Below are 57,671 nucleotides of genomic sequence, written 5' to 3' on the forward strand. Positions count from 1 at the left end.
TGCCGGTTTCTTCGCCTTTCCATCCGCCGAAATTATTCTGCGAAAAGGAGGCTCCAAAGTCCCAGCCTTTTACCCGATAGCCGCCGGTGACACTTCTGAGGTGGTTTCCCTCACCGTCAAACGGGCTGTATTCGCTGCCCACGGTTTCCTCCTGTACTCTGGCTTTGAGTGAAAGCTTCTGCGCGTCGTCTGCTTTGGTGATGATATTGATTACGCCAGCCAATGCGTCTGCTCCGTAGACGACTGACATCGGGCCTTCGACAATCTCAACCCGCTCGATGCGGTTGATGTCGATCTGATTGATGTTGATCTCGTTGGATGTCCCCTGACGGCCTACCATCGGAATGCCGTCAATCAGGATTTTCACATTTTGTCCGGACATGCCGAGCAATTCCATATTGCTGGAGCCAAGCGCGTTGTCCTGCGAAAAGCGGATGCCAAGTTCGGTGCTCAAGATCTCCTGAACGGTGCTCGGAGCACGGTTTTGGATGACCTCCGAACCAATCGTCCTCACCTGATAGACAGACTGACGGGCGGATTGCGGTTCGAAACTTCCGGTGACCACGACTGTCTCCAGATCTGCGGTGGACTGCTTCAGGACGAAGGTTTCCTGTGTTTTTCCGGCTGGCCAACTGGCCGATACCGTCTCAAATCCAACGGCTGAGATCTTGAACTTGCCTTCTTTTGGAAGTTCACTGAGACTGAAGTTGCCCTGCTCATCCGCCACTTCGCCTTTGGCATCTCCCAGCCAAACTGTCGCATGCGGAATAGCCTCTCCCTTTTCAGTGACTACTCGGCCTTTGAGGACCGTCTGCGCCACTACCTCTGAAAAAAGTCCAAAGGAAGCCAGGCAAAAGAGTAAAGTGAACTTATTAAGACTAAATCTACGCTGAAGCATAAAATTTTTTGAAATTGGCGGAAGCCCGAAGACTTCCGCCGGAGTTTTTTTAAAGGCTATCGACCAAATCTTTCCACTCGGATTTTTGCGGAAGCCCCGGCTTTCTCAGGCCGAAAAACTGAGCGACCATCTCGCCTTCTTTGTCGAAAAGCTCCAAAGCGGACACCAAACCGTCGTCGGTGTTCTTGTGAACCACAAAGGCTTTGTCTACTACATTTTCGTTCAAGTGCATGTTGAAGTCAGGATCCAGCACATTCAGCCAATCGCCCATCTGACGGACAGTCTGGACCTTACCTTGGTGGATCTGGATGTTTCCTTTGTTTCCCGCGAAAACCATGATTGGAAGCTTTGTCTCCGCGGCAGTTTCCACCACTTTTCTCGCGGAAAGTCTATCCACTTCGTGCGCCCATTTGCCACCGATCCACTTCACCGCATCCAATCTGTTCAGCTTGTATTTGCGGAGCATGCCGAAGAAGTCGTGCGTGTCCTTCATGCCTTCCCAGTCTTTGCTGAATGCTTCGAAGTCCAGCTCTTCTCTGGAAGCATACTCAGGAGTTGGAAAAGCTTCCAATTCCAGTTGAGCGCTCTGCACCGCTGCAGTGAATTTCTCTACCAGTTCGTCATAAGCTTCAGGATTGGATTTTTCCTGCAAGTAGACCTTCATGATCGCGTCACCTGCCTTGTCAAAGTACTGGAGGTTTCTCATCGCGCCTCGTGGAGTTTCGGTCGTGACCGCAAATCCAAATTTCCAACCTGCAAAAAACACGCGCTGCTCGATTGGGCCAATCACGGTGGCGATCTTGTGCGGCCCCGCTTGGATCATCTCTATCTTTTGAAAAGGGCCCTTGTGTTCCAACACACAGCCTTCGCTTCTCGTCAATGACATCACACGTCCCAGTTTCGGAAATTCCTCCACTTGCTCCGTGAAGTTTTCAGTCAGTCGGATGACGTTTTCGCCGATCCCGGTCGCCAAAAGTTCCGCTTCAGTCACTCCCAGTTTGGCAGCAGCGTCACGGATGCGAAGGGTTGGCTCGGATGTTTTTAGGTTTTCCCAAGCTTGCTTGAGTGACTGTACGGATTCTTGGATAGTTTCCATGTTACGCTTGTTTAAATGTTTGGATATTTGGATGTGAACTGGCTGCTGAGGAGACGAATACTCCGCCAGTCGCTGGGTTAGGAATCAGATGGATCGGATGATCAAAGACATGGGCCAAGATTTCCTCTTCGAGGACATCTTCAACGGTACCTGTTTTGGCGATCATGCCATTTTTGAGCAGGGCGATCTTGTCGGCATATTGCGCGGCGAGATTCAGCTCATGCAGGATCACGAGGATCCCGATATTTCTGGATTTGAGTGTTTCGAGGATTTTCAGGACGGCGTGCTGCTGCGCAATGTCCAGACTCGAGGTCGGCTCGTCGAGCAGTAAGTAACGTGGAAAAGGCTTCGCCTCCCATATTTGCACCAAGACCCTGGCGAGCTGCACGCGCTGCTTTTCTCCTCCGGAAAGGGTATTGAAAACCTGGTCTTTCAAATGTGTCGTATTAGTCGCTTCCAGCACCTCGCGGATCAGCTTCGACGGATCTTTGGCTTTGGTACTGATCAATCCGAGCTCAACTACCTCCTGCACGGTAAAGGGAAAATTAACCTGCGTATGCTGCGGCATCACCGCTCTTACTTCCGCCAGTTCGCGGCTTTTGAGGGTATAAATGTCGTGTCCGTTATAGCCGATCGCGCCATGCTTGCACTTGATTTCACCAGAAAGAATCTTGAAGAAAGTCGATTTCCCGGCGCCGTTTGGTCCCAAGACGGCGAGGATCTCACCCGGATTCAACTCCAAGCTGACCTCATCGACGATGGGTCTTTGTCTGATGCAAAAATGAACTTTCGAAGCCTTTAGCATTACTTTTTGGATTTATTCAGGTTGAAAATCAGCCAGATGAAAAACGGCGCGCCGATCAAAGCGGTGATGACCCCGATGGGCATTTCGGCGGGAATGACAATTATTCTTGCGATGAGATCTGCAAAATTGAGCAAGATCGCGCCCAGTAGAAACGCTCCCGGAAGAACCAAGCGATGGTCTGCACCGAAGAGAATCCGGATCAAATGCGGGACAACCAGACCGACAAAGCCGATCATACCCACCATAGAAACGCCCGCTCCGACGATCAGGGCACTAAAGACCAGGAGCTGCAATTTCACGCCCTGTACATTCACTCCCATGTGGAAAGCTTCCTGCTCTCCCAAAGCAAGCGCGTTGAGCTGACGGGAATTGAAAAGCAGCAAGGCAGAAGGAATGGCAATGAGAACCAAGCTGACCGGAATCTTGCTCCAAGTCGCTCCACCCAAATCCCCCAAACTCCAGAAAGTGAAGCTTCTCAGGGCTGAGTCATCTGCGAAAAATAAAACCAGGCCAATCAGTGCACCGGCCAGCGCATTGATGGCGACACCGGCCAGGATCAGTGTGGCGGCATCGGTTCTGCCTTGGGATTTTGAAAGTTTATAGACTGCCAGCACATTGATCAGTCCTCCGACAAAAGCAAAGAGCGGCAGGCCAATCGGTTTGATCCAAGCCAAGCTGGCCGTCACGGGGACTAGCACCATAAATATCACGGCAAAAAGCGCACTTCCGCTGCTGACACCGATCAGTCCCGGCTCCACCAAGGGATTTCTGAACATTCCCTGAAGCGCCGCACCTGCGATCCCGAGTCCTCCGCCCACCAAGATTGCCATCAGCACGCGCGGCATCCGGATTTGGAGCAGGACATTCTCCTGTTGCACCTCAAAGGTGCCCAAGCTCATACCAACCTGGTCAAACAAGATCGCAAGCGTCTGCGGGAATGGAATGCTGAACGCTCCCATCGACAGGGACATCAGCAATACCAGACCGAGCACAAACCCAAATCCCAGCAGGATCAGGTTTTGGCTTTGCGTCTTGGTATATGACAAGGTGGAGATCATTTATTTATTGACGGGTAGCTTTTGCCAGATCTAAAGCGGCTTTTCCTACTCTTGGGCCAAAGCCAGACAGATACTGTCCATCCAAAGCAACGATGTGGCCTTCCTTATAAGCAATGGTTTGGTCGATTCCCTGGATCTTCACCAAGTCTTCTTTTCCTCCGAGGCTCTGGATTCCTGACTCGAAAAACACCAAATACTCAGGATTCATCTGCACGAGCGACTCGGGAGTCAAGGGAGCAAACTCGTCAAATCCTGTGGCGGTACCTTCCAGGTTTGCCATCTTGAATATCTCGGTGGCGAAGGTTTTGTCACCTGCGACGAATACTGTCTCAGGACCTCTTGCCATAACAAAGATCGCTTTGGGGCGAGAATCCTGTGTCTTCAAATAGGTATCGAGCTCTGCCAAGTCAGCATCGAGTGCCGCGTTGATTTCTTTTGCCTTTTCCGGCACTTCAAAAAATGTCGCGATTTCCTTCACCAAGGTTTTGGTTCCTTCGACCGTGGTTGGCTTTTTGAAAACCTGAATGTTGACCTTCGCAGCCTTCAGCTGATCCACCACGTCTGGAGTCAGGTAATTTTCCTCGATCAAAACCAAATCCGGGCCCAAGGCCAAGATCCCCTCAGCCTTGATCTGGTTTCTATACCCTATAGAAGGAAGGGTCTGCATGGTAGCAGGGTAGGTCGATGTGATATCTGTGGCGATAATCTGATCACTGAATCCCAGCGCATCCACCACCTCGGTGATCGTGCCACCTGCGGTGATGATTTTCCGGGCAGGCGCCGCGGTTTCAGTAGATTCCGGAGCTTTGCAAGCCCAGCTGATCAGCAACAAGAAGAGAAATAGATTTCTTACCATTATTAAGATCGAATATAAATTAAGTCACAAAAGTACTTTTATTTAGATTCGATCCAAATTAATTGAGTTGATTTTAGACCGACGGAAGTTTGGAGTTATGAAGTGCGGTTTGGCCTCTTTTTCTTAAAAAGCGGCCGATAAGCGACCTGAATGCCCGTCAATTCAAAAGTGGACAGTGATTGGGATTAAATTTCCAAATATCCTTTGGGATTAGGCTTTTCTGCTTAATTTTGCGCTCGAATTAAAAAAGCGTAATCCTTTTTACATTTCACTCTACAAATGGCAAATATTGGAAAGATAACACAGGTAATCGGCCCCGTAGTGGACGTTTCCTTTGAAGGCGGAAAACTGCCGAACATCCTTGACGCGTTGGAAGTAACCAAAGAAGACGGCCAAGTAGTCGTAATGGAAGTTCAGCAGCACCTAGGCGAAGACAGAGTACGGACTATTGCAATGGACGCTTCCGAAGGGATGGTTCGTGGCATGGAAGTGCGTGATTTGGGTCAGCCTATCTCCGTACCTACCGGTGAAGCGATCAAAGGTCGTCTTTTCAATGTCGTAGGTCAGGCGATCGATGGTCTTCCGCAGGTTCCTGCTGGCAAGAGACTCCCGATCCACAGATCTGCTCCTAAGTTTGAAGATCTTTCTACTGCTACCGAAGTTCTGTTCACAGGTATCAAAGTAATCGACTTGATCGAGCCTTATGCAAAAGGTGGTAAGATCGGTCTTTTCGGTGGTGCCGGTGTAGGCAAGACGGTATTGATCCAGGAATTGATCAACAACATCGCCAAGGCTTACTCAGGTTTGTCTGTATTTGCCGGTGTGGGTGAAAGAACCCGTGAGGGAAATGACCTTTTGAGAGAAATGATCGAGTCAGGCATCGTGACCTACGGTGATGACTTTATCCATAGCTTAGAGACTGAAGGCGGATGGGATCTTTCCAAAGTAGATCTTAAGAAGCTGGAAGAGTCCAAAGCAACCTTCGTGTTTGGTCAGATGAACGAGCCTCCAGGGGCGCGTGCACGAGTGGCCTTGACTGGTTTGACTTTGGCAGAATACTATAGAGACGGTGACGGGACAGGTCAGGGAAAAGACATTCTTTTCTTTATTGACAACATCTTCCGATTCACCCAGGCAGGTTCCGAAGTGTCCGCACTTTTGGGACGTATGCCATCTGCAGTAGGTTACCAGCCAACCTTGGCAACAGAGATGGGTACCATGCAGGAAAGAATTACTTCAACGAAAAACGGTTCAATTACTTCCGTTCAGGCCGTTTACGTACCTGCGGATGACTTGACTGACCCGGCTCCTGCGACGACTTTCGCTCACTTGGATGCTACCACGGTATTGTCACGTAAGATTGCCGAATTGGGTATCTACCCTGCGGTGGATCCTTTGGATTCTACTTCCCGTATCCTTTCTCCGGACATCCTGGGCGAAGAGCACTACGGATGCGCGCAGCGTGTGAAAGAGATCCTTCAGCGATACAAAGAACTTCAGGATATCATCGCCATCCTCGGTATGGAAGAACTTTCCGAAGAGGATAAGCAAGTCGTACACAGAGCAAGACGAGTACAGCGTTTCCTTTCCCAGCCGTTCCACGTAGCAGAGCAGTTCACAGGCTTGAAAGGTGTATTGGTTGACATCAAAGACACCATCAAAGGCTTCAACATGATCATGGACGGTGCGTTGGATCACCTGCCTGAAGGAGCTTTCAACTTGGTGGGTAGCATCGAAGATGCGATTGCCAAGGGTGAGAAGATGCTTGCTGAAGTGAGGTAAAATTGGTTAAGGGTTAAAAGTTAATGGTTAAGGAAAGACTCCAACAACTGATAATTTCCCACCCAATAACTCAATAACTAATCAAAATATGCATTTAGAAATCGTCACACCGGACAAAAAAATATTCCAGGGAGAAGTATCCGAAGCCAGTTTTCCAGGCGCGGACGGCTCTTTTCAGGTATTGAACAATCACGCTCCGATCGTTTCGGCTTTGGCAAAGGGAACTGTTTCCTTTACCACCAATGAAGGCGCAAAGCAGTCTATGATCGTAGACGGCGGAGTAGTGGAAGTGAAAGACAATGTGATTGTGGTCTTGGCTGAGAAAGTAGTAGCCTAAGCAATCCCAACACAAAATCAAAAAAGGTCTCCTGTGAAAGCGGGAGACCTTTTTTCGTGTTATCCCAAGTCTGATCCTCGTAAAAACAAAAAATCCAACTCTTGCGAGTTGGATTTTTTGATTAGAACTCCAGACAGAGATTATTTCAAACTTCCAATCATATCTTCCGGCTTCACCCACTCGTCGAACTGCTCTGAGGTCAACAGGCCCAAAGCGATCGCCGCTTCTCTGAGGCTGGTTCCTTCTTTATGCGCTTTCTTGGCGATAGCTGCGGCATTCTCATAGCCGATGTAAGGATTCAGCGCGGTCACCAGCATCAGCGAATTTTCCAAATGACGCTGGATCATTGCGGTATTTGGCTCGATGCCGATCGCACAGTTATCATTAAATGACACGCAGGCATCCCCGATCAGTCGGGCAGACTGCAGGAAGTTTGCAGCGATCAATGGCTTAAACACGTTCAATTCAAAGTGACCGTTAGATCCACCGATGGAAATCGCCACGTCATTGCCCATCACCTGTGCGGCCACCATGGTGATGGCCTCCACTTGGGTTGGATTGACTTTACCTGGCATGATGGAAGATCCGGGTTCATTTTCAGGAATCAGGATTTCGCCGATACCCGATCTAGGACCGGAAGAAAGCATTCGAACATCGTTTGCGATCTTCATCAAAGACACTGCAAGCTGCTTCAATGCTCCATGTGTCTCGACCATTCCGTCATGGGCAGCCAATGCCTCAAATTTATTTGGCGCAGTCACGAATGGGTGACCGGAAAGTTCGGCAATCTTCTTGGCTACCAGTTCAGAATATCCCTGTGGTGTGTTTAGACCAGTGCCTACGGCTGTGCCCCCGAGCGCCAGTTCCGAAAGGTGGGAAAGTGTATTTTTCAAAGCTCTCAAGCCATGGTCCAACTGGGCCACATAGCCGCTAAACTCCTGACCCAAGGTGAGCGGAGTCGCATCCATGAAGTGGGTACGGCCGATCTTCACGACATTCTTGAAAGCCTCAGCTTTCGCAGCCAGCGTATCTCTCAGCTTCTGTACGCCAGGAATCGTAGTCTCCACCACCATCTGATAAGCTGCCACGTGCATTGCAGTCGGGTAGGTATCGTTGGAGGACTGGGACTTATTGACGTCGTCGTTTGGATGGATCTTCTTCTTGGCATCTTCCAAAGATCCTCCCAAGATCACGTGGGCGCGGTAAGCGATCACCTCGTTGGAGTTCATGTTGGACTGGGTGCCTGAGCCAGTTTGCCAGATCACGAGCGGAAACTGATCGTCATGCTTTCCGGCAAGTATTTCGTCGCAGACGGTCGCTATGATGTCTGCCTTGTCCTGATCCAAGACACCGAGTTCGGCATTGGTCAAGGCTGCCGCTTTCTTCAGGATGGCAAACGCGCGGATGATCTCAATCGGCATGCGGTTTTTCTCGCCGCCGATCTTAAAGTTATTGATAGAGCGTTGGGTCTGTGCGCCCCAGTATTTGTCGGCAGGAACCTCCACAGGCCCCATGGTATCTTTTTCGATGCGGATGGACATGATATCTATTTGGTATATGGGTTTGATTTCGGTCGCAAAGTTAAGACCTAACGGCCTTTTAGCCTAAGAAGCGGGGTGATAGTTACGGTCTGGATTCGTCAACGGACGACTGTTCACTCCCGCTTTAAAGGACCTCACGGGGTGATCCATGAAAGTTGTTTTTGGTGTGGCGGTCAACTCAAGTAATACGCGGCTGTGGTCGGTCGACTATGGACCGTTGACTGACTTACTCTTTGTCTTTCATTTCGAAGTTGATCAGCTCGTGGAAAAGCTCCCGGGATGCTTTCACCTGCCGCTGAAAAAAGAAAATCCCCAGGACGTAGTTCAGCACCGCCAGTCCGATGCAGATGCTTCCATAGTTTATATTTTGCAAGCCCACAAAGTAGTATGCCGCAAATGCCAGCAGCACGACACTCCAAAAAGACAGGAACAAGACGGTCGTCGGGAAGAGGCTGTATCTGACAAAAATGATGCAGCCTCTCGGTGTAGACTCCACCTCTCCCCTCATCAGGGGAAGAAAGGAATCTCCCCGCTTGATAGCTCTGGAAATCCGGAAGCCTTCCCGGCCAATCATCCCATTAAACCGGATCTTGGAGTCTTGTTGTGTGCGGGCGTCCAAAAAATTAACCTCCCGGGTCACACGGATCAGATGCCCCAACACCTCCTCTTTGGTGAGGGCACTGACGAGCGTTTCGCTATGGAAGGGAAGGAGGTTCAATGTTTATTGTTTCACGGCGATACAGGAGATTTCCACATTCACATTCTTGGGAAGCTTACTTACTTCTACGGTTTCGCGCGCTGGGGGATTCGATTTGAAATACTGGCTATATGCCTCATTGATAGTCGCAAACTCTCCCATATCCCGGATGAAGATGGTGCATTTCACCACGTCGGAAAAGCTAAATCCAGCTCCACGCAACACAGCCTCGAGATTCTTCATGACGGCGTGGGTTTCCTCGGTGATATTCTCATTGATCAGATCACCGGTATCCGGATCTAAAGCGATCTGTCCAGACGTATAAAGTGTATTTCCTGCCAGCACGGCCTGTGAATACGGGCCAATCGCCGCCGGAGCCTCGGGAGTGAAGATGATTTGGTTTGACATTTGGAAAGGGTTATTCGTTTACTGGTTATTTGTTATTAGTCTATGGACCATAGTTTCGGAGTTCCGCATACTGCGACTGTAGTACTGAAGACTGCCTACTGATACCGGCTTCGACTCTGCTCAGCCTGACACCGTTATTGCCATACTGCCTACTGCTTTTTCGCCTCGTTCCAATAGACATCCATCTCCGCCAGGGTCATTTCGCTGAGATTTTTACCGGAATTCTTTGCTGCATTTTCCAAGTATTGAAAGCGCTTAATGAACTTCAGATTGGTACGCTCCAAGGCTTCCTCGGGATCGATGTCGATAAATCTGGCGTAGTTGATCAAAGAAAACAACAGATCACCAAACTCGCCAGTCGCCTTCTCCCGGTCGACCTCTTTGTTGTCAGCTACATTAAATTCGGCTTTGAATTCCTGCATTTCCTCCTCCACCTTCTCCCAAACCTGACTTTTCTCTTCCCAGTCAAAGCCAACACCCCTCGCTTTCTCCTGAATCCGCATCGCCTTGATCACTGCTGGCAAAGACCTTGGCACTCCTCCTAGAACGGACACATTGCCTTTTTCTTTCAGTTTGATCTTTTCCCAGTTTTGGCTGACAGTTTCTGCGTCATTGGCCTCCGTGTCGCCATAGATATGGGGATGGCGTCGGATCAGTTTCTCGCAGAGGGAATCGATCAGGGTCGTGACATCGAAGTTGCCTTCTTCTGAACCTATCTTGGCATAGAACACAATGTGAAGTAAAATATCGCCGAGTTCTTTTTTTATTTCCTCGGGATTTCCTTCCAAGATCGCATCCGACAGCTCAAAGGTCTCCTCTATGGTTAAGTGCCTGAGGCTCTCTGTGGTCTGTTTTTTGTCCCACGGACACTGCGCGCGAAGCTCGTCCATGATAGTCAACAAGCGATCAAAAGCTGCGAGTTGTTCGGGCCGGGTACTCAATTTTGACATGGTCGGGGAAACTAACCTGAAAGTATGGACGTTTTCGAAGTAAAGCTTTAAATTTGCGCAAATTTATCCGTTATGACAACTGTATTCATTACCGTAGGATTCGTGGCATTATTCTTCATACTAATGTCCGTACGCCTGATATTCCTCAAAAACGGCGAATTCAAAGGCACTTGTGCCTCTCAAAGTCCATATCTCAATCAGGAAGGAATCACCTGCAGCCTGTGCGGAAAAACAGTAGACTCCACCAGCAACTGCGCCAACCCTGACAATGAGGTTGACAAAGTGATGGCCAAATTCAAGTAACGCTTCCCCTGTTTTATCCGGTTTTTTCAAATCTCAATCCTATTAAATTAATATTTCGTGTCGCTTATAAAGTCTATCTCCGGGATAAGAGGAACCATCGGTGGCAAAGCCGGTGAAGGTTTAACCCCTATCGATATCGTAAAATTTGCCTCAGCCTACGGGGCTTGGGTTATCGAGAAAACCAACAACCCAAAGGTCGTCATTGGCCGGGATGCGAGACTTTCCGGTGAAATGGTGTCCAAACTGGTCTCCGCTACACTTCAGGGCTTGGGGATTCACGTGATTGATCTTGGACTAAGTACGACTCCAACTGTGGAGCTGGCAGTACCTTTGGAAAATGCCGGTGGAGGAATCATCCTCACAGCAAGCCACAATCCTATCCAATGGAATGCGCTAAAGCTCCTCAACTCGGTCGGAGAATTTATATCAGATGCCGAAGGAAAAGCGATCTTGGACAAAGCCGAAAAAGAAGCTTTTACTTTTGCAGAAGTAAAAAAACTCGGAAAATATACCCAGATCAACGACTACATCGAGCGGCACATCCAGCATGTCTTGGCTCTGGAACTCGTGGATGTCGAGGCAATCAAAGCCAGGAACTTCAAGGTCGTGGTCGATGCCGTCAACTCTACAGGAGGAATTGCCATCCCGGCTTTGCTTCGCGCGCTTGGAGTGACTGAGATCGAAGAGATGTATTGTACTCCGGACGGCATTTTCCCACACAATCCTGAGCCACTGCCCGAAAACCTCCGGGACATCTCCAAAAAACTGGAAAAAGGAAGCTACGATCTTGGGATCGTGGTAGATCCGGATGTCGACAGACTGGCATTTGTCAATGAAGACGGGTCCATGTTTGGAGAAGAATATACACTGGTCGCAGTGGCCGATTATGTGCTGTCCAAGACACCGGGCAACACTGTCTCCAACCTCTCCTCCACTCGCGCCCTACGGGACGTGACCGAGAAAAGAGGCGGACAGTACACCGCTGCAGCAGTCGGCGAAGTAAACGTAGTCAATCAGATGAAGGCAGTAAATGCCGTCATCGGTGGCGAAGGAAACGGTGGCATCATCTACCCAACCTCTCACAACGGCCGCGATGCCTTGGTGGGAATCGGGTTGTTTCTGACTCATCTGGCAAAATTCGGCAAGTCGATCTCCAAGCTTCGGGCCAGCTATCCCAACTATCATATCTCAAAAAATAAGATCGAACTGACCCCACAAATCGATGTGGACAAGATCCTGCTGGAGATCAAAACCAAATACCAGAAGCACCCGATAAACGACATCGACGGTGTGAAGATCGAGTTTGAAAAGGAGTGGGTGCACTTGAGAAAATCCAACACGGAGCCCATTATCCGGATCTATTCTGAGTCAGATTCCGAAGCGACTGCCGAGCATTTGGCCAAAAAGCTCATCCAAGACATCAAGGAAGTGGTCAGCGCCTCCCTGATTTGATACCATAGACTACAGTACCGAGTACCCTACACCCAAATATGATGAACGTTTACTTTGACAATGCCGCCACTACAGCCATGGACGATCGGGTGATCGAAGCCATGCTGCCGTTTATGAAGTCGCATTTCGGCAACCCTTCCTCCGTGCACAGTCATGGCAGAGAGGTCCGGACTGCTATTGAGAAAGCGAGAAAAAAAGTCGCGGAATTGCTCAATGCGAGCCCATCGGAGATTTTTTTCACCTCGGGCGGCACAGAAGCTGACAATACCGCTTTGGTCTGCGGGATCGAAAGCCACGGGATTACCCATGCGATCACTTCTCCACTCGAGCACCATGCAGTCCTCCATACCCTAGAGGTTTTGGAGAAAAAAGGCAAGATCAAGCTCAGCATCCTGGATGTCAACGAACGGGGAGAAATCAGTCTGAGTCAAGTTGAAGAGCTTCTCAAGGCCAATACAAAAAGCCTGCTCTCCCTGATGCATGCCAACAATGAAATCGGCAACCTGAACGATCTTGATCAACTCGGCAGATTGGCGAAGGCGTATGATGCCTTTTTCCATTCCGATACGGTGCAGACGATGGGACACTACGTTCATGACGTGAAAGCGCTGCCGGTCGACTCGATCGTAGCGGGCGGACATAAATTCCACGGGCCAAAGGGATCGGGATTTCTCTATGTGAGAAAAGACAAAAAGATCCTTCCTTTCATCCACGGCGGAGCGCAGGAGCGCAACATGCGTGGAGGAACCGAAAATGTGATCGGGATCATCGGAATCGCGAAAGCGCTGGAGCTGGCCTACGAGGATATGGCCGGACATCAAGCCCATATCGAAAAAATCAAACGACATTTTATCGACAGACTCGTTCAGGATATTCCGGGAGTGGAATTCAATGGCCTCTCAGGCGATCTTGAAAAAAGCCTGTACACCGTCCTAAACGTCAGCCTGCCTCCGTCTCCCACCAATCGCGGCATGCTGTTGTTTAATCTGGATATCGAAGGGATCTCAGCCTCGGGCGGCTCAGCCTGCAGTTCGGGAGCAACCGTCGGTTCTCATGTGCTCAGAGCTCTGAATCACAATCCTGAGCGGGACTCGGTGAGATTCTCCTTCAGTAGATTTAACACACTCAAAGACGTAGACTTTGCCGTCGGCAAACTGAAAGACCTCTACTTGGTAGAAGCATAAAAAGAAAAAGGAGCTCCGAGGGCTCCTTTTTCTTTTTACACATCTCCGCGCTATTTCCCCGGCTTGTAGCCAATCGCATACGGTGTCCAAATCTCGTAAATCGGCGCACCCGTGGAGCTCAATCCGCTATGGTGCCATTCGCCATCGATGACCTCAAAGTCAAATCCCAGGCTTGCTCCCACACGGCTATTATCCCGCGAGAAGAAGGTAATGTTTTCGGTATATTTTCCATCGACCGCGGTGTATGTGCCTCCCCCGGTACCGGAAAATTCTTTGGTTTCAGAGTTGAAAGCAATCCATTGGAATCGGCCCCCACTCAGTATCTTGACGGTTCTACGGGCTCCAGGCGTGGACCGGGAGATCTCGCCATCCCGCTTTCTACCTGTGATCACCCAGTTTCCTGTCAAATCGTCGGTCGCGTCGGAGATTTTCTCCCAAGTTTCGACCAGCATGCCGTCATTGGTGTTGGCAGAAAGCGTCAGTTTGCTCCCATTTAGTTCGATCTTGAAAGGGGTCGTCGTTCCCACCTGAAGTGGGTTTAGCGTGAAAAAATCCAAGGTCTCTGAGTATTTGCCATCGGCAAATTTAAACGGGCCGCCACCTGCACCGATAAAGGCATTGTCGGCTACATTTTTCACTCCAAACGCAAAGTAATCGTCCTGGTAGATTTTGACGTACTCCTGAGCCGTGACGGGGTTTCCATTTTGGCTAACCAATTTCCAGGCACCATTCAGACTTTGGCCGCTGGCCCAGCCAGCCAAAAAGAGAAGAGGCAATAGCAGATATTTTTTCATGGTGTGATCAGGTTTATTGTCTGTTTAGGGAATTTGGGCAGTAATCCCGAAAAAACCAAAGTTCTCAGACTTAGATGGTTATTTTGCATTTCAAATTTGGCCGGAGATGAAATCGAGCAGGAAGAAGAACGTCCGATAAGGAATCATTGTTGATCATGCGAAGATTCTCCCGATCCGCCGCGGCGGACGGGACAGGCCATGTGGCCATTGAAAAACAAATTATAAGCGCATGAAAGAATACAGTCTTGGCACCAGCAGGGAACAAGTCTTCGGGATGTTTCCCGAAAGGTCAATCAAAAAACTCCAGCTGGGTGAGTCACAGCTCGCCGGTGTAAGAATCGGCGAACAGATCTTCGTTTTCCAGGCTTTTTGCCCCCATCGCGGCGCTCCCCTGGTTCAGGGCAATATCAATGGGCTGGGAGAGATTATCTGTGCGCTTCACGAATACCGCTTCGATTTGGCTACCGGTGAAGTCCGAGCTGGATCTTGCGGAGATCTCAAAGTTTATCAGACCCGAATCGAATCAGACGGACTGAAAATCGTCATTTCTTAGTGGAGTCTTTGTCCATTGGGCACCTGTCTTTCCACGGTCGCCAATACGATCCCGCCTGATTCGGCAGTAAATCCGGTCAGCAAAACCTCAGACATAAAATCTGCAATCTGACGGGGTTTGAGATTGCAAACGCACAGCACCTGCATTCCCTTCAATTCTTCCGGCGTATAATAATCGGTCACTTGAGCCGAAGATTTTTTTATTCCCAACTCCGCCCCAAGGTCTATCCAAATTTTGTATGCCGGTTTACGGGCGTTTTCAAAAACTTCTGCCTGAATAATCGTCCCAATCCTCACGTCTATTTTGTTGAATTCTTCGAAATCGATTGTTTGCATGTGGATTTTTTTTCTAATTTTAGGAACATTACTTGTAAGCGAGTCGAAGATCAACCTATTCTAAACTAAGCCATGTTGAAATTCTCAGGATTTCATTTCACAAAACCCACCTTGCTCTGCGTAGCTATTTTGGGATTGGCGCTGATTGCCGTAGATGCTTCTGCGCAATCTGAGACAGAAAAGATGGAAGAGCACAATGTAAAGGTCAACGATCGGGTATTATTGGAGGACAATTCCTCACTTCAGGACAATCACTCTTCTACAGTTATTGCCGCCAAGCCGGGCACAAGTGTCAAAACCACTCAGGCAGCTGTCAAACGAGACCTGCCGGCAGGAGGTATTTCTGAGAAAGATGTAAAAAAGAACGAATCCCCGTCTACGCTGTCTTTCAACATCTTCCTGTATATCGTAGACAAATTCAAAGCAGATTAAATCCAACCGACAATACACGAAAAAGAGGCCAAAAGCCTCTTTTTTTATGCCTCTGCTACAAACTTCTCAAGCTCGTTCAGACTGATTTTCCCTTCGTAGTAGGCTCGGCCAAATACCGCTCCCTTGAGCCCAAGATCCCGTAGCTTCCTGAAATCATCCACGCCTCTTACTCCCCCTGACGCTGCAACATGGATTGATGGGAATTTTTCCAAAATACCTGCGTAAAGATCAAAGTTAGGTCCTTCCATCACGCCGTCACGGGTTACATCCGAACATTTGAGATACTTCAATCCTCGCTCGTAGAAGAACTCAATATGATCGAAAAGATCGATCTCGGTTTTCTTCAACCAACCGCGGGTCTTGATTTTATTGTCTTCCGGGTTTGTATCCGCGGCAAGATTAATTTTCTCCCTTCCATAAGAGAGGATAAACTGAGCAAAGCGTTCTGGAAAATTAGCTGCCGCCGAGCCGATGGTCACCGTCTTCGCACCGAATTCAAAACACTTGATCACGTCCCCGTCCGTAGAAATCCCTCCCGTAAAATCAACCTTGAGCTCGGTATAGCCAGCGATGGCCTCCAAGATATGGTAGTTTTTGGGCTCACCGCGACGTGCGCCATCCAAGTCAACTAAGTGAAGTCTTCTGATTCCTATCCCTTCGAAAGCCTGCGCGATCTCCAGAGGGTTGTTTGAGATCACCTCCTGCGTGGCAAAATCGCCCCTCTTGAGGCGAACACATTTACCTTCGATAATCCAAATGGAGGGGATAATTTCAAACATGGGTCTATAATTCGTGACGGGTAAAACTACTATTTCGGGGATTCTTTGCTTAAATATACTACGGTCGGGGAGGATAAAAAGGACAGAACTGCCAAAAACTTGACATTTTCAAAAAATCAAATGGGCAGTCTTCTCAAATTCCCGGCCTAAATCACGGAACCAAAAGCCCTATTCGTCCACCGCTTCCGCTCGCCCAGATCGCGTCTCGCTCTCCCGAAAACTTCACGGCATGGTATCCTGTGGTTGAAAAATTCTGCCAGTTTCTCCCACCATCGGTTGAGAAATCTGAGCCAGAAGGGCCAACGGCCACGGTCAGGTTCTTCTCTTTCCAATACGCTATTCCCGAACGATACCCCAGAGGCATTGCAGCCGGAGATTCAAAAGAACCGGAACTATAAATAACCGCGTGCTTGTCGCGATCATCAAGCTTAGTGTAGTCTCCGCCGACTAAGACCAACCCAGCATCGGTCTTAGCTATAGCAAAAATCCCTTGAGAAGGCGCTCCTTGCAGCATCGGGGTTTTCGCTTTAGTCCAAGTTTGGCTACCAAACTGATAAAAATGAAGGTTAGAAACAGATCCTCCTGTACCGAAAATCAACCCTTTTTTCGTGGCAATCAAGGAAGAGGCACTCGCTGCAAAAGCCGCTTCGCCCACTTCTGCGTCTGGTAAAGTTGCGAGAGAATTCCATGTAAATCCGCCGTCCTTGGTCTCCAAGATCATCCATTTTCCACCAACAGGATCTCCGATGACGTAGCCGTTCCTTTTATCGAAAAAACTAACCCCGTCAAAGAATGCCTCAATAGCGTGTTCCTCATGCACTTTCTGCCAAGATTTGCCGCCGTCCGAAGTTCTAAAAATCACCGCCGGCTGGCCAGCAGAAGCGACAATGGCAACATTTTCATCAAATGCCTGAATGGAGCGAAAATCAACGGTGTCCAAACCTGCGACGACACCATGCTCCCAAGTCAATCCACCATCCGTAGTCTTGAGCCACGTCCCGGCACTACCGCTGGCCCAACAGACCTTGGCCGAAACGGGTGAAAGCCCCCTGAGGGAGGCTTTCACGGGTGTTGTAATCTCTTTCCATTGCGGGTTTTGGGCTTGGGATATAAACGCCCAAGTCATCCCTAAGACCAACAGTGCTATCCGTTTCATGCAAGATCTACTTTTCTGTAGGCCTCGATCAGCGCTTTCTCGCCGTCTGCTCCCGGCAAAGCATTGCCGTGCTCCATCCCCATGACCCCTTTGAAACCCTTGGAATCAATGTATTTGAAAACATTCTTGTAATTGATCTCGCCCGTGCCTGGCTCTTTACGGCCCGGGTTGTCACCGATTTGGATGTAGGCGATCTCACTCCAAGTCTTCTCCATCATCGCAATCAGGTTGCCCTCGTTGCGCTGCATGTGGTAGATGTCGTAGAGGATCTTGCAGCTTGGACTTCCCACCGCTTTGCAGATCATGTAGGTCTGATCGGCATGGCGAAGAAACAAATCCGGGTTGTCGCTTAAGGGCTCCAATACCATCGTCAAGCCGGCAGGCTCGAGGATCTCTGACCCACGCTTCAAGGCTTCGATGACATTGCCCGTCTGCACTCCCATTGGGAGATTTCTTTCAAAATAACCAGGCACCACGGTCGCCCATTTGGCTCCGACGCGCTTGGCCACTTCGACCGATTCCTTACAGGTTTTGAGAAACAAATCCAGAAATTCCTGCTTGCCGGTGGTGAGAGAAACTTTCCAATTGTCTCCGCCGTCGATCACGAAAACTCCCATCCGCATCCCGAGATCGCTCAGTGTCTTTCCGATCAATTCCTGATCAGCCACGGATCTTTTGAGCATCCCGTTGTCTTCCAAGGAACGGAAGCCCTGGTCTGCCATGAATTTCAATTCGTCTACAATGCCTCCGGGAGCTGAATTTTTGAACATCCCAAAGTGGGGAGCAAAGTCCATCTTGAAAGTCGGCGCCGCTGCATTTTCCCCTGCAAAAGCAGGAATACTCATCGCTCCGGCGGTACCCAAAACAGCACTTCCTAAGCCCATTCGCTTGATAAATCCTCTTCTTTCCATGATTATACGACTTTGGATTTGCCAGGAACTGCATGTGGATAGAAGCCGTCAGCTCCGGGAAGAAGCTTCGGCGTAGCATCCCACGCAAGGGTGTCCGGGAACAGATCCACGGTACCGTTCAATGCCTCATCCCAAGTCAGGACTTTTCCGGAATAGGTCGCATATCGACCCATGATGGCTGTCATGGTAGATTTCGCGGCGCGTTCAGCATCAGCGAATTTGTATTCGCCTTTGACTATCGCGCCCCAAAGCTCGTCGTGCTCGGTTTGATAGGGGTTGGCTTGATTTTCCCGGTTGTGGGAATAGATAGAATTGCCCTTCCAATCGGTCATATCGCCATGGTTGCCTGCACTCAGGTACACCTTCCCTTTGGTTCCCTGGAAGGTCTCATCCACACGGTTGGCAGCTCCCGGGAAGTGACGGCATTCGGAGTGGATCACCGAACCATCCGCATATGTGAAGGTCAAGACGTGGTGATCGAAGATCTCCCCCGTGTTCTTGCCGGTACGAACTTGACGTCCTCCGGTTCCTTCTGCTTTTACTGGATACCCATTTTTTGCCCAGTTGGCAATATCGATGTTGTGCACATGCTGCTCGGTGATGTGATCGCCACACAGCCAGTTGAAGTAGTACCAGTTTCTCATCTGATATTCCATCTCTGTCATCTCAGGTTTACGCTCTCTGATCCACACTCCGCCGTCATTCCAGTACACCTGACCGCCGACGATTTCACCCAGCTGACCGTCTTGGATTCGCTTCATGACTTCGATGTAGTTGCTTTGATAGCGTCGTTGAAGCCCTACTACTACGTTTAGCTTTTTGGCTTTGGCTACCTCTGCAGCAGCCAATACTTTTCGGATTCCGGCAGCGTCCGTCGCCACAGGTTTTTCCATGAAGATCTGCTTGCCCTGATTGACGGCTTCCTCGAAATGGGATGGTCTAAAGCCTGGAGGTGAAGCCAAAATCACTACGTCTGCCGCCGCGATGGCTTTCTTGTACCCCTCAAATCCTACCAGTTTCATCTCCTCCGGTACATCGACTTTGTCTTTGCCGTATTTGTCAAAGATCGCCTTGTAGCTGTTGTCCAAGCGATCTTGGAACGCATCGGCCATCGCTACCAACTTGATGGGATGGCCAGTCTCGAAAGCTTGAAAGACTGCACCGGTACCACGACCGCCACAGCCGATTACGGCTAGTTTCAGTTCATTTGCTGGAGCTGCATAAGCTCCTGGCACCAAAAAAGAAGGCGCCATCATCCCGCCTGTCACCAGCGCGGAGGTTTTGAGAAAGTCTCTTCTCGAATTCAGGTTTTTCATATAGATGGTTATTTAGGTTCAATAATCAGCAATCGGCTCCTGTTCGTAATAGGCCTTGATTTGCTCGGGAGACGGTGGGTTGAGCGGCCGCACAATTCTCAACCCGATAAACGGCGCTTCTGGAAACCACCACTGGCTCTTTGGAATCTGCGGATCGATCCGCTTCCACGTCGGATCGGAAACGCCGCGGACAGCAGATCCGATTTCACTCTCAGGAGTCTTGAAGCTCCCTCCACGAACGACGTGAGGATAGAGCTTCTCCGCCGGATTGAGTGGATTTTCCTTAGCGGATCTGCTGTAAAAATCCTCCTCGTAGAGATCAATTGTCCACTCCTGCACATTGCCGTAGATGTCAAACAATCCCCAGGGATTGGCCTTTTTTTGCCCTACCGGATGGGTCCCATCTTGGCTATTGGCTTTTGTCCAAGAATATTCGCTCAGATTTGCAGGATCATCACCAAAGAAAAAACGTCCTTTAGAGCCTGCGCGCGCGGCATATTCCCACTCTGCTTCGGTCGGTATCCGGTAAAAAATCCCGGTTTTCAGGTACAGCCAGCGGCAATATTGAAGTGCTCCGTATTGGGTCATCCCGACGGCAGGCTTACCTTCTTTTCCCATCCCAAAGGTCATGTCCAAATAAGGCAAACTTGGTCTGGTCAAGCCATCTACGATCTCCGGCACTCCGCCTTCGGTCATGGATTCCTCGTACTGTTTGTCAAGGAACAGCTCAAAAGCGTCCCAAGTCACTTCGTGGGTGCCCATCCAAAATGCGTCAAGTTTAACCTCGTGGATCGGATTTTGGTCTGGAAAATTGGAATCGTTTGAACCCATCTGAAAGGAGCCAGCCGGGATCGGCGCCAAGTCAAAGGTCACTTCTGTGCCGGGGATCTTTTGGGTATAAGCTTCAAAGACTCCGCTTTCGTTGAGTTGGAAACTCATTAGAATCAGGCCTGAAGCTGCAAGGTACTTTTTCATCTGCTGATAAATCGTTTTTAAAGGCCAGATGGAATCTTCGCATGGGTGATCATTAATGATCTGTTTGCACCATGCTCGATTTCATCTTTTACTGGGGCAATTGCAATTTTAAATTAATACTTCCGATTCTGATCGGAATCACTCTTTTGATAAATGGTAGGTATACTGTTGGATTCCATGGTCCTTGGTGTAGAAAAGAATCCGGTCGCCAAGGACGTCGATCTTTCTGAGCTCACCCTTGATGGACAATCCCGACTGAAGTGGCGAAAGCGCCTCGAACCCGCCTGCTCCGTTACCCAAGAACACCGCGCCATGATTGGCGTCATAGCGCCCAAACTTCAGCTTGGTGTCAAAAAGATTTCCGCCAAAAAGCAGATCAAGATTCCCGTCGCCGTTCAAATCAGCTGAAGTCGCAGCGAAGACCGGCGAGAATTGCGCCTGAAGCGGCAATTTCTTAGACTGGAATTTTCCGTTGGAGCCCAAAACAAAATAGGTCGTCGACAAACTATTCACTTCAATGGATTTGGAATCTTTTCGCTCTTCCGGGGTAAAAAGATCATCCATCTTCACACCGGAAAAACTTTTGAAGTCCAGGTATCTTTTCTTCAGAAAAAGCACTTGGCCAAGGATCTCATCGCGGCTTGGAGAGGGGTATTTTTCCCCCTGAATGTAATAGCTCAAAATTGCATCCGTCGATCCGTTGGAGTCAAAATCCTTATAGAGCAATTCCAGCGGTTGTGTCTCGCTGGCGAAAAGCTGGGAATTTGAACCGTGATTTCCGACGAAAAGCTCAGCCTTGCCGTCCTTGTCCCAGTCGGCAATCAGCAAGTCAGACCAGAATCCCACCTGCGGAGTTTCAAAATATTCGGACGTCACATCTTGCCAAGAGTCGGCTGATTTGGAGAAAATGGTCACGGGCATTGCGTCGCCCACCACGATCAATTCATCCTGACCATCACCATTTAGGTCTGCAAGTCCAGAATCCTTAATCATCCCGAGACCTTTGAAATCAGGAGCTATAGTTGCAGTCTGATCAGAGAAATTCCCCTTTCCGTCCCCCACCCAAACACGCGCTCCAGGTGAGGTCGGGTACTGGCCGGGAATGACACGTCCTCCGGCGAAAATATCCAAATTGCCATCGCCGTTAAAGTCAACAGTCAGCAATGAGCCAATCGGGAAGGCATCTTTGGGAAGTGAGTCCGGGGAAAGTGTAAACTTTCCTTTGCCGTCATTCAGGTACAATCGCGTTTGCAATCCCGCATCTCCCATATTGAACTGGTGCATCCCACCGCTCGCAACCAATAGATCCACGAAACCGTCGCCGTTGGCATCAAAACTCAACGCATCCGAGTCCTCGCTCTGGGCGGAGGCTACAAATGCGGTAGAATCAGCGCTTCCAAACTGGCCGTTGGCTCTTCCAAAAAGCACCCTCCCACTCACACCAACACCACCTCCGAGGAAGATATCTGAATTGCCATCGCCGTTGAAGTCGTCCACGACCATGGCTTTGCCATTTCCTGAGATCTCAAAACTCAAGAGCGGCTGACGCTTGAAGTCATTTACCGCATTGGCCTTAGGGATTAAGATTTTGCCCGCAGCGGTCAATAGAGGTTCGACTCTTTCGAGCTTTGAAGGACGTCCTTTTCCAGCCTCTGCCTGCGAAATAGTCTGGGTTTGGTTCGCCGGTGAATCGATCAATCGTGAAACTTTCCCCCCCGGCCAATTGACACGAACTGAATCGGCTTTTGGACTGGCTCCCAAGCCAAAAATCATAACCGGTGAAACTGATGACTGAAAGCCCCTGTAAATATTTTGCTCCTGAACCTGAATTTTCCCACCGGAAAAGACGCTAACCAGAGCGCCCTGCCCTATGGTATTCTGTCCCTCTCCCTTGAGTTCAATCCTGAGAAAATTGCCTTTGGATTTTTGCACGGCAAGATTTTCATAGACAAACGCGGAAGCATTGATGTTGTTGATGACCAGATCGAGGTCGCCGTCATTGTCAAGATCGGCATAGGCAGCGCCGTTGCTGTTTCCGTTTTCGGCAATGCCCCAACTCGTGCTCACATTTTCGAAGGTCAGGTCGCCGCGATTGCGGAAGCTGTAATTTTTCAGATTGGAAGAACTCATGGATTTGACTAGGGTGAGCAAATCCTCACGCTTCAATTGACCACCGGCAGTACGGACGTAGTTGTCCATATACTTCAAAAAGTCCTGGTTGTTGTAATCCCGCAGGTAGCCATTGGTGACGAAAAGGTCTTTCCAACCATCCAGATCGAGATCGGTGAACAGTGCAGACCAACTCCAGTCGGTATTCGATATTCCAGAGAGTTGACCTATTTCCTGAAAGGTGCCATCCCCGGAATTCACATGCAACATGTTGCGCATGTATTGGTAGTAGAATCCCCGGTCAACATTCAGTTGGTACAGCTCGAAATTGTCGGGAGCAAGCAGAAGCTTCTGACGGGCATTGTCCTCTGGCAACATATCCAGCGTAAAGATGTCCAGCAAGCCGTCGTTGTTGATATCAGCGATATCATTGCCCATGGAGAAGTGTGACACGTGATCCAGCATGGACTGGATTTCGTCTCTGAATGTTCCGTTTTTCTGATTGATGTAGAGGTAGTCGGGCATCGAGTAGTCGTTGCCGATGTAGATGTCAGACCAGCCGTCACCGTTGATATCTGCTACAGAGACGCCGAGTCCGTAAGAGAGGCTGGAGCTTGAAATGCCCGCTTTTTCGGTGATCTCAGTGAACTTCCCGTTTCGGTTTTCCAAAAGTTGGGATCCCGCTTCGTGCTTTTCCTTTAGCAGGCTTTTGGTCCGGGTGACGTCGTGATTTTCAATGGACTTGGTATTGTGATTCAGGATAAACAGATCCAAATCGCCGTCCAGGTCAAAATCAAAAAATGCTGCAGAAGTGCTGGTTGCTTCCGAGGCAATCCCATATTCCTCGGCCATTTCCTTGAACTGCGGAATTCCGTCAGTGTTGTTTCCCTGATTTACAAAAAGCTCATTCTTCCTTTTCTCGGGCATGAGCGCACCCGAGTGGCAGAGATAAATGTCAAGTTTATTATCGCCGTTGATATCGACCAAGACGACGCCTGTTTTCCAGGGACCGGGACGACCTGTAGCACCGGAAGCCTGGGTAATGTCTTTGAATCTTAGCTTTCCTTCATTAAGGTAAAGCTGATTTTGGCCCACATTGGCCGAAAAATAGATATCGTCAAGTCCATCTTGATTAAGATCCCCAACCGCTACCCCTCCACCATTGTAGAGGTATTCGTACATCAGTACGTTGAGATTGAGGTCTTCTTCGATGGGGTTGGAAAAAGTAATTCCAGTAGAATCTGACGAAAGCGATCGGAAGATTGGGTCTGAGGGAGCGGATGCTTCTGGGGGACTTGCCTGTTCGGCCTTGTCACAGGAAAAAAAAAGCCAGCAAACGCTAAGCAGGCAAATGGGCAATCGAAATAGCTTCATATAAATAAAATCTGAGCTACCCCAATCGGGATAGCTCAGAAAGTTAATCAGGATTATTGATCGTATCCCGGATTTTGAACCAAATCAGAATTTCGGTTCATCTCATCCCGCTCGATCGCGACATAGTACATCTTGTCCAACCACTTACGGTTTTCCTTACCCGGATCCATGTCGATCACTTTGTATACGTAATTGTAGATCGTCGGATCGTACTTGTAGGTGCTGAGCGATTGACCCGGCTTAAATGTCGCGGTGATATTGATCCCATTTGCCTGTCTGGCAAATGCCTGCGGAGCAATCATCCAACGACGCGCGTCATGGTAACGCTGCTCTTCGTAAGCCATCTCGATTCTTCGCTCGTTTCTGTAGCGATCTCTCAAAGCCTCGCCGGTTTCGGTCACAGCTGGCTGGCCTACACGGAATCTGATCTGGTTAAGCCAAGCTTTAGCCTCAGCTTCCTGACCCAATTCGATGGATGCTTCCACGTAGTTCAACACTGCCTCAGTGTATCTCAATACCGGCCAAGGAACTTGCTGGTAAGTATTCTGATCCACAATTGCAGGATTTGCATCGATAAACTTACGGAAATAGTAACCTGTATACGAACCGTTCCAATCTTCGATTGGGCTGTTTCGGGTATCCAATCCGAAGTGGGTACCGGTACCTCCGGTGATCTCATAAGTACCAGTCTGGATCTGACCCAGTGGATCTCTTGGCTGGTTAGCAGAGGATCTTGGCTTCCACTGAGCTCCGTCATAGAGCACGGAAGCGTAGAATCTTGCGTCTCTGTTTACATACGGCGCAGCTGCATGGGCAGGATTGCTCCAAGAAAACTTGGTACCGTCCATCATCTCGTAGTCATCAATCAGGGTCTGGACAGGTGTATTCCCAGCCCAGTTGTTGTAGCCGTTTGGACCGTTAAATAGGCCCTGACGACCACCTGCTTCCTGCTTTAGGTTAATGAAATATCTACCCAAAAGGATTTCGGCTTGACCGCCATTTCTGGCCATGGAGTTGTTGATGTAGTTTTGGATACCGGTCGCATGATCTACGGGAGCAGAAAGCCCCATTTGGTTACCGGTTGTTGCATCCAATACCGCTTTGGCAGCAGCCTGGGCTTTCTGCCATCTTTCCATTCTGTTGCCAGACGGGTAGGCTAATATCTCCAGATTGGGATAGGCAGCCAACTCCGGAGATTTTGAAGCTGCGGTCGGACCGTCGTGCAGATCACTTGCTGCATACAGGAGAACGCGTGACTTCAGAGCCAGAGCGGATACTTTGGTAGCTCTTCCTGGAATGACTGATTGGCCGGTAAGTAAGGCTTCCGCTTCATCCAAATCCTTCACGATGAAGTTTACACATTCCTCGAAGGTATTTCGGGGAGCCAGAAACGTCTCAGCATCCAGGGTATATGCATAGTCCACGATCGGGAAACCTCCATAGTATCTCAAGAGCTGATGATAATAGTAAGCTCTCATAAACTTGGCTTCTCCGATCAATCGATCAGTGCTGGCTCCAGTATGTGGAAACTTCTCGTCTGTCAATTTCTCAATTGCAAGATTGGTAGCCCGGATTCTGAGGTACATGTTATTCCAGGAGTAGGTACCACTGACCCAGCCCCTATCAGCCGAATTGGAACGAGCTTCCGTAACGGTCGTGATTCCCCGACCCGGGTGGGTAAACATGGCTTCATCCGAAAGAGAGGCAAGCATTTGTTCGTCAAATCCTCCCTGGCCGAGTCCCGAGTAGATGCCTACTACGAATGCTTCTGCCAAGTTGATGTCAGTCCATACGCTGGTCTCATCTACTTCGCCAAGTGGCCGGGTATTGAGAAAGTCATCGTTACATGCTGTAAGCGTGAAGCATGTAGCGAGCAGAATTGCAAGATAATTATTGATTCTTTTCATGATTCACAAATGTTAGAAAGTGACATTAAGACCGGTGCTGATCACTCTAGCCTGAGGATAGTATTGTCCTGTGCTGTTGTTTGTTTCCGGATCATATACCTTCAACTTATCCCAAGTGAACAAGTTGATACCGTTTACATAAAGTCGCAGGTTTCTTACACCAACTTTTTCAGTAATATGGGCAGGGAAATTATAGCCCAGCTCAAAGTTCTTCAATCGGATGTAGTCTGAACTTCTGAACCAGTAGGTGTTTCCTCCAGAGTAATACTGATCACTTCTGTTGGCAATTCTAGGATCCACACTGCTTGGGTTGTCGATCGTCCATCTGTTTTCATAGATATCTAACAGATAGTTGCCGATGTTTCCAGACTCGCCTGCGCTAACATACTGTCTCGCGCCTGCGGCACCCTGGAACAGAACAGACAAGTCAAAATTCTTCCACGCCGCGTTTAGGTTAATCCCGCCTTGGAAGGTTGGAATGTCGTTGTTGTCCATTCGAACACGATCCTGTGGTGTGATCTTACCATCTCCGTCGTAATCCTGGTATCTCATATCACCGGGACGAAGGTTGTTGCTGATCGCCGTATAGTCAAGCGATTCGGAATCAATGTCTTCCTGGGTAGCAAATACGCCATCATATTGGTACACCAAGTTGGTATTCATCGGCTTTCCGGTAGACATCTGCCACTCCGGTGCTCCCGGAGCCTCATCCCAGTAGAGGATCTTGTTTTTGGCATAACCACCATTCACTGATGCAGAGAACGTGACAGGACCGAGGTTACCGCGGTAGCCAAGGTTCAAATCGAAGCCTTTGTTTTCAACCTCGCCGATGTTTTCAGCAGGAAGGATCAAACCGGTACTTTGAGGAACCGATGCGTTCTTTCTCCAAAGGATGTTGGTTCTCTTGTTATAAAACACATCAAACTCGAAGAAGATCTTACCCTGAAGGAATTGTCCTTCAAAACCCAAGTTGGTGTTGTTGGCAATCTCCCAAGTCACCCGGGTATTAGGAATGCGGTTTTCAACCAGGGTCTTAACTTCTGTCCCATTTACAATGTAAGAACCGAATCCATACGTAGACAGGAACTGATACTCCTGCAATGACGCTCCGTTTTGCCCATCATGATCAAAGAAGATCTGGTCGTTACCCAACTGACCCCAAGATCCTCTGATCTTGAAGAAGTCAAAGGTCTTGCCCAGGGTGTTCTGCCAGAAGCTCTCGTCAGAAACCACCCAGCCCAACATCACTCCCGGGAAGAAGCCATAGCGGGTATCTTCAGGGAAGAGATAGGAACCGTCATATCTCCAAAGGAACTCTGCAAGATATTTCTCCTTATAGTTGTAAGACACCCGGCCGAAGTAGTTCAAACGAGCTCTCTCGTAAGCCCCACCGCCGTTGTTTTTTTCCAAGTCACCACCGGCAAACATCTGGTCGATAGCTGTAGACAAGAAGTATCTTCTAAAGGCATTGAAGTTATTGCTTTGGACAGTTTCTTTATTGAAACCTGCGAGCACATTTATGGTATGGTTATCTGCAATTACTTTGTCATAGGAAGCCACTGTACCCAAGAGAATGTTAAGGGTATTTTCGTTTTCCTCGAAAAGATTGGGATCTGCCGGTCCTCTTTTGGAAGGAACCAAGACTGGAGTGACGCCATCTTCCTCAAAGCCTGAACCTAACTGGTACAAGGTCCAAGGGGTTTGCCATAGTTTTCGGAAGCGCATGGTCTTATCCACAGCCGCAGTTCCAGTGACCTTTAAGCCTTCCACCCCTGGGATCTTGATCTCCAAGGTACCATTGGTCTGGAAGTAATCGCGGGTGTCACGATCGTAACCCGTCTGGTTGGTGGTGATCACGACCGGGTTTTCACCGTTTTCGATATCCGGTCCTGGACGGCCATCTGGCCAGAAAGCTGGCTGGTTGGGCTTACCACGCATCTGCATACGGAAGATCGATCCTGCACTACGCGTAGGGTAGAAGCGTCGCTCCTCACGTCCCATCAATCCAATACCCACTTTGATGTATTTGTTGATGTTAGCATCCAGGTTCATCCGAATGTCATACTGTTTGAAGCCTGTAGCAGATTGTTTGTAGTAGCCATCCTGATCCTGGAAACCGATAGAGGTCATGTACTTGACATTGTCAGTACCGCCGACCAACTGTGCATTTATTCTCGTCTGTGGAGACCATTCCTTCAGCGTGGCATCATACCAGTCGGTGTTGGGATAGAACCAAGGATCGGAGCCATTTCTATATAGTTCCAGTTCGTCAGGACTATAGGGAGCATTTCTAAGCTGGCCATTGGGACGAAGGTATTCGCCGTTGTTTTTGTAGGCCGCGTTAGCTGCATCCCATTCGTTGACTGGCAAGGCATATATATCCAGATCATTAAGCATTTCTGCATACTGAGATGCATTGGCAAGATCCGGAACTACAGTAGGCTGAGCCCAGCCCTGATTGACTTGGAAAGTCAGCTCAGGCACGCCGCTTTTACCTCTCTTGGTAGTCACCAAGATGACACCGTTGGCAGCACGCGAACCGTAGATTGCAGCCGATGCATCTTTCAATACAGAGATGCTCTCGATGTCGTTTGGATTCAATCGGTCGATCCCGCCAGCACGTGCCGGAATTCCATCGATTACTATCAATGCATCGTTGTTACCCAGTGTATTGGAACCTCGGATACGGATCGATGATCCATCAGCCCCAGGCTCACCGCTTCTGTTGACCGCTACCACACCAGGCATACGGCCGGCGATGGAGTTGGAAAGGTTGACAGAAGGGGACTTGGCCAGTTCACCACCTTTTACAGTAGCTACGGAACCTGTGATGGTTTCCTTCTTTTGCTCACCGTATCCGACCACGATCACTTCTTCGAGTGATTTCGTATCAGGACCAAGTCTGATGTCAAGTTGGTTTTGAGAACCAACCACGACCTCTTGGGTAAGGAAGCCCACAAAGGAAAAGACCAGAACGGACTCATTAGATGGGACCGACATTTTAAATGCACCATCCACATCGGTGACGGTACCTGTAGTGGTACCCTTGAGGATGATCGATACTCCGGGAAGCGGTAGATTATCCTCGCCGGATATAACAACTCCAGACACCTCCCGGGTCTGAGCCTGTGCAGTACCTAGATAGAGTAGGCACATCAAGAATGTCAGGCTGAATAGCCTCACATGAGTAGAGATTTTCATAGGCAGTTTTGGGTTAATGAAAATTAAACCACAATGTCAGCCATTTTTGGGCTAAATGCCTAACTGTTTACTGCCAAAAACCAACTGTATTCTGCTGCTTTAGTAAACGGAAAAGCAAATAGCCGCCTTTTATAAAGAAAAACAGGGAAACCGCATCCTGTAAATCCTAAAAAATGTTAACTTTTTTTCTTGCAAAATTTACTTTTTTTCGAGAACAGGAAAATCACCGAAACCTTCTTTCCTTGCCCGTAAGAGGAATATTTAAAGTCTTTTCACCACCTCTTTCTTTGGAATTTTGACCGACCACATCCCCCGCAGATCTCCGACTTTGTGGCCGATCGCTTTGTCATCCGGATAGAGTTCCCCCAGCTTTTTGAAGGTACTTTCATCCAATTCTTTTCCAGCCTCTCCATGACAGCTCAAACAAAACCCGCTGGGAATCACGATGGGTTTGGTATATAAGAATACGTCGCCACCCGATATCTTCTGGATATTTGGGTCACTTTTCCCACCGCTTTCCGCGGTGTATTCATAGGCCTCCAAGATTTCCTTTTCTTCCCCTGTGGGCAGGCTTTGCGGATTTCGGTTGCTATTGGATACCCGTCGGATCTCGACGCCGTAGGTTTCGCCAACTTCACCCACGAGCGACAAGGCATTGACATTGCAGAATTCCAAAGCCTCCGCGGTACCTTTTTCTTCAATGGCCTTTTGCAAGGCTGCCATCAACTGGGCTTGCGCTTCGTTTGTGATCGAATCGCCCCAAATCATTGCCTCCTCAATGATCTCGACCTCCGTCAGGCGTTTCACTTCCATCGACTCATTTACCTGCTCAAAGGTCTCCTTGGATATTCTATCCCGGGGTTCGCAGGACGACAATGAAATGGATGCTACGAGGATGGTTATGATTTTTTTCATCTGTTTATAATTTGTTTTTAGCGGTCAGATAGCCTGTCCCGATCCGCCGCGGCGGATCGGGAGAATCTTGGTTAATAGTCATACCCCTGTGTGAGAAGCATTTCTCATGGGTATTTCATGGCATTATCAATTAAACCATAAATTTATCATGCTATTTAAGAATTCAGGTGAAAGCGATTGATTATCTTAAAACCGTGTCTCCACTTTCCGACAAATTACATTCTCGCCCAAGCAGCTTTTGTTTTCATAAAATATGAAGAGACTCCTGTCTGTTTTTCTTTTTTTCCTGCTCATCTCATCAGATGCTGTCACTCAGACCTTAACCCGCATGCAAAGCTGGGGGCTCGATTTCGAATCAATCACATGGAGAAATGCCCAAGAAGGCATCGTGGTAGGGGAAAGGCTTATCGTCCTGACAAGCGACGGAGGAGCCACCTGGGAAGAGGTCTTGCAAAAGTTCGACACGAGGTTCTATGATGTTGTCTTTGTTGGAGAAGGCAAGGCCGTCGCTGTCGGCGACAGCGGTGCCATCTACCTCACAGGCGACGGGGGCAGAAGTTGGCAGAAGAAGGAATCAGGAACTCAAAACACCCTGCTCAGCATCGCAAAACTTTCCGATTCCCTCCTTTTCGCAGTAGGTGAAAAGGGGGAAATCGTGAGCTCCACAGATTCCGGCGAAACCTGGAAAAAGGTATCCAGCGGAACTGCTCTCCGGCTGAACGAAATCACTTTTTCAAATGAAAATACCGGATTCATCGCGGCAGACGGGGGAAAAATTCTAAAATCAACAGACAAAGGGAATACCTGGGCCCTTTCGGGTCTTGCTCAAAGCGACGCCCTGTATGGGATCGCCTTTTCGAGCGAGTCGATAGGCTATGCTGTTGGTGAAAACGGCCTTTTCGTCAAAACCGTGGACGGCGGATCGACTTGGCCAGTATTGAACTCCACCACCACCAATACGCTGCGGAAGGTCGCCATCAGTCCACTGGATGCGAGGATAGTCACCGCAGCAGGTGATTTGGCAACTATGGTCAGAACCGCCAACTCGGGAACATCATTTACCAAACGCAGTCTCGGTGCTGGCAATATCCGAAACCTCAAGTCCATCGCATTTATACCCGGTAGCAATCTCGCTTCGACAATAGGTCAAGACGGCTACCTCAGCAACTCCGGCAATGCTGGAACGAGCTGGACGCAAAAACTGGCTGGGATCAGAAACAACTTTACAAGTGCAGATTTCAAAAATGTAAACACCGGATATATCGCAGGAGAAAGGGGAGGGTTGTTCGTCACTACCAATGGTGCAACTACCTTGGTCAATCGCTCTCTACCTGAGTCTATCCTCATCCATACCATCGACTTTTGGAACACCTCATTTGGCTATGCCGGATCACAAAGCGGAAAGATCTACCGCACTTCAAATTCCGGTACCGTCTGGACTCCAGTTTTTAATCCTGCGGACCGGAGTGTTACAGGATTTTACCTTTTTGCCCCATCTACGGTTTATCTCACAGGCTCCCAAGGATATATTTCCCGGTCTTCAGACTCAGGTGTAACCTGGGATCAAACCGTGGTATCCAATACTACAGAAAATCTCAAAGACCTTACCTTCTTTGACAATGACAATGGATTTGCGGTGGGGGACAGCGGACAAATAAGTTGGACCTTTGGAGGGAATATGTGGGAGACCATCCCAAAGGTAACGGAACAAAATCTAAACGCACTGGCTAAGATCGACACAAGCCAGGCGATTGTAGTAGGCGATGGCGGAATCATCCTAAAAACAAACGACAAGGCCAAAACATGGAAAAAGATCGAATCCGGCACGGACAAAGACCTCAAGTCCGTTGATTTCTTTGGCAAGAATAACGGCTTTGTGGCAGGTGAGGACGGGTTGGCAATGGTCACAGTCGACGGTGGAGAAACTTGGAGGCCAATCGTCACAGGAACCCTCCGAAGTCTGAATGCGGTGAGTGCGGGCACGGATCAAAAGGCCTATTTCGTCGGAGAGGATGGCACTATCCTTTCATTTATCTGCTCACCTCCGACGGGTAGCTTGGGCGAAATTATGGGCGATTCCCAAAGCTGTCTGGTCAACAAATCCTATTCAGTGTCGGGACTTCCACAGGCCGGATCCACTATTGCCTGGCGGGTGGACGGAGGTGAGATTATCTCCGGCCAAGGAACCAGCCAAATCGAAGTCAAGTGGACGACCGCAGGCAGGAACGCCGTTCTCGTCAGCCGATCCAATTTCTGCGGAACCGGAGAGACATCGGCCAAGGAAGTTCAAGTCACGTCTTTACCGCCTGTAAATGTATCGATAGAGGGAGAAGGGACTGTGTGCCAGGAGGTTCCCTATACTTATTCCTTGCCCAATATTGAAGGAGTCACTTACGCGTGGACAGTCAGCGACGGACAGATCACCAAAGGACAGGGCACTCATGTGGTAGAAGTCCTTTGGAATCAAGAAGGCACCCAACAGATCACCGTCAAGCAAGAAAACTACTGCGGAGCTGCCGAGTCGATTGTAAAGGCGATCGCGGTGAATTCGGCACCCCAAGCTCCCGTGTCCATTGCCGGTGAGGCAAGGGTCGGACTGGGTGGGCAGACTTATGAGATCGAATCCATTCCCGGGCTGAACTACCGATGGGCCGTAAGCGGCGACGGCGGCAAGATCCTGTCCGGCCAGGGAACTGGAAGGGTGGTAGTTGTGTGGGAAAAGGAGGGAGATTTTGAACTTTCGGTGGAAGCCCAAAACGAGTGTGGCTTCAGCACGAAGCGAACCCTTGCGGTGAACGTGAATATTATTACGGCACTGGAGCCACTCGACGAAGGAAACCTGAAGATCTATCCAAACCCAAGTTCAGGAAACCTGACGATCACTTCAACTTCACTCGATTCTTGGGCAAGCCTCTCGGTATTCAATTCCCTCGGGCAATTGGTGGAAACGCTTCCGATAGCATCCGGCCAAGGCGAGATCTATCTACAAGGGCTCCCGAAAGGCCTTCTCGTAGTTAAGCTAGAGGGCAAAAATGGTGTCCTGTCCAAAAAGGTCTTGGTGAGGTAGCGTGAGAAAAACTGACCCACGGTCCTTGAAAGCAATCTCTGTGGAAATCTGTGTCTTTTTCTGCTGAGATCTGCGGGAAAGGGAAAAATAGAAGACTTTCAGACAAAAAATAGAACACGTCGGTTTCCCGAGAAGCAATACCACCGAACTTCAAAAAAAAGCGAAGCTTATGCTTCGTCCCGGATCATCACATACTGGAATACGTCCCCGATAGTCCCTCTCTTAATGTAGGCTCTTTTCAGGATGGCCTCCGGGATAAATCCGGCTTTCTCCAAGACACTCATGGATTCTCCATTGAAGTCATATACCTGCGCGTAGATTCGTTGGATATCGAATTTATCGAAGATGTATCTGGTGTAGAGCTTGACTGCCTCGGTGGCAATGCCCTTTCCCCAAAAAGGCTCACCCACCCAAAAACCCAACTCCATGTTGGTTCTGAGTTCGTCTTTACCCCGGTCACATCCGATCGATCCGGCCAGTTTCCCTTCAAATTCGATGGCAAAATTTTGAGGAGGATTGAATTTCTGGTTGTGTTCGATCCAATGTCTCGCATCATGAATCGTGTAAGGCTGGGGGTAGCTGTCCCTGAGATTCATGGCGATCTTGGGATTGTTGGCAAGAGGATAGAGCGAATGAAAGTGTGACTCGCTCCATGTGACTAGATTAATTTCTCTTTCTCCTGCTATAATCATAAAAACGCTTGGGTTATTTCTAAGCTCGGGCTTTTTATCCCTTCAATATACCTTCTAAATTCAATCTTGCAAAGCATGTTCCAATTACTCGATGCCGCCCGCCTGCATCTTTTCGAGGTTTTCGGCCATACGCAGCGCGGAGATAAACTCCTCGATGGCCCCATTCATCACCTCGGGTAGGTTATAGACTGTTTTGTTGATCCGATGGTCGGTGACACGTGACTGGGGATAGTTGTAGGTTCTGATTTTGTCAGAGCGGTCCCCGCTGCCTACCATGGATCTCCGCTGAGCGCCAACGGCATCGTTGTGCTTGGCAAGCTCAATCTCATAAAGTCTGGATCTCAAAACCTTAAGCGCTTTTTCAAAGTTTTTGATCTGGGATTTTTCGTCTTGACATGTTACGATCAGGCCTGAAGGGTTGTGGGTCAGCCGAACAGCGGAATAAGTCGTGTTGACTGACTGACCGCCCGGACCGGATGAGCAATAGGTATCCTTACGGATGTCATTCATGTCCAGATGCACCTCAACTTCGTCCATTTCGGGGAGCACTGCCACAGAAGCTGCGGAAGTATGCACGCGTCCCTGCGATTCGGTGGCTGGCACCCGCTGCACGCGATGCACGCCGGATTCGTATTTTAGCATGCCATATACATCCGCACCGGAGACAGTGGCAATGATTTCTTTGTAACCTCCCGCCGAGCCGAAGGTCAAATCCAGGACCGTCAATCTCCAACCCTGAATCTCGCAAAACCGCTCATACATCCGGAACAGATCTCCTGCAAAGATCGCGGCTTCGTCGCCACCGGTTCCCCCTCGGATTTCGAGGATACAGTCCTTGGAGTCATTGGGGTCTTTGGGGATGAGCAGTTGTTTTAGATCTTCCTCCAGCCCTTCCTTTCGATCCCGGAGCTCGTCCAATTCCGCCTTGGCCATCTCCCGAAACTCAGGATCTTTCTCCTTTTCCAGGATCTCTTTTGAGCTGTCGATGTTCTGCATGACGAGCTTGTATTCGTCAAAAGCGGCCACGATTTTCTCGAGATCTTTATACTCTTTGCTAAGCTTGGTGTATTTGCTCATGTCGGACATGGAGTCCGGCAGGATAATGAGTTGGCCTACTTCTTCGAAACGATCTTTGAGCGCCTGTAATTTGTCCAGCATGGGTGTTTTCTTCGCTGCGCAAAAGTAAGGATTTTATCGGCTGGGTAGTGGTGATTTGTGAAGTTGTACCTTTGTTTGTAGCGACGTGATTTGAAAATCCGTCCACTGAGTATGAGAAAATTGCCTGTCCTTCTATTCTTTGGTTCTCTATTTATCTTTTCACACTGTGAAGAAGAAAATATTCCGGAAAATTGTATCGATTCAGAAAGGATCACTTCAGGACCCTGTACTTTAGACTACACTCCGGTTTGCGGATGTGATGGCAAAACCTATGGAAATGCCTGCACGGCCGATCGCTCTGGGGTAATATCTTGGACGCCCGGGGCCTGTAACAAAAAAGACTGACATTTCTGCCAGTCTCTTGATTTATTCCACCGTCACTGATTTCGCCAGATTCCTCGGCTGGTCTACGTTGCATCCCCGCATCACGGCGATGTGATAGGAGAGCAGCTGCAAAGGCACCACTGCCACCAGAGGAACAAACGCCTCATGCACCGCAGGGATCTCGATCACGTGATCCGCGATTGCTTTTACCTGGGTGTCGCCCTCGGTCACCACAGCAATCACTTTTCCTTTCCTGGCTTTCACTTCTTGAATATTGCTGACCACTTTTTCGTAGGAACTGTCCTGAGTGGCGATAAAGAATACCGGCATTTCCTCGTCAATCAAGGCGATTGGCCCGTGCTTCATCTCTGCTGCCGGATATCCCTCGGCGTGGATGTAGGAAATCTCCTTCAGCTTCAATGCTCCTTCCAAAGCAACCGGGAAATTATATCCACGTCCCAGATAGAGCGCATTTCTCACATCCTTGTATTCGGAAGCAATATATTTGATCAGATCGTTGGTCTGAAGCGCCTTCTCAACTTTAGCCGGAATGGCTGCCAATTCATGCAGCAGCTGTATGTATTTGCTTTCTGGCAAAGTCCCTCTTTGGTAGCCAAGCTTCAAAGCCATCATCGCCAAAACGGAGATCTGTGCGGTAAAAGCTTTGGTAGAAGCCACTCCGATTTCTGGCCCGGCATGAGTGTAAGATCCCGCATGAGTTGCTCTCGGGATAGAAGATCCTACGACGTTACAAACGCCAAAAATCGTAGCTCCTTTTGACTTTGCCAACTCAATGGCTGCCAACGTATCGGCAGTCTCACCGGATTGGGAGATGGCAATGACAAAGTCTTTCTCGCTGATTACGGGGTTTCGGTACCTGAACTCTGAAGCATACTCCACTTCCACGGGCACTCTGGCAAACTCCTCAAAGAGGTATTCCGCGACCAGGCCCGCGTGCCACGAGGTACCGCAGGCGGTGATGATGATCCGCTCCGCATTTTGAAACTTATTCATGTAGTCCCGCAAACCTCCCAGTACCAAGCGTCCGGATTTAGCATCCAATCTTCCTCTCAGACAATCTGCAATGGACTTGGGCTGCTCATAAATCTCCTTGAGCATGAAGTGCTCGTATCCACCCTTCTCGATTGCTTCCAGCTCCATTTCGAGTTGGTTGATGTAAGGGTGGGTTTCCACGTTTTCGATCGTTTTGACCTGAAGTTTACCATCCCGGATTACTGCAATTTCATAGTCATCGAGATAGACCACCTTATTGGTATATTCGATGATAGGAGTGGCATCGGAAGCCAGAAAATACTCATCTTCTCCTACTCCAATGACCAAAGGTGAGCCTTTTCTAGCAGCAATCAGGGTATTCGGCTCCTCCTTATTGATCAGGACAATCGCGTAGGCACCTACTACCTTATGCAAAGCCAAACGCAGCGCTTCTTCGAGTGTACATTCGTTGTGCACAAAGATGTCTTCGATGAATTTAACGAAAACCTCCGTGTCTGTATCACTCTGGAACTTGTAGCCTTTTTGAAGAAGATCCTTTTTTAGGACCTCGTAGTTTTCGATGATCCCATTATGGATCATTGCAAACTTCTCCGAAGAGGAGTAGTGCGGGTGGGCATTTACGTCATTTGGCTCCCCGTGGGTAGCCCAACGGGTATGACCGATTCCAATTTTGGATGATAAGCCTCCGGTAGACTCCAGATGTTTCTCCAATTCGGAAACCTTGCCTTTTTTCTTATAGATACTTAAGCCTTCACGATCCAAAAGAGCCACACCGGCTGAATCATAGCCACGGTATTCCAATCTTCGAAGGCCTTTGAGGATTATGGGTAAAGCTTCCTGCTGCCCCACATAAGCGACAATTCCGCACATATTTAAAAATTATTAAAGTTGGTTTGAACTTCAGCAAAGAAACACCATTCGTGCCAAAAAAAATAATCCACTTCCCGAAAAACGGAAAGTGGATTAGAGCGACTTCAAAGAAATCGATTGAACTACCGTGTTTTCGAATAAATGACTTTCACGGTAACCTTATCTTTGTTTACTTTAAACTGACGCAGGGATCTTTTGAAATCGTCCCCGGTCTGCGGAGTTGATGCATAGAGCAGCCAGTCTTGGCGCTGCAGATCTCCCCGGTAGATCGCATTCACATGGGAGGTGATCCCTGCCAGATAGGTCTTTTCATCTGCCACGTAGCTCAAAATAGCGGCGTTTGCATACACATTGCTGGGGACTTTATCCCCATTGGAATCCAGTACGACCTGTGCTTGCCCATCCGTCTGTACATAGAGAGCAGAACTGTTAAGGGTACTTTTGATAGGCTCGTTATTCTGATCGACAAATATCATCACCATACCGCTGATAGGGTTATTTTCCTCGTCCTGACTTTCAATCTCACCCATGGAAAACAGAACCTGATTGAACGTAACACCGGATAAGGTATCCAAAAACGCATCCAATGGACTGGTATCTATTCGCAGCGCCATAGCCACTGTCGACTTCATCCCTACCAAAGGACTGACAGGATAGGATTCCCCATACTCTGTGACGACTTCCGTAGGAGTACCTGAGCGGTCAGATTTGACTCCGTTGAAACTTCTCGATGAACTGGTGTTGATGTCGTACCGTTGTGAGACCGTGTCACCAGCATAGTGATAGTAAGTCGCGATGCCGGTATTGGCGCCAAGCACCGTGCCGATCGTGGTGTTGTCACCTTCGGTTGCTTTAATTGCTATACCTGGGAAATAATTTCTGAAACTAAAGAGCGTCTGAAACTCAAATTCGTCTGTGATCTTCCCAAAAAGCTCTTCCTGAAACTCCTCCGTAACAGAAAGCCTCATGACTGTATCTCTGATATCCTCTCCGAACGTGATCTCTCCCTCCGCAAAAGCATCCGCCTGAAATGCCAGCGCATCAAAGTTGTAATAAAGCGTATCCAAGATGGGCTCTGTCAGCTTGTGTACACGATATCGCTTTGGGTTTTCCAAGTCTGCCCCATTCACGCTGACGACGTCCATATTGAAGAACATCGAATCCAATATCGCCTCATCGGTAGGTCGGTCTTTGGTAGCGTCGATATAGAGCCTTGAGAAGCCAGTGGCGTCGGTTTTGCCGAAATAAGGATCCGACTCATTTCCCACTACCAATACGGCGGAGTTCACCGCATTAACGGTATTGAACGAATCCAACAACACCAGCTGGGCATCGAGCACAAACTCTTCGTAGAATACACCAATCTGGTTATTCCCGGGCGCCAACTCGAGTCCGACGGATGCCGGGTCACTGCATGAACTGATAAGGGGTATAGAAATTAAGGCCAGTCCGGCCAGTTTAGCCCGCGAGGCTGTTGTAAATTCCAAAAAGCTCGTCATGAGCTTGCTGTTCTTCTTGAATACTGATTTCAAAATTTTTGTCTTTTGAGAAATCCTCGATGAGTTGGTTTAATTCTGGTGACACAGCAGAGCCTTTTACCACGAGGTCGGCATATTCCATCCCCATCTTGATAAAGCCTGTGAAGTCTTTGGTCTTCAAAGGTGCTAAAATAGCGTCATCGATATCCACCATCTTAACCTTGTTTAACAAATCGTCGCCAAAGGTATGTGAAAATCCATTGTTATAGATCGCAAACACAGTTTTAGTGTCTTTGAAGAGCGGCTCATTTTTGTAAGTCGTTTTGAGATACATCGGGATGAGCGCAGTCATCCAGTCATTGCAATGTACGATATCCGGTGCCCAGCCTAATTTCTTCACCGTCTCAATGACACCTTTGCAGAAGAAGATGGCGCGCTCGTCATTGTCTTCGTAAAACTTCTGCTGCTTGTCATGGAATACATGCTTGCGCTGGAAATAATCCTCGTTGTCAATAAAATAAACCTGAAGTTTTGCGTTGGGAATAGAGGCGACCTTTATAATTAATGGCTTCTCTTCATCTCCCACTGCGATATTGATTCCTGAGAGACGGACGACCTCATGGAGCCTGTTTTTCCGTTCATTGATCAGCCCAAATCTTGGCACCAAGATACGGATCTCCATACCACGCTCTTGCATAGCTTGGGGCAGGGATCGTAAGAAATTGGCTACTTCTGAAGTTTGTAAGAAAGGGTTGATTTCACTGGCAACGTAGAGGATACGTAGTTTGGACATGCTATAGGGATTTTAATGAACGTGATAAACAACGGCACAAAGATAAATAAAAAAAAGCCCGAAAGCATTGTATTTCTGGATATTAATCTACTTTTGCCCCAATTTAGCCGAAATACTACCCCTCCGTGAAGTTAATTCATACCCCGGCTGAGTGGAACCCGCTCTGGCTCAATCATCTCCAACTCAATCAGCGTATCGGCCTAGTACCCACCATGGGTGCACTTCATCAGGGCCACGTCGACTTGGTGGAGAATTCCCGCTCAAAAACCGACATTACGGTCGTTTCGATCTTTGTCAACCCGACCCAGTTTAACAATCCCGAAGACTTCAAAAAGTATCCGGTGACGCTGGATTCCGACCTGGAAAAACTCGAAAAAGCGGGGGTGGACTATGTGTTTTTGCCCTCAGTAGACACGATGTATCCGAATCTTCCGTCGCTTAAGATGGACTTTGGTGATCTGGAAAGGGTATTGGAAGGAAAATTCCGCCCTGGGCATTTCAATGGGGTAGGTATCGTGGTCTCCAAGCTTTTCCATCTGATCCGTCCACATGTTGCCTTTTTTGGTCAAAAGGACCTGCAGCAAGTGGGAATCATCAAAAGACTAGTCAGTGATCTATCTTTTCCCCTCCAGTTGACGGTCGTACCCACTCGAAGAGAAGCTGACGGCTTGGCGATGTCTTCACGAAATCTCAGACTGAATTCCAGCGAAAGATCCCAGGCGTTGATCCTATTCAAAAGCCTCGAGAAAGCAAAAGCTGAACTTTTATCGGGTAAAAAATGGTTGGAAATAGTGCGAGAAATTGAGAATGATTTCGCCGGGGTTCCTTCAGCCAGGTTGGAATATCTCCAACTGATCCATCCCGAGAGCTTCGAACACTATGTGGATTTTTCTCCAAAAGAAAAATCCTCCATTTGCGTAGCGGCTTATATCGGAGACATCCGCCTGATCGACAACCTGCCGATTATTCCCTAGTTTCGCGCCGGAAATACTAAACCAATGCATATCCAAGTATTAAAGTCTAAAATCCACCGGGTGAAGATCACCCAAGCAGAGCTTCACTATGTCGGATCGATCACGATTGACGAGGACCTGATGGACGCTGCAAATCTCATCGAAAACGAAAAAGTCCAAATCGTCAACGTCAACAACGGCGAACGTCTCGAGACTTATGTGATCACCGGCAAGCGGGGAAGCGGGCAAGTATGCCTTAATGGCCCGGCAGCCAGGAAAGCATCAGTGGGCGATATCGTCATCATCATCTCCTATGCCGGCATGGAGCTCGAAGAAGCCAAAAAGCACAAGCCCGTTCTGATCTTTCCCGACGAAAGAAATAAGCTCGTCTGATGAATCCAACCCTCAAAAGAACCATCCAAGTCGTGGCCTCTTTGGCGATTGCGGTCTGGATCTTTTGGCTTTTATACCGGGACATCGAATTTTCGAGTCTTCAGAAGCAGGTACTTAGCAGCAATTGGTTTTGGATTTTGTTTTCCATGCTGATCGCTTGGGGCGGATACTGGATCAGAGGATGGCGCTGGGCACTATTGATCAACGAAGCCGGTGGTGAAAAGGTCACCGCCAACCGAGCCTATCACGCGGTGATGGTTGGCTACCTCGTCAATATGCTCATCCCCAGGGCAGGCGAAGTGGCGAGATGCGGCGTCCTGACCCGCACTAATGGTATTTCTTTAGGTCATTTGTTGGGGACCGTTATCCTCGAAAGAAGCATCGATTTGCTTTTCCTAGTTGCGATGATTTTTCTTGCCTTCGTGGTGGAAAACCAACTTTTTCTTTCGCTTGCAGGCGAATTGGTAGATCTGGATGGTCTAGGGCAGAAGATCCTGAGTAACCTCCCTCTCTTCTTGGGCGCCATTGCGATATTCGCACTTCTGGTCTATCTCATCATCAGAAGATTCAGAAGCAGCGGGCTGATCAATAAACTTCAGGAGTTTTCCCGGCAGATTCTTTCAGGTGTCCGATCTATCCGAACGCTCGACCGTCCGCTTGCTTTCTGGGCCAGTTCGATAGTGATCTGGATTATATACTATCTCACGATGTACACCGTTTCTATAGGGATCCAAAGTACTGCCAACTTGACACCCGGCGAGGTGCTTTTGGTGATGGTAATGGGAACTATTGGCATGGTGGCGCCCGTCCAGGGGGGCATCGGAACCTTTCACGCCTTGGTGGCCTACATTTTGATCCAGTTTGGAATAACAGAGACTGACGGTAAAATCTTCGCGGCCATCATCCACGGCACCCAGGTCATATTAGTCATGATTGTGGGATTGGCCAGTTGGATTTGGATGGTAAGAATCCCCGCTTGGATTAAACCCGACAAGGTCTAACTTCGTATTCACACCCAGTTAAACAATAAATCAAAATGATTATCTTAATCGTTGTCGTATTTGCAATCCTTGGATTTGTAGTCAGTAGCAAGCTGAAAAGCAAGTTTAAGAAATACTCCGAAACGGCTCTTCAAGCCAATCTCTCCGGAGCTGAAATCGCCAAGCTCATGCTGGCAGATCATAATATTCACGATGTTCAGGTGGTTTCTGTAGAAGGTCAGCTGACTGATCACTACAATCCGGCAAACAAAACGGTCAACCTCTCCCCAGACGTTTACTATGGACGAAACGCCGCGGCGACTGCGGTAGCTGCCCACGAATGTGGACACGCAGTCCAGCATGCTACGTCCTATGCATGGCTGAAGATGAGATCTGCCATGGTTCCCGTTCAAAACATTTCGGGGAAAATCTTAAATGTTGTCTTGATTGCTTCACTCTTCGGTGGAATTGCGCTAGGCTTGAACAATGAATTAATTGGCTTTATCGTAGTAGGCTCATATTCTGTGATGACTTTGTTCACTCTGGTCACACTTCCGGTGGAATTTGATGCGTCTAAAAGAGCACTCGCTTGGGTACAAACCAGAAACGTCGTCACCCGCCCAGAATATGATATGGCTAAGGACGCCCTGCATTGGGCTGCAATGACTTATGTGGTAGCTGCCCTAGCTTCTCTGGCAACGTTGGCTTACTACATCTTTGTGTTCTTTGGCAACCGGGATTGATCCAGATCAAAATCCAATTTCAAAAGGGGCAGGTTTTGCCCCTTTTGCATTTTTGGCCTATATTCTCCCTCAGAACTTAAACCCAAGATTGGACAACCCCTATGAATTTTCAACTAACAGAGGAGCAGCTGGCAGTACGTGACGCCGCAAGAGAATTTGCACGGTCAGAGCTTCTTCCAGGCGTGATTGAGCGTGATTCGGAAGCAAAATTCCCGAAGGAACAGGTCAAAAAAATGGGGGAATTGGGTTTTTTGGGAATGATGGTCGACCCAAAATACAATGGTGGCGGCATGGACAGCGTTTCCTACGCGATTGCGATGGAGGAATTGTCCAAGATAGATGCCTCGGCCTCCGTGGCGATGTCAGTTAACAATTCGCTGGTTTGCTGGGGTCTGGAGAAATACGGCACGGAAGCACAGAAGCAAAAGTATCTGACGCAGCTGGCAAGCGGCGAAGTCTTGGGCGCTTTTTGCTTATCGGAACCAGAAGCCGGATCTGACGCGACCTCACAACGAACCACGGCTGAGAAGCAAGGGGATCATTACCTGATCAATGGCGTCAAAAATTGGATTACCAACGGTTCCTCCGCAAGTATTTATCTGGTCTTTGCTCAGACCGATGCATCAAAAGCCCACAAGGGCATCTCTGTATTTATTGTTGAAAGAGGCTGGGAAGGCTTTGTCGTCGGGAAAAAAGAGGACAAGCTCGGAATCAGGGGCTCCGACACTCATTCATTGATCTTTACCGATGTGAAAGTTCCCGCGGAAAACCGCATCGGGGAGGAAGGTTTCGGCTTTACTTACGCCATGGAGACACTCAATGGCGGCAGGATCGGCATCGCATCTCAAGCTTTGGGCATTGCCGCAGGCGCATATGAGCTGGCCCTCGCCTATTCCAAAGAGCGCAAAACCTTTGGCAAGCCGATTTGCGAGCATCAGGCGATCCAGTTTAAACTAGCCGACATGGCTACCCAGATTGAGGCCGCCAGACTTCTGGTCTACCGGGCCGCATGGCTTAAAGATCAGGGAGAAGACTATGCACACGCTTCGGCCATGGCGAAGCTCTATGCCTCCGAAGTGGCGATGAGCGTCACCATCGAAGCCGTCCAGGTACATGGAGGCTATGGATATGTCAAGGAATACCACGTCGAGCGACTGATGCGGGACGCAAAAATCACCCAGATTTACGAAGGCACTTCAGAGATTCAGCGCATCGTTATTTCGAGAAAAATTCTCAGATAGGTCTAATTCAGACCCAATTGCAGGGTATAATTCCAAATAATTATGCCCTGCATTTATTTTTTTACGCACTATTATAGAATACTCCTGTTTTCCCGTTGGAAAAATTATATTTTTGCGATTCCACTTTTATTCCCGAGTCATGGACTATTACAACAAAGTCATCGAATCCGTCCACGTACGTTTTTTGAAAGGCACCAATTTCAAGATTGAAAAGCCCGTCACCGTCCTCGACTACGAAGAGAGCGAAAATAGCCTGATTTTGCTTCATCATGGCACCCTGAAGTCAGGTGAAGATCAGGAACTGGTCAATGAAGGCGAAGTGTTGTTCGTCCCAAAAGGCCAGAAAATCCAACTCACCTTTGGGACAGGCTCCAAAAGAAATGAAATGGACATGGAGCAGTTTGGTGACAGCCGACGAAAATACCTCCAAACCATCAGCTTCAAGGACATCAAAACCGCCGAAGATGACTGCATCTCCATCGTTCAGTTCGAATCCAAGGTTTTTGATGTCGTCAACTTTTTCAATTCCCTTGACATTCCGCCCTTTATCATCCGATTCAACGACCGGATCGCCACGCTGCTGGAGGATATCATCAAGGAGATCGAAGCAAGTAATGTCGGAAAAGAACGCGCACTGAAGGCTCAAACGGAAGTCTTGGTGATCGAACTTTTGCGCCACATCCTAAAGAACAGACTTTTTACAGAGGAACTTTCCACCAATTCGACGTACTTCAAAGACCCGCGATTGATCGATCTTTTCAATTTCATCAAAGCGAATATTGGCGGCGATTTGTCCAATAAGGTACTGGCGAAGGTTGCCAATGTCTCGGAAGACTACGTCGGGCAGTATTTCAAGATGCTTACTGGCATCAATCCGCAGGACTACATCGAGTACCAGCGCATGGAGGCGGCAGTAGAACTACTGCGTACCACCAAAAAATCGATCCGGGATATCGGAAAAGAGGTTGGCTACAAAGACACCGCTTATTTTTGCAGACGATTCAAGATGATGTACGGGGTTCCGGCTGGAAAAATGCGACGAAGAGAATCGCTAATTAATATTCAGTGAGAGATTGTACCAGCGCTTAGTCGCCAGGACCTCATCCAAAAATCCAGCATCTTTCTCGATCGAATTGCCCAAAACAACCAGATCCGCGCCTGCGTCAAAAGCAGCTCTTATCTTTTCGGTGGTGCCGAGTCCACCGCCTACTATCAAAGGGGTTTTCACCGCAGACTTCACTTCAGAGATGACTGTCGGGTGTACCGGAATACTCGCTCCGCTACCCGCATCCAAATAAAAATACCGCATCCCGAGAAATTTCCCCGCCAGGGCCGTTGCCTTAGCCAGGCTGGGATCTTCGTTAGAAAGCGGTAAGGTCTGACTTGCGGAATGAACACTGAGCAGCTCGCCCTGATTGACCAAGATGTATCCGGTCGGCAAAACCTCCAAACCCAATCGGGCCACTTCCGGCGCCGCCTTGACCTGATGGGAAATCAAAAATTCAGGATTTCTCCCAGAGATCAAGCCCATGAACAAGATGGCATCCGCCTCGTCCGAAAGGTGAAGATGAGAGCCAGGAAAGATGCAAACGGGGATTTCACCGGCAATTTGCTTCAGCGCTCGCACCGTATTGTTGAAATCCCGCGCAGAAGCAGTGCTCCCTCCCACCAGGATAAGATCCAAACCCGAATCCTTCACCCAGCCAAATTGATTAAGGTCGATTTTCTTTTCAGGATCGACCAGCCAAGCGATTCCCTTTTGCCTGCTTTTTGAAAGTGATTTGAGGAGCTTACTTACCTTCCTCACGTTCCTTGACTTCGGCTGGAGGCGCAAACATATCGACGAACAGTTTCTCTTTGGCCATAGCTAAACCCAAAATGAGCAATCTCTGCGTCAGATTAGGCCAAAAACTGGAGCCCTTTGGCTTGGTCAGGCGCTTTTTGATGTCTTCATTGAGCAATCCTTCTTTTTCCAGTACTTCTAGGGCCTTATCCGTAGTCTTGACTTTCTTTTTCCGCGTCACCTTTACGATCCCGTAGGTCAGCAAGACTCCCACAGCGACCACCGCTCCCACTTTCAGCCATTCTTCCGATTCCTTCTTCAGCATCTCAAGCTGCTTGGCCAGGGTCTGCTCCAGTTCATCCGATGTCTTCTCCAATTTATTGCTCATCTTCTTCCTTCTCTTGTTGTCTTTTGAGTCTCATTCTGAAAATAAAGTTTTTGAGCAGGTTCTCCACTCTGTCCTGGACCCGCAGGGAATCTCTGCTCAGGATCAGCATCAGCATGACCAAAAAGTAGATCAATGCCACGATCAAAAATCCCATATAGGGACTTTTAGTCAATTGACTGAGGAAAAATGCCAGAGAAAGTGAGAGAAACAGAAAGGCGAACAACAGCATGCTCCCGATCACGATCAACAAGATCAGCCGTGACAAAATCTCGACAAACTCGTTTTGAATTTCCTGCTTAACTATTCCGATCCGGGTCTCAACGATCCCTTTTAGTGTCTGGACGATTTCGCCGATTTTCAACATAATTACGGGTATTTTTGGTGCTATTGCCCCTTTTAGATAGCTCTAATATACTGGAAAACCAGGGAGCAAAAAAATTGCCATCCGGCGCTTTACTCCGCCTCCTCGTAAAACTTGAACCGCAAAACCAGCTCCAGCGCGATCAGGATGGCCTGATTGATCGGATACTGGGTGTTGAGAGATTCATCGACATCATACAGTCTGGTGTAAAAAGCCGTCGCCATGGGAATATCCAACCCCGAATTGATGCGCGAGTTCACCAACGCAAATTCCTCCGGCCTTTGTTCCTTCAGTACCTTGCAGGTAATCAGCTCCTTCTGCCCGTACTTGGATTTACGCGCTGAAGCTCCAAACAGCCTGCAAATCAGACCTCTGCTTGCATAGCTACCGCAAAAACCCTGCGTCTCATCGTCCTTTTTGGAGCGATACACGATGCAGTTCCCCAACTCATCCTGAAGCGCCAATTGATTGGCGATTTCCTCCGCGAGCCCTTTCTCGTAGAGATCGAAGGCCAAAGGCAAGAATTCCAGCGGCGAGGCGGGTACCTGCGGGTTGGCGCAGCAAAACCCACAACCTGAGACGCAAGCCATCCCGCCCTCTTCGTGAAATTGCTGGGATTCGGTGGCTAATTGCTGAAAGACCTCCTTTACAGCTTCGGACTTTTCAAATAGATTCATCTCAGATAATCAGGATGTAAAAGTAACGTAAGTATTCCCCATTTAAATCCGTGGATGAATTCATTTTTTTACCTTGATAATCAGACCATTAGTTTCTCAAACTTTTCAAATGTGATCTATTGCTGCTGAGAATCGTTTTTTTGAAGGATAAAAAAAGGAATATGAGCGATTTTGAAGATAAAGAAGCTGAAGAGCGCATCAAGCGGGCATTCAAAGAACGTGACTGGAGTGAAATCAGAAGCGAAGATTCCTGGGCGATTTTTAAGGTTATGTCAGAGTTTGTCGTCGGCTACGAAAAACTCGCCAAGATCGGCCCTTGTGTATCGATATTTGGCTCGGCGAGAACCCCACGCGACCATGAATACTATCAAATGGCCGAGGATATCGCCGCCAAACTCGTGCGGCACGGCTACGGAGTCATCACCGGCGGCGGCCCCGGTATCATGGAAGCTGGTAACAAAGGAGCCTATTCCGAGGGTGGTAAATCAGTCGGATTGAACATCATGCTGCCCTTCGAGCAGTTTAACAACATCTACATCGACCGGGACAAGCTGATGAACTTTGATTATTTCTTTGTGCGCAAAGTCATGTTTGTTCGTTATTCACAGGGCTTTGTCGTGCTGCCGGGAGGTTTTGGTACGCTGGATGAGTTTTTTGAAGCACTCACTTTGATCCAGACCAACAAGATCGGTCGATTCCCGATTGTCCTGGTGGGTAGATCCTATTGGGAAGGCCTGGTAGATTGGATCAAAAAGACGCTGCTGGCGGACAGCAACTACATCAAAGAAGACGATCTGGAACTGTTCACAGTTGTGGACAACGCCACAGAAGCGGTCAAGGTCATCGACGACTTCTATAGCAAGTACCTCCTGAGTCCAAACTTCTAACCTCTTCGAAAAGCCATAAAAAAAGGCCGCCCATCTCAGGATCGGCGGCCTTTTTTGCTTTTGCTTTTAGGCTATTTTCAATCTCAACTCGCCTTGTCTTTTGACGACTTTTAGCTCAAAATAGTGATTGATAAATGCCTTACAATGGTTTTCAGCCCATTCGGCCCGAGACTCCGTGTCGTACAGCAGCGTCATTCTGAGCATGGTTTTCACATACTGTTCGTGCTGTCCCAGCTCTTCCATCCAAGAGATAAATCCCGCTTCCCACTCCTCCTTGAATTTGTCGAAATGGCTGCGGCCATCAAAAAGTAACTCGAGCTGATTATCCTTGTTTTTGAACCGGTAAATCCCGCAAAGCTGCCGATAGATCAACCTGACCCGCTCTTTGGGAAAATCAAACGTATCCAAAATCCTGGAATAGGTCTGATCCATCAGTCGGAGAGGATTGTAGAGGTAGGTGTAGGAGCGCTTGAGCTCGTAGATCATCTGATCCAGCAATTCCTCCTCCAATACATACTGAGCCTGTCTGAGGATGTAATTTTTGTCCAGTGGAAAAAGCTTGTCGATCATGCAGCTGTCAGGGTTCTGGCAAAAGTACCATTTATCTTTCTGAAATACGAAGTCAGGAGTGTGAAATACGGGGAAGTGTTGGATGATCGATGCAGGATGACGGATGTTTTTGAGACGTCATTGCAAGTCTTTTTTCACCAAGCCTAAAATTCGGTTGGACTTTCATGCCCGAAGCAATCCCATCAGTGGAAGCAGATTTTGATGAGAAGACTGCTTCGTTCGTACCTCAATCGCAGTGACGGCTCCGATCGTGAGACACTTTTCCGCCGCGGCGGAAAGGCCGTTCGTATATCACCTGCAGCGACAACTCACCGGGCCCGGGCCTTACCAGTCTGCCGGGCGTCCTGCTTGATAGGCGGACATCCGATCCAGCAGATCCACCGGATCGTCAGAGATGATCAGCATTTCTTCTTGCTCGGGGTAGAGAAAGCCAGATTCCAGCGCATGGTTGAGAAACTCAATCAGCTTGTCGTAGTAGCCATTGACATTGAAGAGTGCCAGGGGCTTTTGGATGTAGTGGAGTTGGTTCAGGGTCATGATCTCAAAAAGCTCCTCCAGCGTGCCGATTCCCCCAGGCATGGCGATAAAGCCGTCCCCGCGCTCCGCCATCAACCATTTGCGGTCGCGCATGGTTTCCACGATGACCAGCTCGGTGCAGCCCCGGTGCGCCACTTCCCGATCGACCAGCTTTTGCGGAATGATCCCCAGGACCTCTTTGCCCGCAGCCAACATCTCGTCAGCGATCACCCCCATCAAGCCCACGCGCCCCGCACCATACACTAAGGAGTGATCCCGCTTGATCATCTCCTGAGCCAAAGATCGTGCGCCCGCTTCAAAGACGCCGCTGTTGCCCTTCTTGGAGCCACAGTAGATCGTTATTTTCTTCATGGCTTGAAGTTATGGATTCTTGATTTTGCAAAAGCCCGAAAGCTGGAGCCAAACTTGAAAATCTTTGCCTTCTATCTGTATTTTTGGGCTATGAAAATCTGCTTCGCTACGAACAACGCCAAGAAAATAGAAGAAGTCAAAGCCGCTTTAGGGTCTGATTTCGAGATTGTCTCCCTTCAGCAAATCGGCTGTCATGAGGAACTTCCCGAGACGGGCGACACGCTGGAGCACAATGCATTTCAAAAGGCGCGGTTCGTCAAAGACCACTACGGCGTCGATTGCTTCGCTGACGATACCGGGCTGGAAGTGGCTGCCCTGGACGGCGCTCCGGGTGTGTATTCGGGACGATTTGCCGGGGAGCCGCGCAGCGATGAGCGAAACATCTCATTGCTTCTGGAGAAAATGGCTGGAAAAGCGGAGCGAACTGCCAGATTCCGAACCGTCATCGCCCTGATTCTGGACGGGCAAGAAATTTCCTTTGAAGGAATCGCCGAGGGTGAGATTTTAGCCCAAAAAGTCGGTCACGGAGGCTTTGGCTACGATCCGATATTCAGGCCGACAGGTTTTGACAAGACCTTTGCAGAATTGAGTCTGGCCGAAAAGAACGACATCAGTCATCGCGGCAAAGCCGTAAACGCGCTGATTTCCTTTCTTCGCCATCGAAAATTCTGAGATCGAGTCTAAAATGATTTACATTTGACCCCAATGAAAAAACCATTCATCGTCGGGATCACCGGAGGTTCGGCCTCTGGAAAAACATTATTTCTGGAGCGTTTGCTGAGCAGTTTCGAGCCCGAGGAAGTTTGCCTTATTTCACAGGACAATTACTACAAGCCTCGGCACCAGCAGCCGATCGACGCACAGGGCGTCCATAACTTTGACACACCCCACAGCATAGATTTCGAGCAGTACGCTGCCGACATCCGCAAGATCCAAAACGGTGAGACGGTACTTCGCGAAGAGTACACCTTCAACAATTCCGCTAAAAAGGCGAAGATGCTCACCTTCTCGGCCGCCCCGGTGGTGGTGGTTGAGGGCATATTTGTGCTGTACTATCCCGAGCTGGCGGAGCTGCTGGACCTGAAGATCTTCATCGACGCCAAGGATCACATCAAGCTGAAGCGCCGGATCATCCGCGATAAGGTAGAGCGGGGCTACGATCTCGATGATGTCCTGTATCGCTATGAGATGCACGTGATGCCCACCTATGAAAAGTACATCAAGCCATTCAAAAATGAGGCGGATCTGATCATCCCCAACAACTCCAACTTCGATATGGCTTTGGACGTGATCAGAACCTATCTCAGAACAAAATCCGAGGGGTAAGTCAAAAAAACGGAGACGAAAAGCTTGAATTTCAAATATTACCTATATTTGCGCCGAATGAAAACCCGGGTAATCCATAACAGTCTCTTCCAGCAGCGCTTTACGCTGTTGATGGCGTTGCTGTTATGCCTGTTTGTGTCGAGCGTGGAGTACCTGCCTCAGGAAGGCAAAGTAGACCATACCGAGCATTCATCCGACCATCCGGATCAGACTTTTCTCAATGTAGCGGTAGACGCGGTGGTACCTTTTATAGTGCACGTGGCTAACACCGTCCTGTATCTGATCTACCACGTTTTCAGCTTTGAATTCAAAGTACCGACCACACAGTCAATATCTGCCTCGATTCCCAACCAGCTCGTTGAGATACTTTTTGAGCGGATCATATCCACTAAGGGGCCCTGATTCCCTCTTTTTCCCGCAAGTAATTCCCTGCCGAAGCCAGCTGGCTTCCCGGCTTCTATCCTGTATTTTCCAAACAATTAAATAAATAACCCTTATGCATAACAAAGGTGTCATTGTGTTTTTGACAGTCATCATTACAGCGCTTTGCCTGTACTACCTGTCATTCACATTCGTCTCCAGCGGTATCCAGCAAAAAGCGGAAGCTTATGCAACTGATACTTCAGGCAATATTGACTTTGCCAAAAAAAGAGCTTACCTCGACTCCATCTGGAGAGAGCCGGTTTACAATTTCCTGGGCGCTGATTTCACTTATCAAGAAATCAAAGAAACCGAACTTGGCCTTGGACTCGATCTTCAGGGTGGTATGCATGTGACTTTGGCAGTCTCTCCGGTAGAGATCGTGAGAGGTCTGGCAGGCAACCCAAAAGACCAAGGCTTCAATAAATCAATCGAGGAAGCCAGAGAAGCCGCCAAAACTTCCGACGCCAAGTATGTAGACTTGTTCTACACTGCCTGGCAGAAGAACAGCGCCGGCAAAAAACTGAGCACCATCTTCGCTACAGCGGCCAACAGGGGCCGGGTTTCTCTGGAGTCGTCTGATTCAGAAATCCTCGACCTCATCAATACGGAAGTGGAAAATGCCATCGAGCGTTCATTCAACATCCTCAGAACCCGTATCGACCGATTTGGTACTTCCCAGCCAAACATTCAGCGAATCGCCGGATCAGGTAGAATCCAGATCGAGCTTCCTGGTGTGGATAACCAAGAGCGTGTAAGAAACATGCTTCAGGGCGTCGCCAAGCTTCAGTTTTGGGAAGTATTGGAGTTGAATGAATTTGGTGGATCTATCGAAACCATCAACACGACTTGGATTGCCGATCAAAAAGCCAGCACAACTCCGGCAGATACAACTTCACTGGAAGAAGTGTCTCCCGAGGATTCTTTGAAAAATGCACTGGAAAAACAACTGGAGCAGATCGACCCAACTCAAAACGCCAACAGCACTTCGCCGCTGATCGCGCTGATCAAGGCAAATTATGGCTTGGTTTACGACGTGAAGGACACTGTTGCTATCAACAGAATCATCAAAAATGAGCGCTATAAGTCATTCCTTCCAAGAGATCTGAAGCTTCTGTGGGGTGTAAAACCTACCGTAGCGGAAGACGGAAGCGAACTGCTTGAACTCTATGCCATCAAAACCACCCGTGGCTCTGACGAGGCGCCGCTTGAAGGCGACGTAGTCACTGACGCGCGTCAGACTCTGGATCAGACTTCACGTCCGGCCGTATCGATGCAGATGAACGCTGAGGGCGCCCGTAAGTGGAGAACCTTGACATCTGAGAATATCGGAAGAAGAATCGCGGTCGTACTCGATGACTACGTGTACACTGCGCCAGTCGTAAACGGTGAGATCCCGAGCGGCCAGTCTGAGATCGCAGGCAACTTCACGCTGGTAGAAGCGCAGGATTTGGCTAACATCCTGAAGTCCGGCTCCCTTCCCGCTCCTACCCAGATCGTAGAAGAAAGCATCATCGGTCCAACCTTGGGTAAGGAGGCCCAAAGCCAGGGTATCTTCTCCATGGTCGCAGGCTTGGCATTGGTAGTTTTATTTATGGTGGCCTATTATGCCAAAGGCGGATTGGTGGCAATCGCTGCGCTGGTTTTCAACATCTTCTTTATCCTAGGAATTCTCGCCCAGTTGGGTACCGCTCTGACCTTGCCAGGTATCGCGGGTATCGTATTGACCATCGGTATGTCCATCGATGCCAACGTGCTGATCTTTGAACGTATTAAAGAAGAACTCCGCAATGGCGTGGGTCTGATGAATGCCATCTCCGTCGGGTACAGCAAAGCATTCTCTGCGATCCTGGATGGTAACGTGACCACCTTCTTGGTCGGTGCGATCTTGTTTGCCTTGGGACAGGGACCTGTCAAAGGATTTGCCATTGTCTTGATGATCGGAATTGCGTGTTCCTTCTTTTCCTCGGTATTCATCACCCGAGTGATCATCACCTGGATGACCAAAAAAGGCGACAAGAGCAACATCAACTTTACAGCTCCATTTGCTAAAAACACGCTTACTGGCCTGAATATCGACTTCATGAGCAAGCGTAAGTTTGCTTACATTGTCTCTTCTTCCATCATCATAATCGGACTCGCCATAGCTGCAGTCAATGGATTGAAGTTCGGTGTCGACTTCACCGGAGGTCGTTCCTACATCGTGGCCTTTGACGAGGCAGTAGTCCCGTCGGATCTGAAAGTCGGTCTGGACGGTGAATTTGACGGATCTGTAGAAGTGAAAACTTATGGATCAAACAACACGCTGAAAGTCACTACCTCCTATCTGATCAATGAAGATGATGACGCTTCCAACAAAGAAGTGGAAGCCAAAGTAAAAGAAGGAATCGCTACCGTCACCGGATTTACTTTTGCGCCGAACCCAGAGCAAATTGGGGATGGGCAGTTCTCTATCACCGGTTCCTCCAAAGTAGGGGCGACTGTAGCTGACGACATCAAAGCATCTTCTGCAGAAGCGATGATCGCCGCGCTGATTGCCATCTTCCTATACATCTTGCTGAGATTCCGCAAGTGGCAGTTCTCCCTGGCGTCTATTGTTGCCTTGATTCACGATACCTTGTTTGTGATTGCAGCCTTCGCGATCGGAAGCGCATTTGGAGCGACTTTCGAGATCGACCAAGTATTCATTGCTGCGATCTTGACTGTGATCGGTTATTCGATCAACGATACGGTGATCATCTTTGACCGTATCCGGGAAAACATCGATGCCCGCGGCACGCAGAAGCTGGTGAAAGTATTCAACGATTCGATCAACCAAACCCTGAGCCGTACGCTGATCACTTCCTTCACTACCTTGATTGTGGTGATTGTGTTGTTGCTGTTTGGCGGTGAAGTCTTGAGAGGTTTCTCTTTTGCGCTGTTTGTCGGTATCGTGGTAGGTACCTATTCCTCGATCTACATCGCGACGCCTATCGTGGTGGATTTGATGAAAAAGGAACTGGAAAACGAAGAAAATCCAGCACCAAAAGATGCTAAGAAGATCGCTTAAACTCTTCATTAAATTTTCAATAAAAGGAACGGGATCCCTCCCGTTCCTTTTTTTTGTCCCAATCGCACAAAATCCACTATCTTTTCATTACAATAAATTTTTACTCCCAACCTTTTCAAAACAATCCACTTAACCATGAAGATCAGCAAAGAAGACTTCGAAAAAATGAAAGCGAAGTATGACCAGGAAGTCAAGAAGGGCAAGCCCGCAAAGGGCAACAAGCACGACATCGAAAACCAGACCAACTGGGAATCTTATACCAAGGAAGACTTGCTGGAGGTTCTCAACCAAGAGGGCGTGATTGGGCTCAAATTTCACCTGACGGAATATCCCGAGGATGTCGCCAAGGAGTTCTATGGTGATGAGGCTGATCTCTATGTCGGCAGACTTAACCTCGTCTACTCCCCCATCTACGCTGAAAATGCTCCGGGCAAAAACGAAGAAGAATACTATGATAGGGGTATGGTTTGTCCTCCGACCTGTCAATAAACAGTTCTTATGAAAGAAGTAAATCTTGATCTATTTTTCGACAGGCTTAACTACTACCAACTGTCCTTAGCAGCATTTGCCATAGCAGGATTGTTCGGATATTCACTTCTTTCAACAGCGCAAAGGAAAAATGAAGCAGTAAGGTTATCGCTTGGAATTTTGGTTGTGGTCGCTTGCTATGAATTGATTGGAACGTTCGTCGGCGCTCAACAAATAGTAAACAACTGGGTATATAACCTATTCAATTCGCACGTAGCTGCTATCTTGTTTTTTCTATTGCTCAGAAGCTTTCTCAAGAGGAAGAGTCACAAAAAGATGGTCAATATCCTGATTGTGCTTTTCCTCTTGACCTCCTTGGTTTTACACCTTACCGGATTTGTGCATTACAATGACAGCGGGGAATACATCTCATTCCTGAATACGGTCTTGATGCTGTGCTGCTGTGGCCTGTATTTTATTGAACTGATCACACTGGACGAGTTTTTGGATGTTGATCCCTTAAGAGAATTCAGCTTTTGGGCATCCACAGCCATCTTGTTCTATTTTTCCTCCTCATTTATGATTTATATATCCCATAAATATCTGTATACCCATCATTTGGATATTTATTACATGGTCAGAGAAATCCCGACAAATATGACGCTCCTCTGCAACCTGCTGCTGTGTATGGGTATCTATTCGCCTTTGATCAAAGACAGATTCAAATTGGAGATCATCCATGTCTGAGCAGGAGAGTCAATTCCTGTTGATCCTGTTTGGGGGGATTTTCTTTGCTTTCCTGATGTCCCTTTTTGTGGTAGGCATGGTCGTACTCCACCGTCAGCGACAGGTCCAAAACAAACAAAAAATCAGTCAGATCAAGTCCGAGCACGAGAAGACCCTGCTCAATGTAGAGAACGAGATCCAGCAGGAAACGCTCACCCGGATCGGAAGGGAGCTGCATGACAACATCGGCCAGTTGCTCTCCCTGGCCAAGCTCAATCTCAATTCCCCCAAACCGGAGAAACAAACCGAGGGCAGGGAATACCTCAATCAGATCATCAAAGAAGTCCGCACTCTCTCCAAGACACTCAATCTGGACTGGCTGGAGTCCGTGTCCCTGGATGATTTTATCCGGCAGCAACTGGAGAAGATCCAGTCCACCGGCTTTTGTGAAACTGCCCTGGAATCCGACGGGTCCTTTTTGGAGCTGAACAAAGACCAAAAGCTGGTCCTGATCCGGGTGATCCAGGAGTGCCTGAACAATGCGATCAAACATGCCCAGCCGGACCGGATCGACATCCGGATTGCCAAAAACAACCTATCCCGCCGAATCGAGATCCAGGATGACGGCACGGGCTTTGATCCCAGCCAAGCTTCAACCGGAAGCGGGATGTCCAACCTGAAGAAGCGGATGGAAACGATCGGTGGCAAATTTTATCTGACATCTGAGGTCGGAAAGGGCACAACGATCAAGCTGGAACTTCCCGTCTAGACCGGAATTCGCTCTGGTCGTCGTCATTAAAGCGCGGTTGACACCAGAATAAATGTTGACCAATTACGCCTCTTTTTCGCCCAAAAGGCCTTTTGCAGGCTCAAATACCAAAAATTCCTCCTAATTTGACGGAAATCTAGACCCTGCCGAATTCTAAAATGAAAATCACAAAAGAGGACTTCGAGTCCATGAAATCCAAGTACGATCAGGAAGTAAAAAAAGGCAAGCCTGCCAAAGGCAAAAACGGCAAAGACAAAACCAATCAAACCAGTTGGATTTTTTTGGATAGGGAGACGCTCGAAGGGCTATTGGCCAAGGCGGACAAAGACCCAAAAGTCGGAGGTGTTCAGTTTTACTTTACCGAATACACTGAAGAAACCGCCAAAGAACGCTATCCGGATGAGGCAGACAAATATGTTGGGCAAGTGACCTTGGTGATGCGTGCTGCCAATCTTAAGGAAAACAAACTTCAATCTGCCAATCTTGGCGGTACCGGAGATGAGTACCAAGTCAATGGTGAGCAATGCCCCTATGTCTGTGAACCGGAACCCACCGATACTTAATGATAGATCCCAACATTTGGATCGCCTTTGGAAGCTGGTACCACATTATTCTGGATATCTCATTACTTCTTAGCATCTATTTATTCTTCAAATTACCCAAGGAAAAGAGAGCCAATAGCACCTATTGGCTTCCTTTTTTGATCCTATGTCATTTTGTGGTTTACCAAAATTTCGGAGCCTACACCAATTATAATTTTGAATTCAAAAAAGCGGTCAATGCCTATCTGGGCAACACTGAAAATCCCAAATTCAACCTCTGGCTTTATAACATCACAGAAAGGCAAATTCTCACTGTCCTTTACCTCTTCCTAATCAGATCCTGGCTGGAACCCTCCATGAAGAAATACATCAACTGGATGATCTACTCATTTGTGGTCATCGCGCTGATCCTCCAAATCACCAAGGTCGAGCTGATGTACACGGAGCAGCCCGTTATTTTTGCTTTGGGGGCCAATATGATCCTGATCGCCTGTGGGCTTTATTTTATTGGATTGATTACCAATGAAAAATATCTGGTATCCAATCCCCTTCGCCTCCTATCATTTTGGACAACGACCTTTTTGTTGTTTAACTATTCTTTGACCTATGTGAGTTCGGTCTCTCTTCTGTATCTATACCGTGTGAACCCCGTTTTGGGAAAAAGTCTTTTCCAAATCGGCCGAGTGATGGGCGTCATCAATATTTCGGCATTGGTACTGTTGATTGCCTCTGCTTTTCTTACCAAGCTATTTGACAGAGAACCGCTTTATGAATCCGGCCGATAATCAGATTTACATCATCATTTTTAGCACGCTCTTTTTGGGAGGTTTGATGTCTACTTTCGTCGTCGCCATGGTCTTCATCCACAGACAGCGCCAAGCCCAAAACCGGCAAAAAATGGATCAGATGCGGGCTGAGTTTGAAAAGACAATCCGCAACGTCGAACACGAAATCCACCAAGAGACCCTCACCCAGGTCGGCCGTGAA

The 57,671-nt window shown here is 48.6% G+C and carries 57 protein-coding genes (2 of these 57 running past the window's edge); 26 read left to right on the top strand and 31 right to left on the bottom strand.

Features of this window, described 5'->3' with window-relative positions:
• The 5 genes in view from G459_RS0105500 to G459_RS0105520 are tightly spaced (at most 49 nt apart) and all read right to left on the bottom strand, a layout consistent with a single transcriptional unit that may run on beyond the window.
• Positions 1–898, bottom strand: the beginning of a protein-coding gene (locus G459_RS0105500; RefSeq protein ID WP_035455201.1) for a TonB-dependent receptor. 1,373 nt of this gene lie to the left of the window's left edge; only the first 898 of its 2,271 coding nucleotides appear in the window; its start codon is at positions 896–898; the stop codon falls past the left edge of the window.
• Between the two features lie 49 nt (positions 899–947).
• Positions 948–1,994 (bottom strand): hemin-degrading factor, encoded by a 1,047-nt coding sequence (locus G459_RS0105505; protein ID WP_026966742.1) that lies wholly within the window; start codon positions 1,992–1,994, stop codon positions 948–950.
• Between the two features lies 1 nt (position 1,995).
• Positions 1,996–2,799, bottom strand: a complete 804-nt coding sequence (locus G459_RS0105510; protein ID WP_026966743.1) for a heme ABC transporter ATP-binding protein — start codon at positions 2,797–2,799, stop codon at positions 1,996–1,998.
• Positions 2,799–3,857: a FecCD family ABC transporter permease gene (locus G459_RS0105515; protein WP_026966744.1), complete on the bottom strand. Its 1,059-nt coding sequence runs from the start codon at positions 3,855–3,857 to the stop codon at positions 2,799–2,801. The genes G459_RS0105510 and G459_RS0105515 overlap by 1 nt, the downstream gene beginning before the upstream one ends.
• 4 nt (positions 3,858–3,861) lie before the next feature.
• Positions 3,862–4,713 (bottom strand): heme/hemin ABC transporter substrate-binding protein, encoded by an 852-nt coding sequence (locus G459_RS0105520; protein ID WP_026966745.1) that lies wholly within the window; start codon positions 4,711–4,713, stop codon positions 3,862–3,864.
• Positions 4,714–4,992: 279 nt separating this feature from the next.
• Between G459_RS0105520 and atpD the strand changes: the two genes are divergently transcribed.
• Together atpD and atpC are read left to right on the top strand one after the other, a co-directional pair.
• Positions 4,993–6,495 (top strand): F0F1 ATP synthase subunit beta, encoded by a 1,503-nt coding sequence (gene atpD / locus G459_RS0105525; RefSeq protein ID WP_026966746.1) that lies wholly within the window; start codon positions 4,993–4,995, stop codon positions 6,493–6,495.
• 88 nt (positions 6,496–6,583) lie between these two features.
• A complete protein-coding gene (atpC, locus tag G459_RS0105530; RefSeq protein ID WP_026966747.1) occupies positions 6,584–6,832 on the top strand; it encodes an ATP synthase F1 subunit epsilon in 249 nt (82 codons plus the stop codon).
• Positions 6,833–6,972: 140 nt separating this feature from the next.
• Here the strand turns inward: atpC and fumC are convergent, their stop codons facing one another.
• The 4 genes from fumC to mazG form a co-directional block, all read right to left on the bottom strand.
• Positions 6,973–8,373: a class II fumarate hydratase gene (fumC, locus tag G459_RS0105535; protein ID WP_026966748.1), complete on the bottom strand. Its 1,401-nt coding sequence runs from the start codon at positions 8,371–8,373 to the stop codon at positions 6,973–6,975.
• 226 nt (positions 8,374–8,599) lie between these two features.
• Entirely contained in the window at positions 8,600–9,091 is a 492-nt protein-coding gene (locus G459_RS0105540) for a hypothetical protein (protein WP_026966749.1), read from the bottom strand.
• A gap of 3 nt (positions 9,092–9,094) precedes the next feature.
• A complete protein-coding gene (locus G459_RS0105545) occupies positions 9,095–9,478 on the bottom strand; it encodes a RidA family protein (RefSeq protein WP_026966750.1) in 384 nt (127 codons plus the stop codon).
• 149 nt (positions 9,479–9,627) lie between these two features.
• Entirely contained in the window at positions 9,628–10,428 is an 801-nt protein-coding gene (mazG, locus tag G459_RS0105550) for a nucleoside triphosphate pyrophosphohydrolase (RefSeq protein WP_026966751.1), read from the bottom strand.
• Between the two features lie 72 nt (positions 10,429–10,500).
• On the opposite strand from mazG, the gene G459_RS0105555 reads away from it, so the two are divergent.
• The 3 genes from G459_RS0105555 to G459_RS0105565 are packed head-to-tail and all read left to right on the top strand — an operon-like array spanning position 10,501 to position 13,367.
• Positions 10,501–10,731: a hypothetical protein gene (locus G459_RS0105555; RefSeq protein ID WP_026966752.1), complete on the top strand. Its 231-nt coding sequence runs from the start codon at positions 10,501–10,503 to the stop codon at positions 10,729–10,731.
• 57 nt (positions 10,732–10,788) lie between these two features.
• Positions 10,789–12,183: a phosphoglucosamine mutase gene (gene glmM, locus G459_RS0105560; protein WP_026966753.1), complete on the top strand. Its 1,395-nt coding sequence runs from the start codon at positions 10,789–10,791 to the stop codon at positions 12,181–12,183.
• A gap of 41 nt (positions 12,184–12,224) precedes the next feature.
• Positions 12,225–13,367 (top strand): cysteine desulfurase family protein, encoded by a 1,143-nt coding sequence (locus tag G459_RS0105565; RefSeq protein WP_035455202.1) that lies wholly within the window; start codon positions 12,225–12,227, stop codon positions 13,365–13,367.
• A gap of 50 nt (positions 13,368–13,417) precedes the next feature.
• Here G459_RS0105565 and G459_RS0105570 read toward each other — a convergent pair whose 3' ends face one another.
• A complete protein-coding gene (locus G459_RS0105570) occupies positions 13,418–14,161 on the bottom strand; it encodes a hypothetical protein (protein WP_026966755.1) in 744 nt (247 codons plus the stop codon).
• Between the two features lie 229 nt (positions 14,162–14,390).
• Between G459_RS0105570 and G459_RS0105575 the strand changes: the two genes are divergently transcribed.
• Positions 14,391–14,714 (top strand): Rieske (2Fe-2S) protein, encoded by a 324-nt coding sequence (locus G459_RS0105575; RefSeq protein ID WP_026966756.1) that lies wholly within the window; start codon positions 14,391–14,393, stop codon positions 14,712–14,714.
• On the opposite strand, the gene G459_RS0105580 is transcribed toward G459_RS0105575, so the two are convergent.
• Positions 14,711–15,049 (bottom strand): tRNA-binding protein, encoded by a 339-nt coding sequence (locus tag G459_RS0105580; RefSeq protein WP_026966757.1) that lies wholly within the window; start codon positions 15,047–15,049, stop codon positions 14,711–14,713. The genes G459_RS0105575 and G459_RS0105580 overlap by 4 nt on opposite strands.
• A gap of 72 nt (positions 15,050–15,121) precedes the next feature.
• On the opposite strand from G459_RS0105580, the gene G459_RS0105585 reads away from it, so the two are divergent.
• Positions 15,122–15,481 (top strand): hypothetical protein, encoded by a 360-nt coding sequence (locus G459_RS0105585; RefSeq protein WP_026966758.1) that lies wholly within the window; start codon positions 15,122–15,124, stop codon positions 15,479–15,481.
• Between the two features lie 44 nt (positions 15,482–15,525).
• Here the strand turns inward: G459_RS0105585 and G459_RS0105590 are convergent, their stop codons facing one another.
• The 9 genes from G459_RS0105590 to G459_RS0105630 all read right to left on the bottom strand — a co-directional run bounded on the left by G459_RS0105590 (position 15,526) and on the right by G459_RS0105630 (position 30,124).
• Complete coding sequence (locus tag G459_RS0105590) at positions 15,526–16,260, bottom strand: 1-(5-phosphoribosyl)-5-[(5-phosphoribosylamino)methylideneamino]imidazole-4-carboxamide isomerase (protein WP_026966759.1); 735 nt, start codon at positions 16,258–16,260, stop codon at positions 15,526–15,528.
• Between the two features lie 151 nt (positions 16,261–16,411).
• The gene (locus G459_RS0105595; protein ID WP_026966760.1) at positions 16,412–17,416 is read right to left on the bottom strand and encodes a WD40/YVTN/BNR-like repeat-containing protein; all 1,005 of its coding nucleotides are present in this window, start codon (positions 17,414–17,416) and stop codon (positions 16,412–16,414) included.
• The gene (locus G459_RS0105600) at positions 17,413–18,327 is read right to left on the bottom strand and encodes a hydroxypyruvate isomerase family protein (protein WP_026966761.1); all 915 of its coding nucleotides are present in this window, start codon (positions 18,325–18,327) and stop codon (positions 17,413–17,415) included. Before G459_RS0105600 ends, G459_RS0105595 begins: the two co-directional genes overlap by 4 nt.
• 2 nt (positions 18,328–18,329) lie before the next feature.
• A complete protein-coding gene (locus tag G459_RS0105605; protein WP_026966762.1) occupies positions 18,330–19,643 on the bottom strand; it encodes a Gfo/Idh/MocA family protein in 1,314 nt (437 codons plus the stop codon).
• A gap of 18 nt (positions 19,644–19,661) precedes the next feature.
• Positions 19,662–20,618, bottom strand: a complete 957-nt coding sequence (locus G459_RS0105610) for a formylglycine-generating enzyme family protein (protein WP_026966763.1) — start codon at positions 20,616–20,618, stop codon at positions 19,662–19,664.
• A gap of 138 nt (positions 20,619–20,756) precedes the next feature.
• Positions 20,757–24,101 (bottom strand): VCBS repeat-containing protein, encoded by a 3,345-nt coding sequence (locus G459_RS0105615; RefSeq protein ID WP_026966764.1) that lies wholly within the window; start codon positions 24,099–24,101, stop codon positions 20,757–20,759.
• A 53-nt stretch (positions 24,102–24,154) separates the two neighbouring features.
• On the bottom strand, positions 24,155–26,008 hold the full coding sequence (locus tag G459_RS0105620) for a RagB/SusD family nutrient uptake outer membrane protein (protein WP_026966765.1): 1,854 nt from the start codon (positions 26,006–26,008) through the stop codon (positions 24,155–24,157).
• Between the two features lie 12 nt (positions 26,009–26,020).
• The gene (locus G459_RS0105625; RefSeq protein ID WP_026966766.1) at positions 26,021–29,209 is read right to left on the bottom strand and encodes a SusC/RagA family TonB-linked outer membrane protein; all 3,189 of its coding nucleotides are present in this window, start codon (positions 29,207–29,209) and stop codon (positions 26,021–26,023) included.
• Between the two features lie 261 nt (positions 29,210–29,470).
• Positions 29,471–30,124, bottom strand: coding sequence for a Tll0287-like domain-containing protein (locus G459_RS0105630; protein ID WP_026966767.1), 654 nt, complete (start codon positions 30,122–30,124; stop codon positions 29,471–29,473).
• A 253-nt stretch (positions 30,125–30,377) separates the two neighbouring features.
• Between G459_RS0105630 and G459_RS0105635 the strand changes: the two genes are divergently transcribed.
• Positions 30,378–33,191 (top strand): YCF48-related protein, encoded by a 2,814-nt coding sequence (locus tag G459_RS0105635; protein WP_026966768.1) that lies wholly within the window; start codon positions 30,378–30,380, stop codon positions 33,189–33,191.
• Between the two features lie 167 nt (positions 33,192–33,358).
• On the opposite strand, the gene G459_RS0105640 is transcribed toward G459_RS0105635, so the two are convergent.
• Both G459_RS0105640 and prfA read right to left on the bottom strand, forming a co-directional pair.
• Positions 33,359–33,883 carry a GNAT family N-acetyltransferase gene (locus tag G459_RS0105640; protein ID WP_026966769.1) on the bottom strand — a complete coding sequence of 175 codons (525 nt, stop codon included), beginning with the start codon at positions 33,881–33,883 and terminating at the stop codon, positions 33,359–33,361.
• Between the two features lie 84 nt (positions 33,884–33,967).
• Positions 33,968–35,041: a peptide chain release factor 1 gene (gene prfA, locus G459_RS0105645; RefSeq protein WP_026966770.1), complete on the bottom strand. Its 1,074-nt coding sequence runs from the start codon at positions 35,039–35,041 to the stop codon at positions 33,968–33,970.
• A gap of 111 nt (positions 35,042–35,152) precedes the next feature.
• Here prfA and G459_RS29375 point away from each other — a divergent pair, with 111 nt between their 5' ends.
• Positions 35,153–35,386: a Kazal-type serine protease inhibitor family protein gene (locus G459_RS29375; RefSeq protein WP_084454348.1), complete on the top strand. Its 234-nt coding sequence runs from the start codon at positions 35,153–35,155 to the stop codon at positions 35,384–35,386.
• Positions 35,387–35,407: 21 nt separating this feature from the next.
• On the opposite strand, the gene glmS is transcribed toward G459_RS29375, so the two are convergent.
• From glmS to G459_RS0105660, 3 genes are all read right to left on the bottom strand, one after another.
• A complete protein-coding gene (gene glmS, locus G459_RS0105650) occupies positions 35,408–37,249 on the bottom strand; it encodes a glutamine--fructose-6-phosphate transaminase (isomerizing) (RefSeq protein ID WP_026966771.1) in 1,842 nt (613 codons plus the stop codon).
• Between the two features lie 122 nt (positions 37,250–37,371).
• Complete coding sequence (locus G459_RS0105655; protein ID WP_169725000.1) at positions 37,372–38,781, bottom strand: DUF4270 family protein; 1,410 nt, start codon at positions 38,779–38,781, stop codon at positions 37,372–37,374.
• On the bottom strand, positions 38,708–39,520 hold the full coding sequence (locus tag G459_RS0105660; protein ID WP_026966773.1) for a glycogen/starch synthase: 813 nt from the start codon (positions 39,518–39,520) through the stop codon (positions 38,708–38,710). The genes G459_RS0105655 and G459_RS0105660 overlap by 74 nt, the downstream gene beginning before the upstream one ends.
• A 125-nt stretch (positions 39,521–39,645) precedes the next feature.
• Between G459_RS0105660 and panC the strand changes: the two genes are divergently transcribed.
• The 6 genes from panC (at position 39,646) to G459_RS0105690 (ending at position 44,899) form a co-directional block, all read left to right on the top strand.
• Positions 39,646–40,494 (top strand): pantoate--beta-alanine ligase, encoded by an 849-nt coding sequence (gene panC / locus G459_RS0105665; protein WP_026966774.1) that lies wholly within the window; start codon positions 39,646–39,648, stop codon positions 40,492–40,494.
• 24 nt (positions 40,495–40,518) lie between these two features.
• Positions 40,519–40,866, top strand: coding sequence for an aspartate 1-decarboxylase (panD, locus tag G459_RS0105670; protein ID WP_026966775.1), 348 nt, complete (start codon positions 40,519–40,521; stop codon positions 40,864–40,866).
• A complete protein-coding gene (locus G459_RS0105675; RefSeq protein WP_035455204.1) occupies positions 40,866–41,867 on the top strand; it encodes a lysylphosphatidylglycerol synthase transmembrane domain-containing protein in 1,002 nt (333 codons plus the stop codon). Before panD ends, G459_RS0105675 begins: the two co-directional genes overlap by 1 nt.
• 35 nt (positions 41,868–41,902) lie before the next feature.
• Positions 41,903–42,589: a zinc metallopeptidase gene (locus G459_RS0105680; protein ID WP_026966777.1), complete on the top strand. Its 687-nt coding sequence runs from the start codon at positions 41,903–41,905 to the stop codon at positions 42,587–42,589.
• A gap of 101 nt (positions 42,590–42,690) precedes the next feature.
• Positions 42,691–43,830: an acyl-CoA dehydrogenase gene (locus G459_RS0105685; protein ID WP_026966778.1), complete on the top strand. Its 1,140-nt coding sequence runs from the start codon at positions 42,691–42,693 to the stop codon at positions 43,828–43,830.
• A gap of 139 nt (positions 43,831–43,969) precedes the next feature.
• Positions 43,970–44,899: an AraC family transcriptional regulator gene (locus G459_RS0105690; RefSeq protein ID WP_026966779.1), complete on the top strand. Its 930-nt coding sequence runs from the start codon at positions 43,970–43,972 to the stop codon at positions 44,897–44,899.
• Here G459_RS0105690 and G459_RS0105695 read toward each other — a convergent pair.
• The 4 genes from G459_RS0105695 to G459_RS0105710 form a co-directional block, all read right to left on the bottom strand.
• Positions 44,882–45,637 (bottom strand): phosphoglycerol geranylgeranyltransferase, encoded by a 756-nt coding sequence (locus G459_RS0105695; RefSeq protein WP_035455206.1) that lies wholly within the window; start codon positions 45,635–45,637, stop codon positions 44,882–44,884. The two genes, G459_RS0105690 and G459_RS0105695, sit on opposite strands and share 18 nt — an antisense overlap.
• Positions 45,621–46,001: a hypothetical protein gene (locus G459_RS0105700; RefSeq protein WP_026966781.1), complete on the bottom strand. Its 381-nt coding sequence runs from the start codon at positions 45,999–46,001 to the stop codon at positions 45,621–45,623. The genes G459_RS0105695 and G459_RS0105700 overlap by 17 nt, the downstream gene beginning before the upstream one ends.
• Entirely contained in the window at positions 45,991–46,365 is a 375-nt protein-coding gene (locus G459_RS26915; protein WP_051315085.1) for a phage holin family protein, read from the bottom strand. The genes G459_RS0105700 and G459_RS26915 overlap by 11 nt, the downstream gene beginning before the upstream one ends.
• A gap of 89 nt (positions 46,366–46,454) precedes the next feature.
• A complete protein-coding gene (locus G459_RS0105710) occupies positions 46,455–47,039 on the bottom strand; it encodes a YkgJ family cysteine cluster protein (protein ID WP_026966782.1) in 585 nt (194 codons plus the stop codon).
• Between the two features lie 161 nt (positions 47,040–47,200).
• Here G459_RS0105710 and G459_RS0105715 point away from each other — a divergent pair, with 161 nt between their 5' ends.
• Positions 47,201–47,926 carry an LOG family protein gene (locus tag G459_RS0105715; RefSeq protein WP_035455282.1) on the top strand — a complete coding sequence of 242 codons (726 nt, stop codon included), beginning with the start codon at positions 47,201–47,203 and terminating at the stop codon, positions 47,924–47,926.
• Between the two features lie 66 nt (positions 47,927–47,992).
• Here G459_RS0105715 and G459_RS0105720 read toward each other — a convergent pair whose 3' ends face one another.
• Both G459_RS0105720 and G459_RS0105725 read right to left on the bottom strand, forming a co-directional pair.
• Positions 47,993–48,496, bottom strand: a complete 504-nt coding sequence (locus G459_RS0105720) for a hypothetical protein (RefSeq protein ID WP_026966784.1) — start codon at positions 48,494–48,496, stop codon at positions 47,993–47,995.
• A 324-nt stretch (positions 48,497–48,820) separates the two neighbouring features.
• Positions 48,821–49,384 (bottom strand): LOG family protein, encoded by a 564-nt coding sequence (locus G459_RS0105725; protein ID WP_026966785.1) that lies wholly within the window; start codon positions 49,382–49,384, stop codon positions 48,821–48,823.
• A gap of 90 nt (positions 49,385–49,474) precedes the next feature.
• On the opposite strand from G459_RS0105725, the gene G459_RS0105730 reads away from it, so the two are divergent.
• The 10 genes from G459_RS0105730 to G459_RS0105780 all read left to right on the top strand — a co-directional run.
• The gene (locus tag G459_RS0105730; protein WP_026966786.1) at positions 49,475–50,056 is read left to right on the top strand and encodes a non-canonical purine NTP diphosphatase; all 582 of its coding nucleotides are present in this window, start codon (positions 49,475–49,477) and stop codon (positions 50,054–50,056) included.
• 33 nt (positions 50,057–50,089) lie between these two features.
• Positions 50,090–50,710, top strand: coding sequence for a uridine kinase (udk, locus tag G459_RS0105735; protein ID WP_026966787.1), 621 nt, complete (start codon positions 50,090–50,092; stop codon positions 50,708–50,710).
• A 57-nt stretch (positions 50,711–50,767) separates the two neighbouring features.
• Complete coding sequence (locus tag G459_RS0105740) at positions 50,768–51,112, top strand: hypothetical protein (protein ID WP_026966788.1); 345 nt, start codon at positions 50,768–50,770, stop codon at positions 51,110–51,112.
• A gap of 94 nt (positions 51,113–51,206) precedes the next feature.
• Positions 51,207–54,179 carry a protein translocase subunit SecDF gene (gene secDF, locus G459_RS0105745; protein ID WP_026966789.1) on the top strand — a complete coding sequence of 991 codons (2,973 nt, stop codon included), beginning with the start codon at positions 51,207–51,209 and terminating at the stop codon, positions 54,177–54,179.
• 135 nt (positions 54,180–54,314) lie between these two features.
• Positions 54,315–54,668, top strand: a complete 354-nt coding sequence (locus G459_RS0105755; RefSeq protein ID WP_026966790.1) for a hypothetical protein — start codon at positions 54,315–54,317, stop codon at positions 54,666–54,668.
• A 9-nt stretch (positions 54,669–54,677) separates the two neighbouring features.
• Positions 54,678–55,394, top strand: coding sequence for a hypothetical protein (locus G459_RS0105760; protein WP_026966791.1), 717 nt, complete (start codon positions 54,678–54,680; stop codon positions 55,392–55,394).
• A complete protein-coding gene (locus G459_RS0105765) occupies positions 55,387–56,142 on the top strand; it encodes a sensor histidine kinase (RefSeq protein WP_026966792.1) in 756 nt (251 codons plus the stop codon). Before G459_RS0105760 ends, G459_RS0105765 begins: the two co-directional genes overlap by 8 nt.
• A 158-nt stretch (positions 56,143–56,300) precedes the next feature.
• Positions 56,301–56,705: a hypothetical protein gene (locus G459_RS0105770; protein ID WP_026966793.1), complete on the top strand. Its 405-nt coding sequence runs from the start codon at positions 56,301–56,303 to the stop codon at positions 56,703–56,705.
• Positions 56,705–57,469 carry a hypothetical protein gene (locus G459_RS0105775; protein WP_026966794.1) on the top strand — a complete coding sequence of 255 codons (765 nt, stop codon included), beginning with the start codon at positions 56,705–56,707 and terminating at the stop codon, positions 57,467–57,469. Before G459_RS0105770 ends, G459_RS0105775 begins: the two co-directional genes overlap by 1 nt.
• Positions 57,453–57,671, top strand: partial view of a sensor histidine kinase gene (locus tag G459_RS0105780; RefSeq protein WP_026966795.1) — the start only. The gene runs 537 nt beyond the window's last position; 219 of the gene's 756 nt are visible here — the first part of the coding sequence; the start codon lies at positions 57,453–57,455; the stop codon falls past the right edge of the window. Before G459_RS0105775 ends, G459_RS0105780 begins: the two co-directional genes overlap by 17 nt.

This window comes from Algoriphagus terrigena DSM 22685 (genome assembly GCF_000429445.1).
Classification (GTDB): Bacteria; Bacteroidota; Bacteroidia; order Cytophagales; family Cyclobacteriaceae; genus Algoriphagus; species Algoriphagus terrigena.

Bases quoted from the DNA above. Each gene is read 5' to 3' on its own strand.
- G459_RS0105505 (WP_026966742.1), bottom strand. From the start codon at position 1,994: ATGGAAACTATCCAAGAATCCGTACAGTCACTCAAGCAAGCTTGGGAA.
- G459_RS0105510 (WP_026966743.1), bottom strand. From the start codon at position 2,799: ATGCTAAAGGCTTCGAAAGTTCATTTTTGCATCAGACAAAGACCCATC.
- G459_RS0105515 (WP_026966744.1), bottom strand. From the start codon at position 3,857: ATGATCTCCACCTTGTCATATACCAAGACGCAAAGCCAAAACCTGATC.
- G459_RS0105520 (WP_026966745.1), bottom strand. From the start codon at position 4,713: ATGGTAAGAAATCTATTTCTCTTCTTGTTGCTGATCAGCTGGGCTTGC.
- atpD (WP_026966746.1), top strand. From the start codon at position 4,993: ATGGCAAATATTGGAAAGATAACACAGGTAATCGGCCCCGTAGTGGAC.
- atpC (WP_026966747.1), top strand. From the start codon at position 6,584: ATGCATTTAGAAATCGTCACACCGGACAAAAAAATATTCCAGGGAGAA.
- fumC (WP_026966748.1), bottom strand. From the start codon at position 8,373: ATGTCCATCCGCATCGAAAAAGATACCATGGGGCCTGTGGAGGTTCCT.
- G459_RS0105545 (WP_026966750.1), bottom strand. From the start codon at position 9,478: ATGTCAAACCAAATCATCTTCACTCCCGAGGCTCCGGCGGCGATTGGC.
- mazG (WP_026966751.1), bottom strand. From the start codon at position 10,428: ATGTCAAAATTGAGTACCCGGCCCGAACAACTCGCAGCTTTTGATCGC.
- G459_RS0105555 (WP_026966752.1), top strand. From the start codon at position 10,501: ATGACAACTGTATTCATTACCGTAGGATTCGTGGCATTATTCTTCATA.
- G459_RS0105565 (WP_035455202.1), top strand. From the start codon at position 12,225: ATGAACGTTTACTTTGACAATGCCGCCACTACAGCCATGGACGATCGG.
- G459_RS0105570 (WP_026966755.1), bottom strand. From the start codon at position 14,161: ATGAAAAAATATCTGCTATTGCCTCTTCTCTTTTTGGCTGGCTGGGCC.
- G459_RS0105575 (WP_026966756.1), top strand. From the start codon at position 14,391: ATGAAAGAATACAGTCTTGGCACCAGCAGGGAACAAGTCTTCGGGATG.
- G459_RS0105580 (WP_026966757.1), bottom strand. From the start codon at position 15,049: ATGCAAACAATCGATTTCGAAGAATTCAACAAAATAGACGTGAGGATT.
- G459_RS0105585 (WP_026966758.1), top strand. From the start codon at position 15,122: ATGTTGAAATTCTCAGGATTTCATTTCACAAAACCCACCTTGCTCTGC.
- G459_RS0105590 (WP_026966759.1), bottom strand. From the start codon at position 16,260: ATGTTTGAAATTATCCCCTCCATTTGGATTATCGAAGGTAAATGTGTT.
- G459_RS0105595 (WP_026966760.1), bottom strand. From the start codon at position 17,416: ATGAAACGGATAGCACTGTTGGTCTTAGGGATGACTTGGGCGTTTATA.
- G459_RS0105600 (WP_026966761.1), bottom strand. From the start codon at position 18,327: ATGGAAAGAAGAGGATTTATCAAGCGAATGGGCTTAGGAAGTGCTGTT.
- G459_RS0105605 (WP_026966762.1), bottom strand. From the start codon at position 19,643: ATGAAAAACCTGAATTCGAGAAGAGACTTTCTCAAAACCTCCGCGCTG.
- G459_RS0105610 (WP_026966763.1), bottom strand. From the start codon at position 20,618: ATGAAAAAGTACCTTGCAGCTTCAGGCCTGATTCTAATGAGTTTCCAA.
- G459_RS0105615 (WP_026966764.1), bottom strand. From the start codon at position 24,101: ATGAAGCTATTTCGATTGCCCATTTGCCTGCTTAGCGTTTGCTGGCTT.
- G459_RS0105620 (WP_026966765.1), bottom strand. From the start codon at position 26,008: ATGAAAAGAATCAATAATTATCTTGCAATTCTGCTCGCTACATGCTTC.
- G459_RS0105625 (WP_026966766.1), bottom strand. From the start codon at position 29,209: ATGAAAATCTCTACTCATGTGAGGCTATTCAGCCTGACATTCTTGATG.
- G459_RS0105630 (WP_026966767.1), bottom strand. From the start codon at position 30,124: ATGAAAAAAATCATAACCATCCTCGTAGCATCCATTTCATTGTCGTCC.
- G459_RS0105635 (WP_026966768.1), top strand. From the start codon at position 30,378: ATGAAGAGACTCCTGTCTGTTTTTCTTTTTTTCCTGCTCATCTCATCA.
- G459_RS0105640 (WP_026966769.1), bottom strand. From the start codon at position 33,883: ATGATTATAGCAGGAGAAAGAGAAATTAATCTAGTCACATGGAGCGAG.
- prfA (WP_026966770.1), bottom strand. From the start codon at position 35,041: ATGCTGGACAAATTACAGGCGCTCAAAGATCGTTTCGAAGAAGTAGGC.
- G459_RS29375 (WP_084454348.1), top strand. From the start codon at position 35,153: ATGAGAAAATTGCCTGTCCTTCTATTCTTTGGTTCTCTATTTATCTTT.
- glmS (WP_026966771.1), bottom strand. From the start codon at position 37,249: ATGTGCGGAATTGTCGCTTATGTGGGGCAGCAGGAAGCTTTACCCATA.
- G459_RS0105660 (WP_026966773.1), bottom strand. From the start codon at position 39,520: ATGTCCAAACTACGTATCCTCTACGTTGCCAGTGAAATCAACCCTTTC.
- panD (WP_026966775.1), top strand. From the start codon at position 40,519: ATGCATATCCAAGTATTAAAGTCTAAAATCCACCGGGTGAAGATCACC.
- G459_RS0105675 (WP_035455204.1), top strand. From the start codon at position 40,866: ATGAATCCAACCCTCAAAAGAACCATCCAAGTCGTGGCCTCTTTGGCG.
- G459_RS0105680 (WP_026966777.1), top strand. From the start codon at position 41,903: ATGATTATCTTAATCGTTGTCGTATTTGCAATCCTTGGATTTGTAGTC.
- G459_RS0105685 (WP_026966778.1), top strand. From the start codon at position 42,691: ATGAATTTTCAACTAACAGAGGAGCAGCTGGCAGTACGTGACGCCGCA.
- G459_RS0105690 (WP_026966779.1), top strand. From the start codon at position 43,970: ATGGACTATTACAACAAAGTCATCGAATCCGTCCACGTACGTTTTTTG.
- G459_RS0105700 (WP_026966781.1), bottom strand. From the start codon at position 46,001: ATGAGCAATAAATTGGAGAAGACATCGGATGAACTGGAGCAGACCCTG.
- G459_RS26915 (WP_051315085.1), bottom strand. From the start codon at position 46,365: ATGTTGAAAATCGGCGAAATCGTCCAGACACTAAAAGGGATCGTTGAG.
- G459_RS0105710 (WP_026966782.1), bottom strand. From the start codon at position 47,039: ATGAATCTATTTGAAAAGTCCGAAGCTGTAAAGGAGGTCTTTCAGCAA.
- G459_RS0105715 (WP_035455282.1), top strand. From the start codon at position 47,201: ATGAGCGATTTTGAAGATAAAGAAGCTGAAGAGCGCATCAAGCGGGCA.
- G459_RS0105720 (WP_026966784.1), bottom strand. From the start codon at position 48,496: ATGATCGACAAGCTTTTTCCACTGGACAAAAATTACATCCTCAGACAG.
- G459_RS0105725 (WP_026966785.1), bottom strand. From the start codon at position 49,384: ATGAAGAAAATAACGATCTACTGTGGCTCCAAGAAGGGCAACAGCGGC.
- G459_RS0105730 (WP_026966786.1), top strand. From the start codon at position 49,475: ATGAAAATCTGCTTCGCTACGAACAACGCCAAGAAAATAGAAGAAGTC.
- udk (WP_026966787.1), top strand. From the start codon at position 50,090: ATGAAAAAACCATTCATCGTCGGGATCACCGGAGGTTCGGCCTCTGGA.
- G459_RS0105740 (WP_026966788.1), top strand. From the start codon at position 50,768: ATGAAAACCCGGGTAATCCATAACAGTCTCTTCCAGCAGCGCTTTACG.
- secDF (WP_026966789.1), top strand. From the start codon at position 51,207: ATGCATAACAAAGGTGTCATTGTGTTTTTGACAGTCATCATTACAGCG.
- G459_RS0105755 (WP_026966790.1), top strand. From the start codon at position 54,315: ATGAAGATCAGCAAAGAAGACTTCGAAAAAATGAAAGCGAAGTATGAC.
- G459_RS0105760 (WP_026966791.1), top strand. From the start codon at position 54,678: ATGAAAGAAGTAAATCTTGATCTATTTTTCGACAGGCTTAACTACTAC.
- G459_RS0105765 (WP_026966792.1), top strand. From the start codon at position 55,387: ATGTCTGAGCAGGAGAGTCAATTCCTGTTGATCCTGTTTGGGGGGATT.
- G459_RS0105770 (WP_026966793.1), top strand. From the start codon at position 56,301: ATGAAAATCACAAAAGAGGACTTCGAGTCCATGAAATCCAAGTACGAT.
- G459_RS0105775 (WP_026966794.1), top strand. From the start codon at position 56,705: ATGATAGATCCCAACATTTGGATCGCCTTTGGAAGCTGGTACCACATT.